Source organism: Terrisporobacter glycolicus ATCC 14880 = DSM 1288, from assembly GCF_036812735.1.
Taxonomy (GTDB): Bacteria; Bacillota; Clostridia; order Peptostreptococcales; family Peptostreptococcaceae; genus Terrisporobacter; species Terrisporobacter glycolicus.
Genome location: NZ_CP117523.1, coordinates 3,979,330 through 4,037,000, shown reverse-complemented (window position 1 = coordinate 4,037,000; position 57,671 = coordinate 3,979,330). Strand labels below are relative to the sequence as shown.

59 protein-coding genes (2 of these 59 only partly in view) are annotated in these 57,671 nt (G+C 28.3%); 50 read left to right on the top strand and 9 right to left on the bottom strand.

The window, feature by feature from the left end; genetic code table 11:
- The 20 genes from jag to TEGL_RS19565 form a co-directional block, all read left to right on the top strand.
- Nucleotides 1-580 carry the 3' portion of an RNA-binding cell elongation regulator Jag/EloR gene (jag, locus tag TEGL_RS19660; RefSeq protein WP_018590078.1) on the top strand. 86 nt of this gene lie to the left of the window's left edge, so only the last 580 of its 666 coding nucleotides appear in the window; its start codon lies off the left edge, out of view; it ends in the stop codon at nucleotides 578-580.
- Nucleotides 581-707: 127 nt separating this feature from the next.
- The gene (mnmE, locus tag TEGL_RS19655) at nucleotides 708-2,087 is read left to right on the top strand and encodes a tRNA uridine-5-carboxymethylaminomethyl(34) synthesis GTPase MnmE (protein ID WP_018590079.1); all 1,380 of its coding nucleotides are present in this window, start codon (nucleotides 708-710) and stop codon (nucleotides 2,085-2,087) included.
- Nucleotides 2,088-2,180: 93 nt separating this feature from the next.
- Nucleotides 2,181-4,076 (top strand): tRNA uridine-5-carboxymethylaminomethyl(34) synthesis enzyme MnmG, encoded by a 1,896-nt coding sequence (gene mnmG / locus TEGL_RS19650; RefSeq protein WP_018590080.1) that lies wholly within the window; start codon nucleotides 2,181-2,183, stop codon nucleotides 4,074-4,076.
- On the top strand, nucleotides 4,069-4,788 hold the full coding sequence (gene rsmG, locus TEGL_RS19645; RefSeq protein WP_018590081.1) for a 16S rRNA (guanine(527)-N(7))-methyltransferase RsmG: 720 nt from the start codon (nucleotides 4,069-4,071) through the stop codon (nucleotides 4,786-4,788). Before mnmG ends, rsmG begins: the two co-directional genes overlap by 8 nt.
- Before the next feature lie 148 nt (nucleotides 4,789-4,936).
- Nucleotides 4,937-5,722 (top strand): nucleoid occlusion protein, encoded by a 786-nt coding sequence (noc, locus tag TEGL_RS19640; protein ID WP_018590082.1) that lies wholly within the window; start codon nucleotides 4,937-4,939, stop codon nucleotides 5,720-5,722.
- Nucleotides 5,723-5,778: 56 nt separating this feature from the next.
- Nucleotides 5,779-6,552: a ParA family protein gene (locus TEGL_RS19635; RefSeq protein ID WP_018590083.1), complete on the top strand. Its 774-nt coding sequence runs from the start codon at nucleotides 5,779-5,781 to the stop codon at nucleotides 6,550-6,552.
- A gap of 1 nt (nucleotide 6,553) precedes the next feature.
- Entirely contained in the window at nucleotides 6,554-7,423 is an 870-nt protein-coding gene (locus tag TEGL_RS19630; RefSeq protein WP_018590084.1) for a ParB/RepB/Spo0J family partition protein, read from the top strand.
- A 231-nt stretch (nucleotides 7,424-7,654) separates the two neighbouring features.
- Complete coding sequence (locus TEGL_RS19625; protein WP_018590085.1) at nucleotides 7,655-8,947, top strand: helix-turn-helix domain-containing protein; 1,293 nt, start codon at nucleotides 7,655-7,657, stop codon at nucleotides 8,945-8,947.
- 448 nt (nucleotides 8,948-9,395) lie between these two features.
- Nucleotides 9,396-9,581: a DUF951 domain-containing protein gene (locus TEGL_RS19620; protein WP_018590086.1), complete on the top strand. Its 186-nt coding sequence runs from the start codon at nucleotides 9,396-9,398 to the stop codon at nucleotides 9,579-9,581.
- Between the two features lie 79 nt (nucleotides 9,582-9,660).
- Nucleotides 9,661-10,881, top strand: a complete 1,221-nt coding sequence (locus TEGL_RS19615; protein WP_018590087.1) for a PLP-dependent aminotransferase family protein — start codon at nucleotides 9,661-9,663, stop codon at nucleotides 10,879-10,881.
- Between the two features lie 378 nt (nucleotides 10,882-11,259).
- Nucleotides 11,260-11,538 (top strand): 30S ribosomal protein S6, encoded by a 279-nt coding sequence (gene rpsF, locus TEGL_RS19610; RefSeq protein ID WP_018590088.1) that lies wholly within the window; start codon nucleotides 11,260-11,262, stop codon nucleotides 11,536-11,538.
- 42 nt (nucleotides 11,539-11,580) lie between these two features.
- Nucleotides 11,581-12,033, top strand: a complete 453-nt coding sequence (ssb, locus tag TEGL_RS19605) for a single-stranded DNA-binding protein (protein ID WP_018590089.1) — start codon at nucleotides 11,581-11,583, stop codon at nucleotides 12,031-12,033.
- An 18-nt stretch (nucleotides 12,034-12,051) separates the two neighbouring features.
- Nucleotides 12,052-12,279, top strand: coding sequence for a 30S ribosomal protein S18 (gene rpsR, locus TEGL_RS19600; RefSeq protein ID WP_018590090.1), 228 nt, complete (start codon nucleotides 12,052-12,054; stop codon nucleotides 12,277-12,279).
- Nucleotides 12,280-12,527: 248 nt separating this feature from the next.
- Nucleotides 12,528-12,848 carry a MazG-like family protein gene (locus TEGL_RS19595; protein ID WP_018590091.1) on the top strand — a complete coding sequence of 107 codons (321 nt, stop codon included), beginning with the start codon at nucleotides 12,528-12,530 and terminating at the stop codon, nucleotides 12,846-12,848.
- Nucleotides 12,849-12,854: 6 nt separating this feature from the next.
- Complete coding sequence (locus TEGL_RS19590) at nucleotides 12,855-13,805, top strand: DUF2232 domain-containing protein (protein ID WP_018590092.1); 951 nt, start codon at nucleotides 12,855-12,857, stop codon at nucleotides 13,803-13,805.
- A 10-nt stretch (nucleotides 13,806-13,815) separates the two neighbouring features.
- Complete coding sequence (locus TEGL_RS19585; protein WP_018590093.1) at nucleotides 13,816-15,810, top strand: DHH family phosphoesterase; 1,995 nt, start codon at nucleotides 13,816-13,818, stop codon at nucleotides 15,808-15,810.
- The gene (gene rplI / locus TEGL_RS19580) at nucleotides 15,811-16,260 is read left to right on the top strand and encodes a 50S ribosomal protein L9 (protein ID WP_018590094.1); all 450 of its coding nucleotides are present in this window, start codon (nucleotides 15,811-15,813) and stop codon (nucleotides 16,258-16,260) included.
- Nucleotides 16,261-16,282: 22 nt separating this feature from the next.
- The gene (gene dnaB / locus TEGL_RS19575; RefSeq protein ID WP_018590095.1) at nucleotides 16,283-17,611 is read left to right on the top strand and encodes a replicative DNA helicase; all 1,329 of its coding nucleotides are present in this window, start codon (nucleotides 16,283-16,285) and stop codon (nucleotides 17,609-17,611) included.
- A gap of 244 nt (nucleotides 17,612-17,855) precedes the next feature.
- Nucleotides 17,856-18,161, top strand: a complete 306-nt coding sequence (locus tag TEGL_RS19570; RefSeq protein WP_018590096.1) for a hypothetical protein — start codon at nucleotides 17,856-17,858, stop codon at nucleotides 18,159-18,161.
- Nucleotides 18,162-18,284: 123 nt separating this feature from the next.
- Entirely contained in the window at nucleotides 18,285-19,574 is a 1,290-nt protein-coding gene (locus tag TEGL_RS19565) for an adenylosuccinate synthase (protein ID WP_018590097.1), read from the top strand.
- A 48-nt stretch (nucleotides 19,575-19,622) separates the two neighbouring features.
- On the opposite strand, the gene TEGL_RS19560 is transcribed toward TEGL_RS19565, so the two are convergent.
- Together TEGL_RS19560 and TEGL_RS19555 are read right to left on the bottom strand one after the other, a co-directional pair.
- Nucleotides 19,623-20,627: an ATP-binding protein gene (locus TEGL_RS19560; RefSeq protein WP_018590098.1), complete on the bottom strand. Its 1,005-nt coding sequence runs from the start codon at nucleotides 20,625-20,627 to the stop codon at nucleotides 19,623-19,625.
- Between the two features lie 15 nt (nucleotides 20,628-20,642).
- Nucleotides 20,643-21,701, bottom strand: coding sequence for a DnaD domain protein (locus TEGL_RS19555; protein ID WP_018590099.1), 1,059 nt, complete (start codon nucleotides 21,699-21,701; stop codon nucleotides 20,643-20,645).
- Nucleotides 21,702-21,793: 92 nt separating this feature from the next.
- Between TEGL_RS19555 and TEGL_RS19550 the strand changes: the two genes are divergently transcribed.
- From TEGL_RS19550 to TEGL_RS19535, 4 genes are all read left to right on the top strand, one after another.
- Nucleotides 21,794-23,263 (top strand): M1 family metallopeptidase, encoded by a 1,470-nt coding sequence (locus TEGL_RS19550; protein ID WP_018590100.1) that lies wholly within the window; start codon nucleotides 21,794-21,796, stop codon nucleotides 23,261-23,263.
- A gap of 88 nt (nucleotides 23,264-23,351) precedes the next feature.
- Nucleotides 23,352-24,143, top strand: coding sequence for an MBL fold metallo-hydrolase (locus TEGL_RS19545; protein ID WP_018590101.1), 792 nt, complete (start codon nucleotides 23,352-23,354; stop codon nucleotides 24,141-24,143).
- Nucleotides 24,144-24,262: 119 nt separating this feature from the next.
- Nucleotides 24,263-24,742, top strand: coding sequence for a 23S rRNA (pseudouridine(1915)-N(3))-methyltransferase RlmH (rlmH, locus tag TEGL_RS19540; protein ID WP_018590102.1), 480 nt, complete (start codon nucleotides 24,263-24,265; stop codon nucleotides 24,740-24,742).
- Nucleotides 24,743-24,930: 188 nt separating this feature from the next.
- Nucleotides 24,931-25,752 carry a hypothetical protein gene (locus TEGL_RS19535; RefSeq protein WP_018590103.1) on the top strand — a complete coding sequence of 274 codons (822 nt, stop codon included), beginning with the start codon at nucleotides 24,931-24,933 and terminating at the stop codon, nucleotides 25,750-25,752.
- 104 nt (nucleotides 25,753-25,856) lie between these two features.
- Here TEGL_RS19535 and TEGL_RS19530 read toward each other — a convergent pair whose 3' ends face one another.
- Nucleotides 25,857-26,486 (bottom strand): GNAT family N-acetyltransferase, encoded by a 630-nt coding sequence (locus TEGL_RS19530; RefSeq protein WP_026255049.1) that lies wholly within the window; start codon nucleotides 26,484-26,486, stop codon nucleotides 25,857-25,859.
- Between the two features lie 134 nt (nucleotides 26,487-26,620).
- Between TEGL_RS19530 and TEGL_RS19525 the strand changes: the two genes are divergently transcribed.
- Entirely contained in the window at nucleotides 26,621-27,439 is an 819-nt protein-coding gene (locus tag TEGL_RS19525; RefSeq protein ID WP_018590105.1) for a MerR family transcriptional regulator, read from the top strand.
- A gap of 70 nt (nucleotides 27,440-27,509) precedes the next feature.
- Here TEGL_RS19525 and TEGL_RS19520 read toward each other — a convergent pair whose 3' ends face one another.
- Nucleotides 27,510-28,121 carry an acetate uptake transporter gene (locus TEGL_RS19520; RefSeq protein ID WP_018590106.1) on the bottom strand — a complete coding sequence of 204 codons (612 nt, stop codon included), beginning with the start codon at nucleotides 28,119-28,121 and terminating at the stop codon, nucleotides 27,510-27,512.
- A gap of 299 nt (nucleotides 28,122-28,420) precedes the next feature.
- Between TEGL_RS19520 and TEGL_RS19515 the strand changes: the two genes are divergently transcribed.
- Complete coding sequence (locus TEGL_RS19515; RefSeq protein WP_018590107.1) at nucleotides 28,421-29,053, top strand: heme oxygenase (biliverdin-producing); 633 nt, start codon at nucleotides 28,421-28,423, stop codon at nucleotides 29,051-29,053.
- Nucleotides 29,054-29,140: 87 nt separating this feature from the next.
- Here TEGL_RS19515 and TEGL_RS19510 read toward each other — a convergent pair whose 3' ends face one another.
- Complete coding sequence (locus TEGL_RS19510) at nucleotides 29,141-29,860, bottom strand: tRNA 2-thiocytidine(32) synthetase TtcA (protein ID WP_018590108.1); 720 nt, start codon at nucleotides 29,858-29,860, stop codon at nucleotides 29,141-29,143.
- Between the two features lie 182 nt (nucleotides 29,861-30,042).
- Here TEGL_RS19510 and TEGL_RS19505 point away from each other — a divergent pair, with 182 nt between their 5' ends.
- From TEGL_RS19505 to TEGL_RS19490, 4 genes are all read left to right on the top strand, one after another.
- Nucleotides 30,043-30,348 (top strand): PadR family transcriptional regulator, encoded by a 306-nt coding sequence (locus tag TEGL_RS19505; RefSeq protein WP_018590109.1) that lies wholly within the window; start codon nucleotides 30,043-30,045, stop codon nucleotides 30,346-30,348.
- A 115-nt stretch (nucleotides 30,349-30,463) separates the two neighbouring features.
- Nucleotides 30,464-31,120: an ABC transporter ATP-binding protein gene (locus TEGL_RS19500; protein ID WP_018590110.1), complete on the top strand. Its 657-nt coding sequence runs from the start codon at nucleotides 30,464-30,466 to the stop codon at nucleotides 31,118-31,120.
- A complete protein-coding gene (locus TEGL_RS19495) occupies nucleotides 31,120-31,875 on the top strand; it encodes an ABC transporter permease (protein ID WP_018590111.1) in 756 nt (251 codons plus the stop codon). Before TEGL_RS19500 ends, TEGL_RS19495 begins: the two co-directional genes overlap by 1 nt.
- A gap of 75 nt (nucleotides 31,876-31,950) precedes the next feature.
- Nucleotides 31,951-32,694 (top strand): hypothetical protein, encoded by a 744-nt coding sequence (locus TEGL_RS19490; RefSeq protein WP_018590112.1) that lies wholly within the window; start codon nucleotides 31,951-31,953, stop codon nucleotides 32,692-32,694.
- Here the strand turns inward: TEGL_RS19490 and TEGL_RS19485 are convergent.
- Both TEGL_RS19485 and TEGL_RS19480 read right to left on the bottom strand, forming a co-directional pair.
- A complete protein-coding gene (locus TEGL_RS19485) occupies nucleotides 32,691-33,143 on the bottom strand; it encodes a DMT family transporter (RefSeq protein WP_018590113.1) in 453 nt (150 codons plus the stop codon). The genes TEGL_RS19490 and TEGL_RS19485 overlap by 4 nt on opposite strands.
- Before the next feature lie 11 nt (nucleotides 33,144-33,154).
- Complete coding sequence (locus TEGL_RS19480) at nucleotides 33,155-33,577, bottom strand: DMT family transporter (RefSeq protein WP_018590114.1); 423 nt, start codon at nucleotides 33,575-33,577, stop codon at nucleotides 33,155-33,157.
- 118 nt (nucleotides 33,578-33,695) lie between these two features.
- Here TEGL_RS19480 and TEGL_RS19475 point away from each other — a divergent pair, with 118 nt between their 5' ends.
- The 9 genes from TEGL_RS19475 to TEGL_RS19435 all read left to right on the top strand — a co-directional run bounded on the left by TEGL_RS19475 (nucleotide 33,696) and on the right by TEGL_RS19435 (nucleotide 41,730).
- Complete coding sequence (locus TEGL_RS19475) at nucleotides 33,696-34,397, top strand: cyclic nucleotide-binding domain-containing protein (RefSeq protein WP_018590115.1); 702 nt, start codon at nucleotides 33,696-33,698, stop codon at nucleotides 34,395-34,397.
- Between the two features lie 220 nt (nucleotides 34,398-34,617).
- Nucleotides 34,618-36,531, top strand: a complete 1,914-nt coding sequence (locus TEGL_RS19470; RefSeq protein WP_018590116.1) for a BglG family transcription antiterminator — start codon at nucleotides 34,618-34,620, stop codon at nucleotides 36,529-36,531.
- 17 nt (nucleotides 36,532-36,548) lie between these two features.
- A complete protein-coding gene (locus TEGL_RS19465; RefSeq protein ID WP_018590117.1) occupies nucleotides 36,549-36,950 on the top strand; it encodes a PTS sugar transporter subunit IIA in 402 nt (133 codons plus the stop codon).
- Nucleotide 36,951: 1 nt separating this feature from the next.
- Nucleotides 36,952-37,227 (top strand): PTS sugar transporter subunit IIB, encoded by a 276-nt coding sequence (locus tag TEGL_RS19460; protein WP_018590118.1) that lies wholly within the window; start codon nucleotides 36,952-36,954, stop codon nucleotides 37,225-37,227.
- An 87-nt stretch (nucleotides 37,228-37,314) separates the two neighbouring features.
- Nucleotides 37,315-38,685: a PTS ascorbate transporter subunit IIC gene (locus TEGL_RS19455; RefSeq protein ID WP_018590119.1), complete on the top strand. Its 1,371-nt coding sequence runs from the start codon at nucleotides 37,315-37,317 to the stop codon at nucleotides 38,683-38,685.
- Between the two features lie 77 nt (nucleotides 38,686-38,762).
- Nucleotides 38,763-39,575, top strand: a complete 813-nt coding sequence (locus TEGL_RS19450; RefSeq protein WP_018590120.1) for a transketolase — start codon at nucleotides 38,763-38,765, stop codon at nucleotides 39,573-39,575.
- A 12-nt stretch (nucleotides 39,576-39,587) separates the two neighbouring features.
- A complete protein-coding gene (locus tag TEGL_RS19445) occupies nucleotides 39,588-40,514 on the top strand; it encodes a transketolase family protein (protein WP_018590121.1) in 927 nt (308 codons plus the stop codon).
- Between the two features lie 18 nt (nucleotides 40,515-40,532).
- A complete protein-coding gene (gene fsa, locus TEGL_RS19440) occupies nucleotides 40,533-41,180 on the top strand; it encodes a fructose-6-phosphate aldolase (RefSeq protein ID WP_018590122.1) in 648 nt (215 codons plus the stop codon).
- Nucleotides 41,181-41,388: 208 nt separating this feature from the next.
- Nucleotides 41,389-41,730, top strand: coding sequence for a zinc ribbon domain-containing protein YjdM (locus tag TEGL_RS19435; RefSeq protein WP_018590123.1), 342 nt, complete (start codon nucleotides 41,389-41,391; stop codon nucleotides 41,728-41,730).
- A gap of 49 nt (nucleotides 41,731-41,779) precedes the next feature.
- Here the strand turns inward: TEGL_RS19435 and TEGL_RS19430 are convergent, their stop codons facing one another.
- Nucleotides 41,780-42,148: a zinc ribbon domain-containing protein gene (locus TEGL_RS19430; protein WP_018590124.1), complete on the bottom strand. Its 369-nt coding sequence runs from the start codon at nucleotides 42,146-42,148 to the stop codon at nucleotides 41,780-41,782.
- Between the two features lie 177 nt (nucleotides 42,149-42,325).
- Here TEGL_RS19430 and TEGL_RS19425 point away from each other — a divergent pair, with 177 nt between their 5' ends.
- The 7 genes from TEGL_RS19425 to TEGL_RS19395 all read left to right on the top strand — a co-directional run bounded on the left by TEGL_RS19425 (nucleotide 42,326) and on the right by TEGL_RS19395 (nucleotide 50,243).
- A complete protein-coding gene (locus tag TEGL_RS19425; protein WP_018590125.1) occupies nucleotides 42,326-42,979 on the top strand; it encodes a YitT family protein in 654 nt (217 codons plus the stop codon).
- A gap of 175 nt (nucleotides 42,980-43,154) precedes the next feature.
- Complete coding sequence (locus TEGL_RS19420; RefSeq protein ID WP_018590126.1) at nucleotides 43,155-44,582, top strand: NAD(P)/FAD-dependent oxidoreductase; 1,428 nt, start codon at nucleotides 43,155-43,157, stop codon at nucleotides 44,580-44,582.
- A gap of 3 nt (nucleotides 44,583-44,585) precedes the next feature.
- Entirely contained in the window at nucleotides 44,586-45,482 is an 897-nt protein-coding gene (locus TEGL_RS19415) for an FAD-dependent oxidoreductase (RefSeq protein ID WP_018590127.1), read from the top strand.
- Nucleotides 45,483-45,678: 196 nt separating this feature from the next.
- Nucleotides 45,679-46,539 carry an NAD-dependent epimerase/dehydratase family protein gene (locus tag TEGL_RS19410; protein WP_018590128.1) on the top strand — a complete coding sequence of 287 codons (861 nt, stop codon included), beginning with the start codon at nucleotides 45,679-45,681 and terminating at the stop codon, nucleotides 46,537-46,539.
- 156 nt (nucleotides 46,540-46,695) lie between these two features.
- Nucleotides 46,696-47,151: an S-ribosylhomocysteine lyase gene (locus tag TEGL_RS19405; RefSeq protein ID WP_018590129.1), complete on the top strand. Its 456-nt coding sequence runs from the start codon at nucleotides 46,696-46,698 to the stop codon at nucleotides 47,149-47,151.
- A complete protein-coding gene (locus tag TEGL_RS19400) occupies nucleotides 47,141-47,860 on the top strand; it encodes a vitamin B12 dependent-methionine synthase activation domain-containing protein (RefSeq protein WP_018590130.1) in 720 nt (239 codons plus the stop codon). The genes TEGL_RS19405 and TEGL_RS19400 overlap by 11 nt, the downstream gene beginning before the upstream one ends.
- Nucleotides 47,844-50,243, top strand: coding sequence for a homocysteine S-methyltransferase family protein (locus tag TEGL_RS19395; RefSeq protein ID WP_018590131.1), 2,400 nt, complete (start codon nucleotides 47,844-47,846; stop codon nucleotides 50,241-50,243). The genes TEGL_RS19400 and TEGL_RS19395 overlap by 17 nt, the downstream gene beginning before the upstream one ends.
- A gap of 226 nt (nucleotides 50,244-50,469) precedes the next feature.
- On the opposite strand, the gene TEGL_RS19390 is transcribed toward TEGL_RS19395, so the two are convergent.
- The gene (locus tag TEGL_RS19390) at nucleotides 50,470-51,699 is read right to left on the bottom strand and encodes an aminopeptidase (protein ID WP_018590132.1); all 1,230 of its coding nucleotides are present in this window, start codon (nucleotides 51,697-51,699) and stop codon (nucleotides 50,470-50,472) included.
- Between the two features lie 273 nt (nucleotides 51,700-51,972).
- On the opposite strand from TEGL_RS19390, the gene TEGL_RS19385 reads away from it, so the two are divergent.
- The 4 genes from TEGL_RS19385 to carB all read left to right on the top strand — a co-directional run.
- Nucleotides 51,973-52,833, top strand: coding sequence for a nitroreductase family protein (locus TEGL_RS19385; protein ID WP_018590133.1), 861 nt, complete (start codon nucleotides 51,973-51,975; stop codon nucleotides 52,831-52,833).
- Nucleotides 52,834-53,119: 286 nt separating this feature from the next.
- Nucleotides 53,120-53,836, top strand: a complete 717-nt coding sequence (gene pyrF, locus TEGL_RS19380; protein ID WP_018590134.1) for an orotidine-5'-phosphate decarboxylase — start codon at nucleotides 53,120-53,122, stop codon at nucleotides 53,834-53,836.
- 12 nt (nucleotides 53,837-53,848) lie between these two features.
- Nucleotides 53,849-54,898, top strand: a complete 1,050-nt coding sequence (carA, locus tag TEGL_RS19375) for a glutamine-hydrolyzing carbamoyl-phosphate synthase small subunit (protein WP_018590135.1) — start codon at nucleotides 53,849-53,851, stop codon at nucleotides 54,896-54,898.
- A 22-nt stretch (nucleotides 54,899-54,920) separates the two neighbouring features.
- On the top strand, nucleotides 54,921-57,671 hold the 5' portion of the coding sequence (carB, locus tag TEGL_RS19370) for a carbamoyl-phosphate synthase large subunit (RefSeq protein ID WP_018590136.1). Its footprint extends 456 nt past the window's final position; 2,751 of the gene's 3,207 nt are visible here — the first part of the coding sequence; it begins with the start codon at nucleotides 54,921-54,923; its stop codon lies off the right edge, out of view.

Sequence of the window (57,671 nt, the reverse complement as noted above, 5' to 3'; positions counted from 1 at the left end):
ATCAGCATTACTGGAATTAGGCGTTGAAGAAAAAGACATCGAAGTAAAGGTTATTCAAAATCCTTCTAAGGGGTTTCTAGGATTCCTAGGGGCTAAAGATGGGATATATGAAGTAACAGTAATAAAAAAAGAAGAAATAGAAATTGCTAAGGAATTTATAGAAAATATTCTATTAAAATCTAAGATAAGTGCTAAAGTTAATGCCACTCAAGAGGATAACTTAATTAAAATTAGCATAGAAGGAAAAGAAGCTACTTGTTTAATTGGAAGAAGAGGAGAAACTCTTGATGCAGTACAATTTTTAACTGGACTAGCTTTAAATAAAATCAATAAGGATTCTCGTATGAGAGTATTAGTTGATATAGAAAATTATAGAAATAAAAGAGAAGAATCATTAGTTAGATATGCTAGAAAAGTTGCTCGTGAAGTAGCAAAGACTAGAAGAACAAAAAAACTGGACTATATGAATCCTTATGAAAGAAGAATAGTTCATTCAGCTTTACAAAATGATAAGTATGTAATTACTTACAGTGAAGGAACAGATCCATATAGAAGACTAGTGATTGAATATAAAAGATAAAATTCAAACCTCCTAACTATTTAGGGGGTTTAATTTTTGTAATTTATTTAATATAATGATAAAATTAAGATTATAATTTTAAATAATAGTTAAGAATTTAAAATAGATTAAATATAGAGGTGATATCATGTTTATAGATGATACTATAGCAGCAATTGCAACAGCACCAGGAGAAGGTGGAATAGGCATAATAAGAATTAGTGGAAGTAGATCTCTTCCAGTAGCTGAGGAGATATTTAAATCTGTTTCAGGAAAAAATATAACAGATTATAATACTCGTACTTTAATATATGGCCATATATTAGATGGTGATAAAAAAATAGATGAAGTGTTACTTGCTTTTATGAAAGGACCTAATTCTTATACAGCGGAAGATGTAATTGAAATAAATTGCCACGGTGGATTTATTTCAGTAAAAAAAATATTAGAATTAATATTAAGTAAAGACGTAAGACTTGCTGATGAAGGTGAGTTTACAAAGAGAGCATTCTTGAATGGAAGAATAGATTTATCTCAAGCAGAAGCTGTAATTGATGTAATTAAAGCAAAAACAGATAAGGCCCAAGAGGTGGCTCAAAGTCATTTAAGTGGTGTTTTAGCTAATAAAATAAAAGAGTTAAGATTTAAGGTAACGGAAGTTTTAGCTCATTTAACAGTTTCAATAGATTTTAGTGAAGAAGATGTTGAGGAAATAACTTATGCAATGCTTATTGAGAGTGCACAAGGATTAAGAAGTGAAATAAAATCACTGTATGACTCAGCTGAAAGCGGAAAAGTTTTAAGAGACGGCCTAAAAACAGTTATAGTTGGTAAACCAAATGTAGGAAAATCATCATTACTAAACTATATTTTAGGAGAAAACAGAGCCATAGTTACTGAAATAGCTGGAACAACAAGAGATGTAATAGAAGAGTTCGTTAATATAAAGGGAATTCCTTTAAAAATTGTTGATACAGCAGGTATAAGAGAAACAGAAGATATAGTTGAAAAAATAGGTGTAGAAAAATCTAGAGAATCATTTAACTCAGCAGACTTAGTAATAATCGTAATAGATGGCTCAAAAGAATTGTCACAAGAAGACAAAGAAATATTAGAACAAGCAGTAGATAAAAAGACTATTGTTTTGTTAAATAAAAATGACCTTGACCAAGTTGTATCAGAGGAAGAAATAGCTAAATATGTTGACAAGGATAGTATAATAAAAATATCAGCATTAAAAAATGAAGGTATTGAACAGGTTCATAATAAAATAGAATCTATGGTATTTAAAGGGGATATAAGAAATAACTCAAGTGTAGTTGTTACAAACTCTAGACATAAAGATGCCTTACTAAAAGCTTACAATGCAATAAATGATGCTATAGATGGAATAAATCAAAGATTACCTTATGATTTCATAGAAGTTGATTTTAAGAATATATGGGATTATTTAGGGTATATAAATGGAGATACTGTACAGGAAGATTTACTAGATACTATATTTGCAAACTTCTGTATTGGTAAATAAATAAAATAAACTTAAATAAAGTTACCTTATAAATGAAACGATTAATAAGATATTAACGTTTAACGTGAAACATTATTTAAGAAAGGAGAAAACATGCAAACATATAATGCAGGAAGTTATGATGTAATTGTTGTTGGAGCAGGACATGCTGGATGTGAAGCAGCATTAGCTACAGCGAGAATGGGTCATAAAACACTAATAATAACACTAACACTAGATTCAATTGGAATGATGCCATGTAACCCATCTATAGGTGGAACTGGTAAAGGACAATTAGTTAGAGAAATAGATGCTCTTGGTGGAGAAATGGGTATAAATGTAGATAAGACATTTATACAAAGTAGAATGCTAAATACAGCAAAAGGACCAGCTGTACATTCTTTAAGAGCACAAGCAGACAAGTTTAAATATCACACAGAAATGAAAAAGACTCTTGAAAACGAGCCAAACCTGGATATAGCTATGGATGAAGTTGTAGATATACTTCATGATGGAAAAGTTGTAACAGGCGTAGTAACTAAATTAGGATGTGCTTATAATGCTAAGGCAGTTATACTTGCAACTGGAGTTTACTTAAATTCATTAATTTATATAGGTGAGGGAACGTTTAAAGAAGGTCCTAATGGATTAGGATATGCGGCTTCTTTAACAGATAAATTAGTTGATTTAGGTTTAAATATGAGAAGATTCAAAACAGGTACTCCTGCTAGAATTCATAAGGATAGTATAGATTTTTCTCAAATGGAAATCCAAGAGGGGGACGAAAAAATAACTCCATTTTCATTTATGAGTGAAAATTTACAGATAGATCAAGTACCTTGTTATTTAGCAAGAACAAATACAGATACCCATAAAGTTATTATAGAGAACATTGAAAGATCTGCTATGTATAGTGGAAAAGTTAATGCTACAGGAGCGAGATATTGTCCATCAATAGAAGATAAGGTTGTAAGATTCAATGATAAAGAATCACATCAAACATTTATTGAGCCAGAAGGACTAGATACAAAAGAAATGTATATTCAAGGTATATCAACAAGCTTACCTTTTGAAGTTCAAGTTCAAATATACAAATCAATGAATGGTCTTGAAAATGCTAAAATAATGAGACCTGCTTATGCAATTGAATATGACTGCATAGATCCAACGCAATTAAAAGCTACTTTGGAAATAAAAGTAACTGAAAATTTATACAGTGCAGGGCAATTTAATGGTACTTCTGGATATGAAGAAGCAGCAGCTCAAGGTCTTATAGCAGGTATAAATGCTGCTCTAAAAATAGAAGGTAAAGAACCTTTTATACTAGATAGATCAGAGGGATATATAGGAGTTCTTATAGATGACTTAGTTACTAAAGGAACTAATGAACCTTATAGAATGATGACTTCTAGAGCAGAGTATAGACTATACTTAAGACAAGATAATGCAGATATGAGACTTACAGAAAAAGGTCATGATATAGGTCTTGTTAAAGAAGATAGATACGAAAGATACATTGCTAAAAAAGCAGAAGTTGAAAAAGAATTAGAAAGATTAAAAGCAGAAAGAGTAACACCAAAAGAGGTTAACCATATATTAGCTAAAGTTGGTGGTTCAGAAATAAAAGTTGGTTTATCTTTATATGAATTCCTAAAGCGTCCTGAAGTAACTTATAGTATTTTAGAACAAATAGGAAAAGGTGCTGGAGAAGAAGTATCTGATGATGTTAAAGAACAATGTGTAATTATGTCTAAATACGAAGGATATATAGATAAACAATTAAAGCAAATAGATCAATTTAAAAAATTAGAAAATAGAAAGCTTCCTGAAGATATAAACTATTCTTCAATAGATGGCTTAAGATTAGAAGCTAGACAAAAGTTAGATGCTATAAAACCAGTATCTATAGGACAAGCTTCTCGTATCTCTGGGGTTTCTCCTGCGGATATATCAGTTTTACTTATTTATTTAGAACAAATGAGAAAAACTAGAGGAGGAAGTAATGAATAACCTAGAAGTATTAAAAGAAGGTATAGAAGGTTTTGGTCTGGAAGCTACTGATAAAAAACTTCAAAACTTAAAGAAATATAGAGAAATATTAGTTGAATGGAACAAAGTAATGAATTTAACAGGTATAGAGGAAGAGAAAGAAGTATATATTAAGCATTTCTTGGACTCTATCTCAGCTGTAACTAATAATTATATAACTGATAATATATCATTAATAGATGTGGGTACTGGTGCAGGTTTTCCTGGTATGCCACTAAAAATTTGTTTAGAAAATTTAAATTTAACTTTATTAGATTCTCTAAATAAAAGAATAAACTTTTTACAAGAAGTTGCTAGTGAATTAAATTTAAAAGGGATAGAATTTATTCATGGACGAGCTGAAGATTTTGGTAAAAGTGAAGAATACAGAGAACAGTATGATGTCGCTACAGCAAGGGCTGTTGCCGGATTACCAATATTAATGGAATTTTGTGTTCCTTTTGTAAAAGTTGGGGGATATTTTATATGTCTGAAAGGACCAAATGCTAATTTAGAACTAGAAGAGTCAAAAGCAGCTATGGAAACTTTGGGAATAGAATTTGTTGAAAAAATAGATATTAAGTTATCTGATTTAGAATTAAATCATAATATATTAGTATTCAAAAAAATTAAGAGTACCCCATCAAAATATCCAAGAAAAGCAGGCAAACCATCTAAAAATCCTATAAAATAAATAATATAGAGAAATATAGAAGGAAAATAATATTAAATGAAGAAATAAATACTCATAAAGGGAAGTAGTTTCCCTTTGTGAGTAGAAAATCAAAATAAATTTACATAAATTGCAGTAAAAATATATTTATCAATAAGAGAGGGATGTTATGGAAGAAAAAATAGTTAAAGAGATACCAGTTGATAAAATAATTCCTAATCCATATCAACCAAGAAAAGTATTTTCAATTAATGCATTAGAAGAATTAAGTAAATCCATAAAAGAGTACGGAATACTTCAACCAATTACTGTTAGACAAAAAGAAGATGGATATGAGTTAGTTGCGGGGGAAAGAAGGCTAAGAGCAGCAAAATTAGCTGAACTAAAAACGATACCAGCAATAATAAATAATATGTCAGATCAATATTCTGCAGTTTTAGCTTTATTAGAAAATTTACAAAGAGAAGATTTGAATTTTATAGAGGAATCTCTAGGATATGAGAATTTAATAAAAGAACATAATTTTACCCAACAACAGTTGGCTGAAAAATTAGGTAAAAATCAATCAACTATAGCTAATAAACTTAGAATATTAAAACTTCCTGATACTGTAAAGCAATATCTTGTTGAAAATAGTTTGACTGAAAGACATGCAAGAGCATTGCTTAAGTTGCCTAATGAAGAACTAATGATGGAAATTATTCAAAAAGTAGTTAAACAAGAGCTTACAGTTAAGAAAACGGAAAAATTAATTAATGATACATTAGAGGCTTTAAGAGCAGAGAGCGAACCTGAAAAGAAACAGAATATAAAATGTTCAGTAGGTATTAGAATATATCTTAATACATTAAAACAAGCATATGATGCCATAAAGAATACAGGAATTGAAGCAAAATATAATGAAATAGATAAAGGAGATTACATGGAAGTTGTAGTCAAAATTCCTAAAAAATAAGGGGTTACTGCTTAGCAGTAATCTTTTTTTAAAAGAAGAAAAAGGGGGAAATCTTTATGGGAAAATCTGTAGCAATTTTTAACCAAAAAGGTGGAGTAGGAAAGACAACAACTAATGTTAATCTAAGTGCAAGTTTAGGACAATTAGGCAAAAAAGTATTAGTTTTAGACATGGATCCCCAAGGGAATACTACTAGTGGTTATGGAATTGATAAAAATACTGTAGAAAATACTATATATGAAGTTATAATAGATGGCTTAGATATAAGAGAAGCTATTATTGACACAGAGTTTGATAATATAAAGATTGTAGCAGCAGCTAGTGAGCTAGCTGGGGCAGAAATAGAGTTGGCCAATGAAAGTGATAGAGAGTATAAATTAAGAGATAGTGTAGACAAAATAAAAGATGAATATGATTATATTTTTATAGACTGTCCTCCTTCTTTAGGTATGCTTACTATAAACTCATTGACTGCAGTTGATAGTGTTTTAATACCTATACAATGTGAATATTATGCACTAGAGGGTGTCAGTCAACTAATGTCAACATATAAATTAGTGAAAAAGAGATTAAATCCTAAGATTGAAATACAAGGTGTAGTTCTTAGCATGTTTGATGGAAGAGCAAATTTGTCTATTCAAGTTGTTGAAGAAGTAAAAAAATACTTCAAAGGGAGTGTATATACCACATTAATTCCTAGAAATGTAAGACTTGCTGAGGCACCAAGCTATGGAAAACCGGTGATTTATTATGATTCAAAATGTAGGGGGACATTAGCATATAAAGAGTTAGCAGAAGAATTTATTGAATTAGAGGAGGATGTAATATAGTATGGATAATACACCTAGAAGAAGTAAAAGATTAGGAAAAGGTCTTAGCGCTTTAATTCCTGAAATAAATGAAGAGGTTGATAAAAAAGAGATTGTACAAATAAAATTGATTAATATACGACCTAACAAAAACCAACCAAGAAAAGAATTTGATGAAGAAAGAATAAAAGCATTATCTAATTCTATAAAAAATGTAGGAGTGCTACAACCAATAGTTTTAAAACCCACAGATGAGAATAATTATATGATTATAGCGGGTGAAAGAAGATATAGGGCATCTATTATGGCAGGAAAAGAAGAAATACCAGCTGTGATTAAGAATATACCAATTAAAGATATAATGGAAATTGCTCTTATAGAAAACTTACAAAGGGAAGATTTAAATGCTATAGAAGAAGCTATTGCCTATAAGAGTTTAATAGATAATTATAAGGTTACTCAAGAAGAGTTATCAGAGGCAGTGGGGAAAAGTAGACCTCACATTACCAATACTTTAAGGCTGCTAAATTTGCAAAAAAAAGTAATTAAAATGATTGAAAGTGGAGAAATAACACCTGGTCATGGAAAGGCATTACTTAGAATAGAAAATTATGATCAACAACTAGAAATAGCCAACCAAATAGTTAAAGATGATTTATCTGTTAGAGTAGTAGAAGAAATAGCAAAAAAAATTATTTCTAACAAAGAAGTTAAGAAATCAGAAAAGAAACAAAAAGACATTTATATAATTAACGCAGAAGAAAGACTTTCTAATATATTTGGGACACAAGTAAATATATCTAAAGGTAAGAAAAAAGGTAAAATAGAAATAGTATACAATAATGAAGAAGAATTGAATGACATCTTATCCATGATGATGGATGAAGATTAACGGAAATGAAGAAGGTATTAATTTAATTAATACCTTCTTTTATATGTATTACATGTAAAAAATTTATAATTAATATTCAATATTTAATGCATTTTTTTATAATATTAAATATTTATACACAAAAAATATAATTAGAAAAAGGAATATTTTAGTGATGTTTTTAATGTAAATATAAGTTATAATTATATTATAAAATGATAATAACTTAAAAAAGGGGGGGAGTAAATATTAATGAATATATTAAGTTTAGGGGAAAAAATAAAAAAGCTTAGGAAAGAACAAAATATGACATTAAAAGAATTAGCTGGAGACAGAATTACAGCAGCTCAAATAAGTCATATTGAAAGAGACAAATCACATACAAGTTATGAGTTGTTGGAATATTTGTCGAATAAATTAGGGGTGAGTGTAGATTATTTGCTAGAGACAAAAGAGATGCAGTCTAAAAAAATAACAGATAATCTAATACTAAAAAGTGAAATTTATATTAAATGTGATGAGTTAGAAAAAGCAGAAGAACAAATAAAAGAAATTATAGATATATGCAAAGAGTACAAGTTGAATGAAAATTACGGTAAATGTAATAACCTATTAGCTGAGATTAATTGTAAAAAAGGAGATTACACTTGTGCCGTATATTATTATGAAAAAGCACTATATTATTTTATAAAAAATGAAGATAAAGATGATATATATAATTGTTATGTTAATATAGGAAATATATATATGATAGATGAATTCTATAAGGGAGCATTAACTCATTTTATGTTTGCAAAAGAGGTTCTAGACGAAAGTAACATAGAAGATGCAGATATATACAAGGAGTTATACAGTAAAATTTCTGAGTGTTATATGAAACTAAATCAACCGCAGAAATCATTAGAGTTTATGGAAAAAATAGATAGAATAGATAATGAAGATTGTATAAAAGAAGAGGTTAATATTTTAGTCTTAAAAGCTAAAAATCTTCTAAATATTGGTAAATTTTCTGAATCTAAAGAATGCTTTAATAAAGCATTAGAAATAATAGAAAAAGAAGAAAATAAAAATAGATTGGCTAAAGTGTACTTATCTATGAGTAAGATTTACTCAGAAATGGGAGATATAGATAAGCACTTAGAATATTCTCAAAAAGTATATGATATTACAAAGAGAGATGAAAACCAATATATGATGGAAAGTTTGTTTAATATGATAGATTCTTATGTAAAAAGAGGCGAATATGAGATGGCTCAAAGATATTGTAAACTAGCCTTAGTATCATCTATTAAAAATAAAGACAAGTACTATGAGTATAAGTCATTAAAATTCTATTCTGATATGTATAAGAATAAGGATGAAATAGAAACATCAATAGATTATTTAAATAAGTGTATAGATATTGCAAAAGGCTTAGAAAGTAAGAAAATACTAGCTGGTTTATACATTGAATTAGGGAAGTTATATTCGAGCATATCAAAAGAAAGAGAATTAGAATATTATCAAAAAGGTGTTATTATGTATAAAGAGTTAGATATTATATAATATTTGATGCATTAAATATTACTGTGGAAAAGCTTTTTATTGTTGTGATTATTAAAAATATGATAATAAGAAATTTACATTTGTATTCTCAATTGGTATAATTATGGTATTGAGTTAGTTTCTTACTATAATTATATCTACACAGAATAAATAAAAGATTTTTTATTTAAAGACTGAAGCAATAAAGTTAAATAATTTTATTAAAATAAATAGTATTATCAGTCTTAATTCATTTCAATTGCCAGAAAATAATTAAGACAAAGTAATTATTAAGGTTCATATTAATACTACTTCTTAAAATATTTATTATAAAAAGTTGTGTTTTATCTATTTATTTTCAACTGAAAATAAATAAAGAATGGTGTTTAATGTGTTGGGGACTTATTAAATATAATAAAAAGTAATGCAACAAAAGCAAAATCTAAATTAGTAAGGAGGTTGATTGTTTATGCCAATGGATCTTAATTTAGGTGACATAGTAGAACTAAAAAAACAACATGCTTGTGGATGTAAGCAATTTGAAATAGTTAGAGTAGGTATGGACATAAAGATTAAATGCACTAACTGTAAAAGATTGATTATGTTAGATAGACAAACTTTAGAAAAAAGAATAAAGAAAATTGTAAGTAAATAGGAAGGCTTTAGTTAAACAGTTGTAGTAACCTAATAAAATTTATATAGATCATTAGGTAATATATAGGGGGTGCTTTAACATGGCAGTTAGATTTGCAGACAGAATGAGTAAAATTGAAGGGTCAGCTATACGTGAGTTATTAAAACTTACAGCTAGACCAGAGGTAATATCATTTGCAGGAGGAATGCCTGCTCCAGAATTATTTCCAGTAGAGGAAATGAAAAAAGTTTCAGTTGCAGTATTAGAAGAACAAGGAAGAGTAGCATTACAATATACATCAACAGAAGGTTATCTTCCATTAAGAGAAAAGATAGCTGCAAGAATGAACAAGACTCTTAAAACTAACGTAGGTCCAGATGATATATTAGTAACAAGTGGATCTCAACAAGGTCTTGATTTCTCAGGGAAAACATTTTTAGATAAAGGTGATGTAGTTTTATGTGAAAGTCCATCTTACATGGGTGCATTAAATGCAATGAAAGCTTATGAGCCTGAATTTATAGAAATTAATACTGATAATGATGGTATGATAATGGAAGATTTAGAAAAAGTTCTAGCTTCAAATGATAAAGTTAAATTAATTTATGTAATACCAGATTTCCAAAACCCATCAGGTAGAACATGGCCATTAGAAAGACGTATTAAGTTCATGGAAATAATAAATAAATATGAAATACCTGTAGTAGAAGATAATCCATATGGGGAATTAAGATTTGATGGAGAAAGCTTACCATCATTAAAATCTTTAGATACTAAAGGTTTAGTAATTTATCTTGGAACTTTCTCAAAAATATTCTGCCCAGGATATAGATTAGGATGGACTTGTGCAGCTCCAGAAATACTAGCTAAATATAATATTTGTAAACAAGGATCTGACTTACAAGCTTCTACAATAAGCCAAATGGAAGTAAGTAAATTTATGGATATGTATGATCTAGATGAGCACGTTGCAAAAATAAAAGCGTGTTATGTTAAGCGTAGAGATGTAATGTTAAAGACTATGAAAGAAGAATTCCCAGAATGCGTTGAGTTTACACATCCACAAGGAGGGCTATTTACTTGGGTTACATTCCCAGAAGGAATTAATGCTGGTGATATGGCTAAAAAATGTTTAGAGAAAAATGTAGCATATGTTCCAGGTGAGTCATTCTATCCAAATGGTGGAGTATACAATACTTGTAGACTTAACTATTCAAATATGCCTGAAGAAAAAATAGTAGAAGGTATAAAGAGAATGGGAGAAGTATTAAGAGAAGAATTAGCTAAAAACGAAGAAAAAGAGTTAGCTACTAATAAATAATTTGTATAAAACTTATAATATAGGTGAATACTAAAAAACGGGCAAAGGTTTTCTTTGTCCGTTTTCAATTTAAAATGGATAGCTATTAAGCTATCCATTTGGGAGATTGGGATGAAATATATTTAAGTTATGGGGGCTATATATACTTGTATTATTTATCAGAAGTAATGAAAATATACATAAATTGAATAAAATAAATAAAATTTTTAAATATTAAATAAATGTAAAAATTATTATTAAATTATACAAAGCAAAATTAGGTATAAATAGTTTGACAGAGCTTATTATAAGTGATAAAATACATAAGTATGAGAATTTATTCTCATTTCTCTGCTCTGCAAAAGTGGAGCCGTTAAGTCCAAAGGGAGGTGAAATTTAATGAAAAATTATGAATTAGTTTACGTTGTAAGACCAAACGCTGAAGACGAAGTTAAAGAAGCAGTAATGAATAAAATTCAAGAAGTAATCTCAGCTAATGGTGAAGTTGAAAAAGTTGACACTTGGGGAAACAAGAAATTAGCTTACCCAATAGCTAAGTTCACAGAAGGTTTCTATGTGTTAGTAAACTTCAAAGCTTCTGCTGATCTTCCAAAAGAATTAGACAGAAACTTAAAAATAAACGAAAACGTAATAAGACATATGATAGTTTGTGCTTAATTAGCATTTAACTAGTTTTATTATGAATAGGATGGTGCTTTTATGAACCATGTAGTATTAGTTGGTAGATTAACTAAAGATCCAGAATTAAGATATATACCTGGAAGTGGGACACCTGTTGCTAACTTTACAATAGCTATAGATAGAAACTATACTAAAAAAGATGGAACTAAAGAAACAGACTTTATTCCTGTTGAAGTGATGGGAAAAGCAGCTGACTTTTGTGCAAATTATATCTCAAAAGGTAGATTAGTTGCAGTTCAAGGAACTTTAAGAGTTGATAGATATCAAACACAATCTGGAGAAAATAGAACTTTTACTAAAGTAAGTGCAAATTCAGTACAAGCTTTAGAGAGCAATAAAAATAGATCTGAAAACCCATACGGAGAAGGTCATCAAGGTTCGCAACCGACTTTCGAACCAAACTTCGAGGCACCACAAGGATTAGATCCAAATGGTTTCCAAGCAATAGATGATGACGAAATACCATTTTAGAAAAGGAGGGGACTCTAAATGATAAACAAGAAAAGACGTAAGAAAAGAAAAGTTTGTCAATTCTGTGCTTCTAAAGACGCTAGAATAGACTACAAAAACACTCAAAGATTACAAAAATATGTAACTGAGAGAGGTAAAATATTACCAAGAAGAATATCAGGAACATGTGCTAAACATCAAAGAGAATTAACAGTAGCAATAAAAAGAGCTAGAAACATAGCACTTTTACCATATACATTAGACTAATAAATATGCCTTCCATTGATTTATCAATGGTGGGCTTTTTTATTAGATTTAAGTAAATAAGAAAGATAGTTTTTCATATTTGGGGAAATTTATAGAAGTAAAATATGAAATTATTACTTGGGAAATTATAAATATAAATAATTTGATAATATTATTATGAGAAGGAAGGTAGAAGCCCTCCTTTTTTCATTGTATTTTACCTTGCAAATTATGATATAATGTTTATATATTGAGGAGGGGGGAAGATTGTGCGAATAGAAAAAGGTTCTGATATTACAAAAAATGTAAAAATAATAGAATGGATAAAAAATGAAATACTAATGAGTATAAGCAATCTGTTTAATCTAATATTTAAGGGAGTAAAACCTATTGACGATGGACTTCAAAATGCAATAGCTAATTTAATTATGTTGTCATATCTTTTAGGAAAAAGATTAGGCATTAGTTTTGATGAAATAGATCATAAAATAAAGGAAAAAGCAAAAGAAGGAATAAAGGAAGAGCACAGTATAGAAACTTGGTTTGGAGATTTGTCAAAATTGGAAAAACACATGGACAATAGGGAGTGATATAAATTGAATAAAGATTTAAGGCTATCAAAGGTATTACAGATAGTCATTTTAGCTATAATATTAATATTGATAAGCTTAAATGTTCCTCAATTAAGTTTAATAATATTATTAATACCAATACCTTTTGCACTAATCGGAACATTATCAAATATTAAAAATAATATAATATCACTAATAATTGTACTTTTTGCTTTAATATTTTTAAGTAAGCCTATATATGCAGTTGATATATTTATAAATAGTATTATTCCTGGGACAATTATAGGTATTATAGTTAAAAAAATTCTAAGTAAACAAGATAGTAATAAATATGAACCGATTTTTGTAGGCTCTATAGTATTTATGCTTTCTATAGTAGCACATTATATTATATCGAAATATGCTTTCGGAGTTGATATCTTAAATGAGATGATTCAAGTATTTAATGAAAGTATAGAAGCACAAAAAAGCCTGTTACAATCTGTAAGTAACAACGAATTGTTAAGCACAGTAAATATTATAGATACATTTAGAAATATAATACCTACTATATTATTTTTTAGAGGTATGATTTCATCAATAATTATATATTTTGTTGAAATATATGCTCTTAAAAGAATGAAATATGAAGATTTAGGTGAAATAAAATTTAGAAATTTTTATTTACCAGGAAATGCTATAGTTATTTCATTCATATTATACTTATTAATGTTAGGCCTGTCTTATATAAAAACACCATTATATACAGATGCAATATTCTTAAATCTACAAATGGTATTTAACTTTATGTTTATAGTACAAGGAATAGCTGTATCTATTTATTTTATAAAAAGATGGTTAAGAAATGGAATAGATAAAAAAGTATTTATCGGTGCAATGTGCGTAGGCATATTTGGAATGACAGGAATTTCTTTTATAGGTATGATAGATAGTATATTAGACTTTAGAAATGTGAGAGCTTATAAATCTATATAGGAGGATAGGAATGAGGAATAAACCAAGTTTTAAAATAAATATGCCAGAAATAAATATATATATATTAATTATTGGAATAACAAGTTTAATCCTACTTTTCTATAATTTGTATATAGGATGTTTGTTTTTCTTTGGATTTGTTTATATAGTATTTCACAATTGGAGAATTGCTAATTTTAGAAAAAAAGAGTGGAATAGATACATTGAGAATTTGTCTTTAGATATAGATGAAACAACAAAAAAGGCTATAATGAATCTACCTATACCTCTTTGCATTCTCGAATTTGATGGAAATATATCATGGTATAATAAGAAGTTTTATGACATGACACAGTCGCCAGATTTACTTGGCGAAAATATTGATAATATAGTTAAAAATCTTAATTTAAGAAAAGTATTAAATGAAAATAAAGAAATGTATACTGAAGTAAGTTATAAAGATAGAGAGTATACAGTTGTTTATAATGTTATAAAAAATGAGCAAGATGATCAAGTTAAATATTTAATGATGCTTTATTGGATAGATAAAACACAATATTTGGCTCTTTCTCAAAAATATGAGGAAGAAAAAAATATCATAATGTTAATTCAGGTAGATGGATATGATGAAGTATTAAAGAGTGCTGATGAGGATAAAAGATCTTTAATTTCTGTAGAATTAGAGAGAATACTATCTGGCTTGGAAACATCGTTACAAGCTGCAGTAAAAAGAACTTCGAAGGATAAATACATAGTTATAACTAATCAAAAAGGTTTATCTATACTTCAAGAAAATAAATTTACAATACTAGATACAATAAGAGATATTGATTATGGAAATACGCTTCCTGTAACCATAAGTATAGGTGTTGGAAGAAATGGAGACTCCATTTATGAAAATATTAAACTTGCTACTGGAGCTTTAGATTTGGCTCTAGGTAGAGGAGGAGATCAAGCTATTGTAAAAACAAAAGATAAGTTTGAATTTTATGGAGGAAAATCTAAGGCAGTTGAAAAGACAACGAAAGTTAAATCTAGGCTAATAGGTCATGCATTAAAAGAGATAGTATCCCAAAGTAAAACTATTTATATAATGGGTCATAAGTATCCTGATCTAGATGCTATGGGAGCAGCAGTAGGTATATATGATATATGTAAATCTTTGAAAAAAGAAACATATATAGTGTTGGACTCTGTTAACGAGTCTATAGATGAGTTTGTGAGCAGGTTGAACAAATGCGAATATTATAAGGATTTATTTATAAGTAAAGAAGATGCAATAAAAAATTGTACTAGAGATACATTAGTAGTTGTAGTTGATACTCATAGACCTAGCTATACGGAATGTGAAGAATTGTTAGGAATCAGTAAAAAAGTAGCAGTAATAGACCACCATAGAAAAGGTGTGGAATCTATTCAAGACACTGTTTTATCATTCCATGAAATATATGTATCATCTACTTGTGAAATGGTAACAGAAGTTGTCCAATATTTAGAGGATGACGTTAAAATAAATAAACTTACAGCAGAAGGACTTCTTGCAGGAATAAGTTTAGATACAAAATTCTTTGCATTTAAAACAGGAGTAAGAACCTTTGAGGCAGCTTCTTATTTAAAGAAGGCAGGAGCAGATACTACAGAAGTTAAGAAATTATTTAGATCAAATGTGGAGGATTTTAAAACGAAGGCAGAAATTATAAGTAATACTCGTATTATTGATAATAGAATATGTATATCTTATTCAAAAATACAGTCTGAAAATATTAATGTGGTCATTGCTCAGGCTGCAGATGAATTATTGACGGTAAAAAAAATAGAGGCATCATTTGTACTTGGTGAAAAGGATGGAACTGTATTCATAAGTGCAAGGTCATTAGGAAAGATAAATGTACATGTTTTAATGGAAAAGCTAGGTGGAGGCGGACACATGGATATAGCCGGTGCTCAACTGGAGGGAGTATCTATTAAGGAAGCTTACATGAAAGTACATGAAATAATTGAACAATACTTAAGGGAGGAAGACTAAATGAAAGTAATATTATTAAAAGATGTTAAAGGAACAGGTAAAAAAGGAGAAGTTAAAGAAGTAAGTGATGGATATGCAAAAAACTTTTTATTACCTAAAAAAATGGCAGTAGTTGCTGACAATACAAATGTAAAAGAATTAAATGAAAAAAATAAATCAAAAGAATTAAAAGCTCAAAAAGAATATAAAGAAGCTGTTGAATTAGGAAAGAAAATGGAAGACATGGCTGTAACTATATATTCTAAAGCTGGTGATGCTGGAAGATTATTTGGGTCAATAACTTCTAAAGATGTAGCAGAACAATTAAAGAAACAGCATAACATAGAAGTAGATAAAAGAAAAATTTCACTTGATGAGCCAATTAGAGTATTAGGTTCAAGATTTGTTGAAATAAAAATACATCAAAAAGTTACTACGAAGATAAGAGTAGATGTTAAAGAAAAACAATAAGCACTAGGCTGAGGTGATAATAATGGAGGATATAAGTAGAATTCCTCCACATAGTGTGGAATCAGAGCAATCAATATTAGGTTCTATTATCCTTGATAAAGACGCAATTATAACTGTGGCAGAAACCATAAATCCTAGTGATTTCTATAAAGAAGCCCACAAAATAATATATGAGTCTATGTTAAAGTTAAATAGTAATAATGAACCAATAGATTTGATAACATTAATAGAGGAATTAAGAAAAGAAGGTCATTTAGATAATGTTGGAGGTATTAGTTATCTAACAAGCCTTTCAACAATAGTTCCAACGACATCAAATGTAAAGTATTACGCCAACATAGTGAAAGAAAAATCTGTTATGAGACAGCTTATAAAGGCGTCTAATGAGATTATAAACTTAGGATATGATGCTTCTACAGATGTTCAGGAAATATTAGATCAGGCAGAAAAAAATATATTTGATATATCTCAAGAAAAATCTGGTGATGATATTCAACCAATAAACTTAGTTCTACAAGATACCTTTGATATGATTGAAAGGTTGTGTACGCAAAAAAGTGATGTTACAGGAATAACTACTGGATTTACAGATTTAAATAAAAAAATAAACGGACTTCAAAGAACAGACTTAATTCTGCTAGCAGCAAGACCAGCCATGGGAAAAACAGCATTTTCACTGAATCTTGTTCAAAATGCTGCATTAAAAGGTAATGCATCTGTGGCAGTATTTAGTTTAGAGATGTCTAAGGAACAGCTAGTTCAACGTATGTTATCTGCACAATCTAATGTGGAGTTAAGTAAAATAAAAACTGGTTCCCTTGGAGAATCAGATTGGCCAAGAATAATAGATGCTATGGCAGTATTATCAGAAGCTAATATTTTCATAGATGATACTCCTGGTATAAAAATATCAGAAATAAGATCAAAATGTAGAAGATTAAAAATAGAAAAGGGATTAGATTTAATCTTAATAGACTACCTTCAATTAATGGAGGGAGAGGGCAAAAATGAAAACAGGCAACAAGAGATAGCTAAGATTTCTAGATCTTTAAAAATATTAGCTAAGGAACTAGATTGTCCTGTGGTTGCCCTTTCACAGCTATCTCGTTCTCCAGAACTTAGAAAAGACCATAGGCCTATATTATCAGATTTAAGAGAGTCTGGGTCTATAGAGCAGGATGCAGATATAGTTATGTTTTTATACAGAGATGAATATTATCATGATGATTCTGAAAAGAAAAATATAGGTGAAGTTATAATTGCAAAAAATAGACATGGTGAAACGGGTAATGTAGAATTAGTATGGTTTGGCCAAGTACAAAAATTTGCCGACAAAGTTAGAGAAATATAAACATATATCCACAGAACAACCTTTCTATATTTGAGAAAAATGTGGATAAATATGAAAAAATAGTATTAAATGTAGTCTATACAATGAAATGTTATACACAGTATCCACAAATAGTATGTGGATAAATGTGAATAACTAAATAAATATGTGTAAAACTTAATTAAAGGGTTGTTTATAAGATAGGAGTATCTTTTAAACAACTCATATTTATGTCCAAAAATAAGTCTATATGGAGAATAATAAAATGAAAATAAAAATGTTTTTTGTATATCCAGATATGGGAATTGTTAATAAAGAAAGTAATTTGTTTAGGATAGTGGATAATGAATTAAAAGAAACCATAGTAATTTATTTAATGGAAGAGAAGAATCAGTATAACATATATATGATAAATACAATGACAGGATCTATAGAAAAAGTCTTTACGGGTAAGGATTTAGATGAAGTTGAGAAATTTAATGATATATTTATTGAAAAAAGGGATAATATTATTAATGGAAAAAGTTTAGAAGAAATAGAAAGATACATATTAAAAGTAATTAAAAATTAAAAAAGTTGAAACTAAAACGAATATTTGTTAAAATATATAACGTAAGTGTTCGATAATAAGTTGAAAATAAATTATATATTAGATTTTATGAAATTTAATATATAGATAATAGAGGTGAAATAAATGAAAACAGTAGCAGTTGTTGGTTCTCAATGGGGCGATGAGGGAAAAGGAAAAGTGATTGATTTTCTTGCTACTCAAGCTGATGTAGTAATAAGAGGACAAGGTGGAAATAATGCAGGTCATACATTAGTAGTAGATGGAAAGAAATTTGCATTAAGATTAATACCATCAGGAATATTAAACCCAAACACTATAAACGTAATAGGAAATGGTATAGTATTTGATCCAAAAGGCTTCTTTGAAGAAATAGAAATGCTTGAAAGTAATGGAATAAGTACTAAAAATATCAAAATAAGTGATAGAGCTCACATAGTATTTCCTTACCATAAAGAATTAGATGGATTAGCAGAAGAAGCAAGAGGAGATAACAAAATAGGAACAACTAAAAAAGGTATCGGTCCTTGCTATATGGATAAAACAGAAAGATCAGGAATAAGAGTTTGTGACTTAATGAATAAAGAAGTTTTTGCTAAAAAATTAAAACTTCAAATAGAAGCAAAAAACAAGATAGTTACAGGTGTATATGAAAAAGAAGCTATGTTTGATTTTGAGGAAGTATACAATGAATTTATTGTATATGCAGAAAAAATGAGACCATTTGTGGATGATACAACTGTAATAGTTTATGATGCAATAAAAGCTAATAAAAAAGTACTATTTGAAGGTGCTCAAGGTACATTACTTGATTTAGATCTTGGAACATACCCATTTGTAACATCTTCACATCCTATATCAGGAGGATTTGCAGTAGGTGCTGGTGTAGGTCCAAACATGATAAAAGACGTTGTTGGTATAGTAAAAGCTTATACAACAAGAGTTGGAGAAGGTCCTTTTGTAACTGAGTTACATGATGAAACTGGAGATAAAATAAGAACTCAAGGTCATGAATTTGGAACAGTTACAGGAAGAGCTAGAAGATGTGGTTGGTTTGATGCTGTTATAGTAAAATATGCAGCTAGAGTAAATGGATTAACTAGTATATCATTCATGTTATTAGACGTATTAACAGGATTTGATAAAATCAAGATATGTACTGCTTATAAAATAGGAGATGAAATAATAAATAACTTCCCAGCTTCATTAGAAGATTTAGCAAAATGTGAGCCAGTATACGAAGAATTAGATGGATGGCATGAAGATATAACAAAAGTTGAAAACTTTGATGATCTTCCAGAAAACGCTAAGAAGTATGTAGCTAGAATAGAAGAATTAATAGATGTTAATATAGATTTAGTATCTGTTGGACCAAACAGAACTCAAACAATAATAAGAAAAAATATATTTGCATAGAGTTTCACATGAAACAAAAAGGAGAAAACTGTCAAAAGTTTTCTCCTTTTATTTATTTAAATTAGATATTTTATTTTGCCATCTTAAATCAGCGCCAACAAATTTAATCATTTTGAATTTATCAAAAATACGTGAAAAAATTCTTTGAGAATAAAGTTCACCAAGTTGTGCAGGATTAAGATTAGTAGAAATAATAGTTTTTTTCCCATTTAATAAACGAGTATTTAGAATTATGAATAATTCACTAATAGTAAATGAATTAGTAAGCTCCGTACCTAAATCATCTATTATTAGAAGGTCACATTCAAATAAATTTTCATAATCATCTCTTGATAAATGATGATCTGAATTTCTAAATTTATATTCCTCTATGATTTCAAACATTTTAAAGGCCGTTTGATATATCACTAAATATCCTTTATCAAGAAGTTCCTTGGCAATATAGCTAGACATAAATGTTTTGCCAAGTCCTGTATCTCCATAGAACAATAAGTTTTTATCATTATCCTTGTCAAAATCATAAATAAACTCATCACAATCAGATAATATTAGTTGCATGTTTTGTCTAGGAGAAACACCAGTGCTAGGATCGACTTCTTCTGAAAAAATACTGTCATCATATGTACACTGATTTTGTTTATCCAACATTCTAGATAAATTAGACATCTTGTAAGACTCATTAATAATTGCTTGTTTTAAACAATTGCATTTCTTGCCGTTTGAAAGAAATCCTCTATCTTTACACATACTACATTCGTATTGAATATCAAGATACCCCTTAGGAACATTACAACTATCTAATAAGGTTTGTTTTTGGCTAGTTAAAGCCTGGATTTTTTCCTTTGCTTCTAATATGAGAATTTCCTTATTTGATGGATTTTTAAGAACAAGTTTCATCATATCTAATCCAACTTTGCTAATTTCATCTTCTATTTGTTTAACTTTAGGAATTTGTTTATAAACATCACTTTTCCTTTGTTCTAGTAGTCTATCTGCTTTATCTCTTTTTCTCTCGTAACTAGTAAGAATATCTCTTAATTTTGATTCCTGCATTTAACCACCTACCTATTAAAATTTACCCTTTTGACTTTCTTTTAGAAGTTTTTCTAATTCCTCAGGGCTGTAGTTTCTAAATGTTTCGTTGATATTATGGAATCTTGTTTTAACTTTAGGAATAGAGTTATTACTTGAAGTTGTATTTTTTCGATGTTGTTTTTTTTGATTAAATTCCTCTTCTAATTTTTCTATATCATCTAAAGTTTTAACATTATTCTTTTTATATCTTTCAATTATACCATTTATATAAGATATAGAAGGATTCGGTGTATTTTTGGACTTGCTACAAGCTTCTAGTATAACTTCTATATCCATATTGTACTTATCAATCCATGTATCCATAATTCTTTTTTCTTCTGATCCAGGATTTCTATTAAAACCAAGTGATTTAAAAATAAGCCTATGAATATCATAACGCTTCTTATCTTCTATTACATTATTTTCAATATCTTCAATAGTATAAAGCCCTAAGTCGTACCAGTTCCTAAGTATACCCTCAATATAATTTAGATTCTTAGGTGTACCATTATTTTTTTGCTTTGAAATTTCATAAGCATAAACAATAACATTAGGATTAACATTAAATTTTTCTCTAATGTCTAGTATCCTTAATTTTTCTGAAGGATCAAGAAATCTTCCTATTATACGATTTATACTATTAAACATTTTAGTTATGCTTGGATTATGTCCAGCAGAAACTATTCTATCACTATTAGATTTAATAGAAGGTGTATTAATTTGTAGATTTTCAACATAGAGCCTTTTTAAATCTAAAAATTCAATTGAATAATCAAAAGCATCCGGACTATCGTTTTTGTGCATTTTTACTATGTTTTGCTTCTCCCAGAATTTCCATGCATTAATAACATCTGACAAGGGAATTTCTAAAATTCTAGCAATAGAACTGTTATCAAATTTAGGATCTGGAATTGAAGAACACACTTGTCTATACGCCAAAAGATATACCTTTGTGTATAATCCATCACCCATAGGCATATATATATCTATGAAGATATTTGGGATGGTTGTCTCACCAAAATCTATATCATTTTCTTCTTTATAAAAAAACATATAATCACCTCAGCTTCAATTATAACATAAAAGCTATTACAAATTTATATTGGAAGTTTTAAAAAAAATATTTATTAAAAAGGAGGTATAAATTGGTTATTAAATTCGATAAAAAGAGAAGGAGATTATTTGTTGTAATCTTAGCTCTTCTAATCATTATAGGGGGAAGTATACGCACATTTATACTTACTAATCAAAGAGAAACTTTTACACTTAAAGATGAAAAAAACAAAAACGAATATACTATAGATGTAATATATGATGATGAAACTAATCGTATTTTATGCAACGAAACTTTAGTTTATATAAATAATACGAAAACTACACTAGATAAAATTTACCTACATATTTATCCAAATGCTTTTTGCCAAGAAGAATCAACTCCTTTTGAAGACTCAGAAATGAGCAGAGCTTATCCAAATGGATTTAACGAAGGATATATAGATCTTAAAAATGTATTAAGTGAGAAGGAAAAATTAAAGTATGAAGTAACAGGAGATAAAAATGATATTCTAGAGGTCAAATTAGATAAATTATTAAAAGCTGGTGAAGTAGTAAAAATAGACTTAAAATATAATGTAAAATTACCTAATTGCCTTGGAAGATTTGGTTATGGTGACAATACAGTAAATGTAACAAACTGGTTTCCTATAGCATGTGTTTATGATGATAAAGGATGGAATCTAAAAAGTTATGAAACTGTAGGAGATCCATTTTATAGTGATACTAGCAATTTTAAAGTGCAAATATTAGCCCCATCAAAATATAAGTTAGCAACTACAGGAAAAGTAGCAGAAAAGAAAACAGACAATGAGAAAATACTATACACCATAGATGGTAAGATGGTTAGAGATTTTGCTTTTATTTTAAGTGACAAATTTATAGTTAATAAGGCTAATTATAAGGATATTGTGATAAATACATATAATTTAAATGAGGATATGAGTAAAGAAGCTTTGGACATATCTAAGTCATCCATAGAGATTTTTAGCAATTTATTTGGTGACTATCCATATGATACATATTCAGTAGTAGCTAGTGACTTCTTTATTGGAGGAATGGAATATCCTATGTTATCTATGATAGATGAAGGTCTATACAATAGAGAAAATAAATTTTTATTAGAGTATGTAATAGCTCATGAAACTGCCCATCAATGGTGGTACAGTGTTATAGGAAATGATGAGATTAATGAACCTTGGCTAGATGAAGCATTGACGGAATATTCAACTATACTTTATTTTGAACAAAAGTATGGAAAAGAAACAGGAGACAAATTGATAAAAACTATGGAAGTTCAAACGAGAAACTATAAAACAGCTGATATATTCAAAGCTACAACAGATTATAAAGATTCATCAGAATATAGTCTAAGCGTTTACACAAAAGGAGCAGTAGTTTTCAATGAAATAAGAAAAGAAGTTGGAGATGAAGTATTTTTTAATACTTTAAAAGAATACTATAATACATATAAATTTAAAAATGTAAATGGACCTCAATTTGTTGATCTTTGGAAGAGTAAAGGTGTGGATATTGAAAAAATTATAAAGGAATGTAAATAAAATTTTTGCCAGAGCATTGAAAAATAATTTAATGCTCTGTTTTTTTGGTATAATATAATTTATGAGAAAAAGAGAAAAGAGGTGCACCATGTTAAAGTATTGTTCTATAGGAAGTGGAAGTAGTGGAAATTGTCACTTTGTTAGTTACAAGGATACCAATATATTAATAGATGCAGGCCTTAGTGGTAAAAGAATAATGACAGGCTTAAATGAGATAAATGCTGATATAGAAAAAATAAAGGGCATATTTATAACACATGAGCATTCTGACCATATAAAAGGAGCAGGAATATTATCGAGAAAATTGGACATACCTATTTTTGCAAATGTAAAAACATGGTGTGCCATGAAAGATAAATTAGGAAACATAAAAGAAGACAATATGAAAGTATTTGAAAATGATAAAACATACAGTATAGGGGATTTAGGAATTAAGCCTTTTTCCATACCACACGATTCAAGTGATGCAGTAGGATATAATTTACTTTCAGAACAAGAAAAAATGTCAATTGCTACGGATATAGGATGTGTAACAGACAACATTAGACAAAATTTATATGACTCAAAACTTGTAGTGTTAGAATCTAATTATGATCCAAATATGTTAATGATGGGAAGCTATACGTATAGTTTAAAAAGAAGGGTAATGTCTGATTGTGGACATTTATCAAACGAAGAAGCAGCTAAGTTTTGTGTAGATTTAATTAATAATAATGCACAATCTATATTATTAGCTCATTTAAGTAAGGAAAATAATTTTCCAGACTTGGCCTTTGCTACGTCTAAGAATGTACTATCGAATAATGACATGATAATAGGACAAGATTTAAATTTAGAAGTTTTATCAAGGGATAAAGTTTCAAAGGTTTTTGAACTGTAAAATTTACTTCGTTCATATCGCTAAGGATATATCTTTTAGTCGCGTGTCTGCCAATTATTTTGCTATTGATTCAGATACATCCGTTGTTTAAAAGATAAAGTTAATAAGAGGAGAAAAATATGCGTATCAGTATAGTTTGTGTAGGAAAAATAAAAGAAAAATATTTAAAATTGGGAATAGATGAATTTTCAAAAAGATTATCTAAATATTGCAAGTTAGAAGTAATAGAACTAGATGATGAGAAAGCTCCTGAAAATTTAAGCGATAAAGAAATGCTTATGATTAAAGATAAAGAAGGAAAGAAGATACTAAGTAAAATAAAGGATAATGCTCATGTTATAGCTCTTGCTATAGATGGAAAGAACTTATCATCTGAAGAATTGGCAGATACAATTGATAATTTAGGTGTTAGAGGAACTAGTCATATAGTATTTGTTATAGGTGGGTCTTTAGGACTTTCTGATGAAGTTTTAAGAAGAGCTAATTATAAGTTGTCTTTCTCCAAGATGACATTTCCTCATCAGCTTATGAGATTAATATTATTGGAGCAAATTTACAGAGCTTATAGAATAAATAATGGAGAACCGTACCACAAGTAAAAAATAATAACTTAATAAACGAAATTAACTATATTAATACTCCATAACATTTTTAGTTAAGGAATATTTTTCATTAAAAATAATATTCATTTTTTAAGATGTATTAACTTAATTGTACTTGCTGCAAAAGTGTAATATAATAAGTAGATAGTTATTAAGTTGTAAATAATATGTAAGGATGTGTTGAAATGAATATGCAAAAATACGATAAAGATAATCCAAAACTAGTCAACTCTATGGTATGTGCTATAGATATATTAGGATTTTCACAAATGATATCAGATTCTTGTAGAGATGGATATGGAAATCAGTTATTAAAAGATATCAACTACCTTATAAATAAGAACAAGCAATGTGTAGTCCCAAATAAATATAGTCAAGGAAATATAAAAATATATACTGATAATATGATTATTGGATATCCTATAAAAGATGATGGAGAAGCTGAATTAAATGAAATACTAGATAATGTATCGGAATATCAATTTAATCTATCACTAGAAGGCCTTTTTGTTAGAGGTGGTGTAAGTGTAGGTGATTTTTACATAAATGAGGACATTGTATTTGGACCAGCTCTTTTAGATGCTCATAATACAGAAAGTAAACTGGCATGCTATCCAAGAATTATATTAGATGATAAAACTGTAAAAAGATTAAAAAAATACATAAATTATTATGATGTAGCACCTCAATATAATAAAATACTTATAGATAGTGATGGACAATGGTTTTTAAATTATTTAAATACCATATTTAAATATTATAGAGAGTGTAACAATAAATATGAATTTGAAAGAATACAACTAGAACTACTACTTAGACATAAGGTTAAAATTGAAGAAATGCTAGAGATTAATAAAAAAAATATAAGAGTATGGGATAAATATGTTTGGACAGCTAATTATCACAATTATTTTTGTGACTTAAATTTCCCAAATGAAAAACAGTTAAAAATATCAAGAAAAAGTCTACTTTCATGGCCAAGCCAGGTTTTAAGTGATGATTTATAAAATTATAAACCTTAATAATAAATATTTGAAAATTAACATATTAGGGATGTGAAACTGAGAACCATATCACTTATTTGTGATATGGTTCTTGTTTTAATATAATATTAAAAGTCATAACCATATAAAAATACATCCAATTTATTATTTACATAATTAAAGTTTACTTCTTTTTCATTTAATTTTTTGAAATTTTGACTGTCATAAAATCCATAGTTGCATCTACTATCTGTAAACAGATATAAAGACTTTACATCCATACTATTCATATAATCAGATAAATACTTGACCAAAGTTTTTCCAACGCCAAGGCCTCGAGACTCCTTAGATACAACGAATAACTGAATACACCCTTGGAATTGATCTTCTTTTCCTTTTATAATTTCTTTGTACGTAGCTGGAATTTTTGAAAACTCTTTAAATAAAATTTGATTTTCTTTAATATTCATCAATAATTCAATTGTATTATTGTCAAATTCTAAGGAATCAATTGAATTACTTATACGAGTTTTATCATTTTTCGCACTGCCTAAAATAAAACCAATTACCTTATCATCCTTTTGAGCAACTTTACTAAATGAACTGTCTAAAAGACATTCTTGAAGATATCCGCTTAATACAATATCTAGTAATTGCTTATCTTTAATAAAATCTGAAAAGCCAAATGCTTCTCCAATTAATTTCTTAATAGTTTCATAATCTGATTTAACTATGTTTCTGTATATTATTTTGTTCATATTCATAAAATATCCTTTCATTTAACCTAATTTATATTTCTTATTTAAACAACAAATAGTGTATAATGATGATAATAATATCTCCCCTAAGAGCAGAGTCAACAAAAATTAAAAAATAAAAAGGTAGTGGTAAAATGTCAAAATTATTTTCTATAGGAGAAGTGTCTAAAATTAAAGAAATTACAATAAAAGCTTTAAGATATTATCATAAAATGGGCATTCTTATTCCAAAATATATTGATGAGGACTCAGGATATAGATACTATTCTATAGATCAATTTGTCTATATAGATATTATAAAAGGATGTAGATCACTAGGCACTAGTATAAAAGAGCTTCAAGATATTTTTCAAGAATGTGATACTGATAAATTACTTAAATTTTTAGAAGTAAAGAGAGAAGAAGCTGAAAAAAATATAAAAAAAATGAGCGAAGTAATTGAAAATATTGATATGCTAAAAGAAAGTATAAATTCATCTAAAGAAATACTAAATGAAAATGAAATATCCATTAAATATTTTGAGCCACGCTATATAATTGTTTTACCATGTAAAGAAGCAGGATGTTTAAAGGAATTACTTTATTATTCTGATTTAGAAAAATTGATAATAGAGAAAAAGGTTAAAGTTTCTGTACAAAGAGGAATCATATACAATGTTAACTCTAGTAGAGATGTAGAGGTCAAATATGTATTTAATGGAATTGAAAGAAATGAAAATATAAGAGAAGATGAAAGTATAAAGCTATTGCCTGAAGGTAACTATTTAACTATAGTTTATAATAAGAATAATGAAAAAGAATGTATGAAAAAACTTTACGATTATATAGAAGAAAACAAAATAAAAGTTAATAGAATTATAGAGTTTGACTTATTTAATGATATTTTTAATACGAAGACTTATAGTTCTCAAATTCAGATCTTTTTAAGCGATAATAATGAATTTAAAAAGTAAATTATAAGTAAATAAAAAATAGCATTAACCACAAAAATGGTTAATGCTATTTTCATATATATAAAAGTTATTATTTTTTGAATATACCAAATGGTTTACCAACTGGTAAGAAAGTTCTTCCAAAGTGAGTGTTTAAAACAGCTGCACCACAACCATAGAATGATACTATTGCTATTAATAATTCAGAATAAGCAGCTAACATATGAGTAGCATGTTCCATTATTCCGAATGAGCTTAAAGATAATCCTATAAATAAGAAATCTATAAGAACAAATATAGTGAATAATACTTTATGAGTTTCCATAGCACCTATAGTCATAAATAATGTGAAAATTAAGTATCCTAAGTAAGCAAACCCTAATTGTTTTGTATCACAAGCAGCTGCTAATTCAGGACCAAATACTCCGTTTTGTATTAACCAAGTAAATCCAACTGCATACCAGAAGAATGCGTAAGCACCGAATGCAGTAGCACCAAATGTATTGTTATGTTTGAAATCATTTATACATGCAAATAATTGAGCTGTAGCTCCTAAGAATATAGCCCATGGTAAAACTAAAGATACTCCTGAAGTTAATCCTAATTTTTGAGATGAAGCTACTAATGTTATTATTGCTAATCCAAAAAGTCCTAATGCTGAAGGGTCAGCAGTTACAACTTTAACTTTTGTTTCATTTGTCATTGTGAAACCTCCTAATAAAAATTCATATTAATGCATTTTGTATACACATACTAATCTATAATACCAAAAATTTTACTTAAGGTATACAAAAAAATTTAAATAGTTAATAATTGGTGTAACTTAGATATATCAATGCTTAGGATATCGTATTCATAACGTGAAAATAATAAAAATATTAAAAAATGTTTAAGATAAAAAAGAAAGGGAATAAATAATAATATAGAAAATGATAACTATTATCAATTAGCTTGTGATCTTTCTAATAAATAAAAATTAAAATAATGTAGGTGGTGACAGTTATGGATTTAATAACTAAAATAAGAAGAAATACAGGTGCTTTACATAGTGCTGCAGAACATTCAGGAATTTTAAAAAGAATAGTAGATGGAGAGGCATTAGTAGATAGTTATGTAGAATACCTATTCAACCTTAGTGCTATGTATAAAGCAATAGAAGAAACTATAGAAAATAATAAGGATAATGAGGTTGTTAAAGAGTTTTCAACACCAGAATTATATAGATATAAATTAATAGAAAAAGATTTGGAATATTTTTCAGATCAAAATCCAAACAAATATGAATTATTAGCCTCAACAGTTGCCTTTGTAGAAAGAATAAAAGAAATAGGCAATACAAATCCGGAACTAATAGTAGCTTATGCATATACTAGATTTATAGCAGATTTGTTTGGCGGAAGAACATTTGTATCTTTGTTAGGCGTTAATTATAAAGTTCCATCAGAAGGGTTAAATTATTATAATTGTGACGGAATAAAAAATATAAGATCTTATGTTATGAACTATGCTACAAAAATAAATAACATAAAATTATCTTCTGAATTAGAAGATAATTTAATAGTAGAAGTAAGCAATGCTTATATATATAATTTAGCAATATCTCAAGAGTTAGAAGCTAAGTTATATATGAATTAGGTAATAGACATTTTAAAGTGTTTTTATATACACCCCCAAACCCTAAAAAGGCTATATCAAAAATGATATAGCCTTTTCTATTTGCAACTATTTAATTTTTTCTTTATCCCAGATAAAGAAGTTATCTGCATTATTTAGAGCACCAAAAAGATTTTTTTTAGAACCAGGCATATGGTTATTTAACTTAGACACAAGCTCTTTTATATTTTGTCTATTAGTCTTTCCATCAACTGGGCAAGGATTTTCTATAATTGGATAATTATAATCCTTAGCCACTTTTTTAGTCATATATTCTTCAACATAAATCATAGGTCTGATTATAGTTAAGTCTTGTCTATCCATATGTGTTTTAGGAGAGAAACAACTTACTCTACCTTCATAAAGAATAGACATTAAGAAAGTCTCTATAGCATCATCTCGGTGATGTCCTAATGCAACTTTGTTGCAACCCAATTTTTTTGCAGTATCGTTAAGGGCACCACGTCTTAAGTTTGCACATAATGAGCAAGGGTTTTTCTCTTTTCTAATATCAAATACAATTTCTTTTATATCTGTTTGAATTTCATGATAAGGTATAGATAAATCTTTGCATAATTTATGTAAAGGAGAATTATCTACCCCTCCTGGATTTAATGTTATGGCTATTAACTCAAACTTTTCAGGTGAAAATCTTTGGTAGCTTTTCAATATATGAAGTAGTGCTAGACTATCTTTTCCTCCAGATAAACCAATTGCTATTTTGTCATTTTCTTCTATCATGTTAAAATCTTTAATTGCTTGGCGGGTTTTGCTAAGTAATTTTTGCATGTATCTATTCCTCCCAACTATATAAAATGAAAAAATTTTAATTTTTATTAAAGCAACCTAAACATTATAACAAATATGGAAAGCTGTAACAATTATAATATATAGGGAAAATGTCTAGGATAGATATGATATATAGATTAAAATAGAATTATATATTTAAGTGAAAATAAGGAGTTGAGGTTTTGAAGGATCAAATAATAAGAAAAATTTTCAATGGATTTATATATATTCATATACTGCATCATGGCCAAGAAGACTGGTTTTATGGAAGTTGGATGATTGAAGAGTTAAAAGAACATGGATACAATGTAAGTCCAGGAACCTTGTACCCAATATTAAAATCTATGGTAGATGAGGATTATTTAATTAAGGAAGAAAAGAATGTTAATGGTAAAATAAGAAAATACTATAGAAGTACTGAGAAAGGTAGACATTTATTAAAAGAATTGAAACATAATTTAAAAGAATTAGTAGATGAAGTTTTGTAAGAAGAACTAAGGTGTTGGTAATACAATACCTTAGTTCTTTTCCTTGAAAAATTAAATTAAATATGTTAATATCGAATTACGATATCGATATATGATAAATAAGGAGAATTAGGTTTTGAAAATAATAGAATTGAAAGATTTATATTATAAAGATAAAGAAAATGTTATTTTGGACGGAGTTACAATAGATATAAACAAAGGTGATTGCATATCTATTGTGGGTGAATCAGGAAGTGGAAAAAGTACTCTATTGAAAATATGTGCAGACTTAATAGAAGTAAAAGAAGGAAATATTAAATTAAAAGGTAAAGACTACTCCTTTTATGAAGCAACTGATTTAAGGAAAAAAATTAGCTATTCTATCCAAATACCATATTTATTTGGTAAGACGGTTTATGATAATCTAGAGTTTCCTTTTAAAATAAGAAATAAAGAAGTAGATAGTGAAAAAATTATAAGTTTGTTAAAGAGATTTAATTTGGAAGCTGATATATTAAATAAAAATATAAACTTATTATCAGGAGGAGAGAAGCAAAGAATATCTTTTATAAGAAATATAATTTTTACTCCAGAAGTATTATTGTTAGATGAAATAACATCTGCCTTAGACTATGACAATACAAATCTTATACAAGGTTATGTAGAAGAATTAAATAATCAAGGAGTAACGATATTATGGGTTACTCATAGCAAGAAACAAAGTGAAACTATATTTAATAAAAGAGTCACAATATCAAAAGGAAAAATTGAAAAAGTGGAGGAATTTAATTAATGAAAACAGAATCGTTAATTTTGTCGTCAGTATTAATAATGGTTCCTATTATAATTTCATATAAAGAAAAATTAGAATTAAATAGAGATATTATAGTTAGTATGTTAAGAGCAGTAGTTCAATTATTAGCAGTTGGATATATATTAGACGTTATATTTGGACTAGATAAATTAATTTATACAGTCATATTAGTTTTAGTAATGATTATTAATGCGGCAATTAATACAAAGAAAAAAGGATTTACTATAGAAAGTCAAGTTTTAATATCATTTACATCTATTAGTGTGGGAACAATCATAACTTTAGGTATTTTAATTAGTTCAAAAGCTATAGGTTATACACCAAATGAAGTAATACCAGTAGCTGGAATGATAATAAGTAATTCTATGGTTGCAATAGGTTTAAGCTATAGAAATTTGATTAATAATTTCAAAAATAATTCAATAGCAGTTGAAGTTAAGTTATCTTTAGGGGCAAGCATAAAAGAAGCATCTGATGAAATAATTAGAGAAAGTATTAAAATATCAATAATGCCTACAATTGATTCAGCTAAAACTTTAGGAATAGTATCATTACCAGGAATGATGACAGGATTAATATTAGCAGGGGCATCTCCATTAGTCGCAGTTAAGTTTCAAATTATGGTTACGTTTATGATTTTATCGTCGTCATCAATAGCTACTATTATGGCAACATACTTGAGTTATAAAAAATTCTTTAATAAAAGAAAACAACTAAAGCAAATAGTGGCCTAAATAGATTAGAAAATAATTGATATAATATTTAATAAGAATAATGAAATAAATTTAATTATATATTTAGGAGATAAGATGAAAAAAACACTATATGATTATAAAAGGGAAATAGAAAAGCTTCCAATTAAAGATAAATATACAAAAGAGGAGCTATTAACAGACGATTTTCTAATAGATAAAGAAAATAATATAGAAATATATTATGCTCCACATAATGAGTATATAAATCCTAAAGCAAAAATACTAATAGTAGGAATAACTCCAGGGTTTATACAAATGAATACAGCTATAGCTACTGCAAGAAAAGAATTAGAAAACAATAATAATATAAAAGATATACAGTATAAATGCAAAGTAGCAGGGAGATTTAGTGGAAGTTTAAGAAAAAATATTATAGCAATGCTAGACGAAATAAAATTAAATGAAGCACTAAACTTAAAAAGTTGTAGTGAATTATTTGATAAAAAAGATTATTTAATGCATACCGTGTCATTAATACCTTATCCTGTTTTTGTAAAAAAACAAAACTATACAGGACACACTCCAAAATTATTGAAAAGTGACTTTTTAATGAAATATGTTTATGAGAATTTTATAAATGAAATAGATGAACTAGACGACTTTGAAGACATATTAATAATACCACTAGGAAAGGCTGTTGAAGAGGTATTATGCAAATTAAAAGATGAAAAATTTATCAAAGAAAATCAAATTCTTATGGGGTTTCCTCATCCATCAGGAGCAAATGTTAATAGATTAGTTCAATTGGAAGAAAATAAACAAAGTATGATAGATTTTATAAAAAAAACCGTATCTTAAGCTGATACGGTTTTGCTATTTATTTTATCAATATATAAATTATAAGTTAAACCTAATACTACTAAAATTCCACCAATGACTTGATAAAAAGAAATTTTACCTGTAGATAAAGCATCTATAATTATTCCTGTGAAAAGCTGACCAACAAATAATAATAAAGTTAAATAAAAAGATGAAACCTTTGAAGATAAAAAAGATAGCATTGTAACTACAACAACGCCTAAAAGTCCGCCAACATAAACAAACCATGGAGCACTATAAGATGAAGGTGTAAGTAATTTAAAAGTCTCACCACTAATTAATAGTAGTAAAAAAGAGCCAGAAAGACCCAAAATATAATTGAACAATGTACTTTGATACATTCCTATTTTTTCTGATAGAACAAAGTTTACAGATCTAGATAATACGTTTGAAACCCCACATAAAATTGCAAATAATATATATATCATAACTTACCTCCTTATGATAAAGTCATCACATAAATACCAGCAACAATGATGACTAATCCTAAAATTTTCTTTTTATCAAATTCAACTACAGGCATATTAAAGTATCCAAAATGATCGATAATAAGAGATGTTACTAATTGACCTAATAAAGAAAGAGAAACAGTTAATGAAACACCAAGACCCACAAAACTAGCATTAGTAAATAAAACTGTTAGAATACCAATAAGACCGCCTGTAAACATATAAAAAGGTATATCTTTTAAATTGCCTATTTTTGATTTTGTAAAAATAAGAACAAGTATAATTCCGATTAAACCCACAAAATGAATGATAATGCTAGAAGCATAATTTCCAGCAAGATTGCTTACTTGCCCATTTAAAGAAATCATTATTGAAAGTATAATTCCCGTAAAAATTGAAACAAAATAATTCATTATAAATCCCTCCTTATGAATAATATATAAAATAACACAAAAAAATAATAAAAATAATGACATATGTCACCTGTAAATGTAGAATTTTAATTAAGTAAAAAATAAAGGTGGAGTTTAGGTGAAGAAAATAGAAGATTCATTTATAATAGAAAATTACTATAATGAGTTAAATATGCAGAAAATTTTCATAGATGATATGAAAAATCATATGAGATTATTAAAATTTGAGAAAAATGAATATTTGATAAGGGAAGATGAAGACTTAGAATATTTGTTGTTTTTTATACAAGGTAAAGCAAAGGTGTTTAAAACATTGCCTAATGGTAGAAGTTTGCTTCTTGATTTTTATAAACCTTTCAGAGTAATAGGAGATATAGAAATTGTAAAAAATCAAAGTGCAACAGGTACAATTCAAGCTTTAAGTACTTGTTATTGTTTGGCAATACCAATGGAAAAAGCAAGGTTAAAATTAATTAAAGATAATAAATTTTTAAAATTTACTTGCGAAAGTTTAGCAGAAAAGTTGGCTGCCGTTAGTATGAATAGTTCTATTAATTTACTTTATCCATTGGAAAATAGATTGGCTAGTTACATCAATGAATCATTGATTTATGGAGATGATTTATATATTGATTTTGATGAAAATTTAAATAATATAGCTGAACTTTTGGGAAGTAGTTATAGGCACTTACTTAGAACATTCAATACATTATGTAAGAAAGGCGTATTAAAAAGAGAAGGTGGAAGATACAAGATAATGAATAAAACTTTATTAAAAGATTTAGCTGGGGACTTATATCAAGATGCTAAATTTTTATAACTATACTTGGAGAACTAGATAAAAATAAATATAGAAATATAATTAAAAATATTAAATATTTTTGCGTAAAAAAAAGAAGATATATATAAATGTCTTCTTTTTTTGTTAATATAAGATAGTAAATTATAAAAATTGCCACAATAAATGAAATGAATTGGTATAGTTAAAAAATATAAAACTTTATAGAATATAGTTGTAAGGTAATTCAGGAGGGGACGAATTGATAGTACTTAATAAAAGACAAATTAATATAATTGATTTTTTACAAAATAGTTCAGAATGGACAACAATTGAAAATATAGCTAAGGTTTTTGACGTTAGTGTAAGAACTATTAGAAATGATTTAGATTGTATAAAAACATTATTAAAAGATTGCGATGCAAAACTTGAAAGAAAACCAAAGGTTGGAGTTAAGTTGATCATCAAAAAAGGAGAAAGTATAGATCATATTCTTAAGGGATATAAAAATAAGTTATATTCACCAGAAGAAAGAGCCTTAATGATAGCATTAATCTTAATGATAAAAGGAAATGCTACCATAGAAGAATTATCAGAGTATATAGAAGTAAGTAAGAATACTTTAGTTAATGATTTAAAATTAGCTGAAGTAAAATTAAAAGAATTTGATATTAGTATCTCAAAAAAATCTTATCATGGAACTTTCATAGAGGAAAATAATGATGAAAAGTTGGGAGATGCTTTCTTAAAATTATATAGTAGATTATCTGAAGGTCAGGATAAAGAAATTTATAAATGGCTATATAAATACAGTAATATAAATGAGGAATATATTAAAACAATTATAGAAACTGTAGAAGAAGAAAAAGGCATTCAATATACTGAAGAATCATTAGAAGAATTAGAAATAATAATATTATTCACTTTATCAAGAGTATTAAATAATCAAGAAGTTAAACTAGATATGAATACTGATGATGAAAATAGTGAATTTAAAACATTAAAAAATATTATAGAAAAAGTAATTAATAAAAAGATCCATAATGACAAGATAGAATATTTACTAAAAATATTTAAGGGTGCAAAAATAGCAAAGGATTTTAATTTAAATAAAGAAGAAAAAATAAATAAAATAACATCAGAAGTTTTATCTGAGTTATACACAATGTTAAACATTGAAGTAGATTCAGATGCTGAATTTATTAGACAGATGCAACTTCATTTGGAAATTGCTATTTACAGAGTGGAGAATAATTTAGTAATTAATAATCCTCTCTTAGAAGAAATTAAGTACAAAATGTCCTTTATATATGGAATTACTGAAGAAATACTAAGCAAAAAGAAAGATATTATAGGAGTAGAGTTTCCAGAGGCAGAAATAGCTTATATGGCCATGTACTTTGGAACAATTTTTGAAAAGTACGCAAAAGGAAACTTTAGTGCTAATGTATTAGTGGTTTGTAACGGAGGTTTAGCAACATCAAGCTTATTAAAATCAAGAATGAATCTAATGATTCCTGAAATAAAGATACAATCAATTTGTAGATTGAAAGATGTGGATGATTACTTAAATGAAGAAATTGACTTTATAGTTTCAACTGTCCCTTTACAAATAGAAGACTATAAAGTTATACAAGTGAATCCTCTACTAGAATCAGGAGATTCACAAAAAATAAAATCAGAAATCTATAGTATATGGTATGAAAAAAACTGTAAATACTTAGCAGACAAAGTTAAAAATGAGAATGAAAGTGATTTAACTAAGATAATACTAGAAAAGTATGCACAGTTTGAACAATCTATAGAGGATTGGAGAGAAGCAATAGAAATAGCAGCAAAACCTTTAATTAAAGATAGAAAGATAGAAAAAGCATATGTAAATGATTCTATAAGAGTTATAGAAACTTTGGGAAACTATATGATGTTTATACCTGAGATAGCTTTTGTACATGCTACTCCAGAAAATGTAGTAGAAAATGCTGTTAGTATATTGAATTTGAAAAGTCCAATAGATTTTGGAAGTAAAAACAAATCAACAGTAAAGACTATAGTGGTCCTTGCAAATAAAGAAGAAAATAAGAACTTAATTAATTTAACAAATATATTGATTAAGGATGATAATATAAAGAAATTTAAAAATGCTAAATCATATGAGGATTTAAAATCTATAGTTTAGCTAAGGGAGAAACGGGAATGTTAGTAAAAATATTAGATAAAGTAGATAACTACATGGAGGCTATAAAACTGTCATGCGATATGTTAGAAGCAGAGGGAGTAGTTGAAAATAGATATTATGATGCAATAGTAAATAAAATAGTAGAATTTGGACCATATTTTTGCATAGCAGAGGATATATGCATGCCTCATGCTAGACCAGAAGATGGAGCAATAGAAGAAGGACTTTGCATTTTAAAATTAAATGAACCAGTAGATTTTATGGGAAAAACAGTTAGAGTATTCTTCACATTATCAGCAAAAGATAATGAGTCACACTTAGGACTTATGAGAAAAATTGCAGATGTATGTATGAATAAAGATAAATTTAATAATTTACTAAAGGTAGAAACAGAACAACAATTAATGGAGGTATTTTAATATGAAAAAAATAATGGCAGTTTGTGGATCAGGATTAGGATCAAGTTTTATGGTAGAAATGAATATAACAGATGTATTAAATGAACTAGGTGTAGCTGATCAATATGAAGCTAGTCATACTTCATTAGCAGATGTAACAGCATCAGATGCAGATATATTCGTAACTGGTGCAGATTTAGCAGATAGTGCAAGTCACTTACCAGAATTAATAGTGTTAGATTCTTTATTAGATAGAGATGAATTAAAAGCTAAGATACAAGAAAAAATAGGAGCTTAATCAATATCCCCTTTTTATAAATAAAAGGGGTAAAAAATAATAGTCATAAAAACGTTTTACTAAAAATCAGAATGAGGGGAAGTTAAAATGACAGGATTTTTAAAAGTATTAGTAGATTTTATATCGGAACCAGCGGTATTAGTAGGTATTATAGTTTTAATAGGTTTGTTACTTCAAAAGAAACCTGTAGATGTAATAATAAAATCAACTTTAAAAGCGATGGTTGGATTTGTTGTAATTAGTGCAGCAGCAGGAGTTATAGTTGGATCATTAGAACCATTTGGTGTAATGTTTGAAAAAGGATTTAATATATCAGGTGTTATACCAAATAATGAAGCAATAGTTGCAATGGCTATAGATGAATTCGGTACAGCAACAGCTTTAATTATGGCATTTGGTATGGTAGCAAATATAATAATAGCAAGATTCACAAAGTTTAAATATATATTCCTAACAGGGCATCATACTTTATTTATGTCTTGTATGATAGCTGTTATATTAGCGTCAGGTGGAATGAGTGGAGTACAATTAATATTCACAGGTTCATTAGCTTTAGGTTTAATAATGGTATTATCACCAGCAATGTTACAACCTTTTATGAAAAAAATAACTAAAAATGATTCAGTAGCAATGGGACATTTTTCAGGAACAGGATATGCATTATCAGCATTAATAGGAAAAGTTGTTGGTAAAAATTCTAAATCAACTGAAGAAATGAAAGTTCCAAAATCTTTAAGTTTCTTAAGAGACTCAGTAGTATCAGTTTCAATAACAATGTTAATTCTTTATGTTATAGTTGCAATAGCAGCAGGACCAGAATTTGTTGAAACAAAATTATCAGGTGGAGACAACTTCTTAGTATTTGCATTAATCCAAGCATTAACATTTGCAGCAGGATTTATATTAATACAAAATGGTGTTAGATTAGTACTTAACGAAATAGTACCAGCATTTAAAGGTATATCAAGTAAGTTAGTTCCAAACTCAAAACCAGCTCTAGATTGCCCGATAGTATTCCCATATGCACAAAATGCAGTTTTAATAGGGTTTATATGTTCATTCTTAGGAGGAGTAGTTTCTATGGGAATCATGGGAGCTTTAGGATTAGTAATGATAATACCAGGTGTTGTACCTCATTTCTTCTGTGGAGCAACTGCAGCAGTGTTTGGGAACTCAACTGGTGGTAGAAGAGGAGCTATAGTAGGGTCATTTGCAAATGGTGTACTAATATCATTCTTACCAATAGCATTATTACCTGTACTTGGGAACTTAGGATTTGCAAACTCTACATTCTCAGATGCAGACTTTGGAGTTGCAGGTATATTCTTAGGAAAAATTCAAGAATTTATAGGTGGAAATGGCTTAACAGCAGTTCTAGTAGGAATATTTGTATTACTAGTTGCTATAAGTGTATTTTCTAAAAATAAAGAAGAAAAAAATACTGAGGAAGCAGCTTAATATATATAAAAATTGAGGAATTGTTTATTCCTCAATTTTTATACCCAAAATCATAATAATTGAGGAGGAAAGATTAAATGAACAAGGAAAATTTAGTAGAAATATCAAAAGAATTGAGACAAGATATTATTCAAATGATAAATAAAGCAGGTTCAGGACATCCAGGAGGATCTCTTTCTGTTATAGATATATTAACTTATCTTTATTTTGAAAAAATGAATGTGGATGTAAAAAATCCAAAAGCAGATGACAGGGATAGATTTGTGTTAAGTAAAGGTCATGCAGCGCCAGCACTTTATGCAACACTTGCAAAAAAAGGATTTTTTGATAAAGAAGAGTTAAATAATTTAAGAGAATTAGGCTCAATACTTCAAGGTCATCCAGATGCAAAAAAATGCCCAGGTGTAGACATATCAACAGGATCTTTAGGACAAGGTATGTCAAATGCATGTGGAATAGCTTTAGGATACAAAATTAATAAATCAACTGGAAGAGTATATGTTGCCCTTGGAGATGGTGAGATTCAAGAGGGAATAATCTGGGAAGCTATAATGGCAGCTAACAAATACAAATTAGATAATTTAGTAGCTATTATAGATAATAATAAAATTCAATTAGATGGTAGAACAAGTGAAATAATGCCAAATGATAACTTAAAAGAAAGAATAGTTAATTTTGGATGGAATGTGGTTGAATGTAATGGTCATGATTTTGAAGAGTTAGAAAAAGCATTTAATAATGCAGAATCTACGAAAAATAAACCTACTTGTATAATAGCTAATACTGTAAAAGGTAAAGGCGTTTCTTTCATGGAAGACAATGCAGCTTGGCATGGTGCAGCACCAAATGCAGAACAAACTAAACAAGCTATAGAAGAAATTATAGGATAGGGAGGGGTTTATATGAAAAGAGCAACTAGAGAATCATATGGAGTTACATTAGTAGAATTAGGAAAAGAGAGAAAAGATATAGTAGTTTTAGAAGCTGATTTATCAAAAGCTACTAAATCTGAAATGTTTGCTAAGGAATTTCCAGAAAGATTTGTTAATGTGGGAATAGCAGAACAAAATATGGTTGGTATGGCAGCAGGACTTGCGAGCACAGGAAAAGTTCCCTTTGCTACAACATTTGCAATATTTGCAGCAGGTAGAGCTTTTGAAGTAATAAGAAATTCAGTATGCTATCCAAAAGCTAATGTAAAAATAGCAGCAACTCATGCAGGAATAACTGTAGGACCTGATGGAGGGTCTCATCAAGCAATAGAAGATATAGCACTAATGTGTTCACTTCCTAATATGGTTGTATTATCTCCAGCAGATGATATAGAAGCTTGTAAATGTGTAAAAGCAGCAGCTGAAATAGATGCACCAGTTTATTTAAGATTTGGAAGAATAGCTTTAGATGATATATATACGGATGAATATGATTTCAAAATAGGCAAAGGGAATGAACTTATGTCTGGTGATGATGTTGCCATAATTTCCACTGGAATAATGGTTCACAAATCATTAAAAGCGGCTAAAGAACTTAAAGAAGAAGGTATAAATGTAAGAGTTATTAATATGGCTACAATAAAACCTATAGATGAAGAAATAATAATAAAGGCAGCAAAAGAAACAAAAGGAATAGTCACAGTTGAAGAACACTCAATTATAGGTGGTTTAGGAGATAGAGTATCTGCTGTAGTTTGTGAAAATGCACCAACAGTAGTTAAAAAAATCGGTGTACAAGATGTATTTGGAGAATCAGGAAGTCCTGATGCTTTATTAGAAAAACACGGATTAACAGTTGAAAATATAAAAGAAACAGTAAAAAATATAGTTAGATAATTTAAGGAGATACAGCAAATGAAATTATTCATAGATACAGCAAATATAGAAGAAATAAGAGAAATTGCAGAATTAGGTGTTATATGTGGAGTTACAACAAATCCTTCATTAATTGCAAAAGAAGGTAGAGATATAGTTTCTGCAATGAAAGAAATAACAGAAATAGTTAATGGACCAATAAGTGCAGAAGTAATTGCTCTAGAATGTGATGAGATGGTTACAGAAGCTAAAGAATTGGTTAAAATACATAAAAATATAGTAATAAAATTACCAATGTGTAAAGAAGGACTAAAAGCAGTAAAAATATTATCTCAAAAGGGAATAAAAACTAACGTAACATTAATATTCTCAGCAGTTCAAGCTTTAATGGCTGCAAGAGCTGGTGCAACTTATGTAAGCCCATTTGTAGGCAGATTAGATGACATAGGAACAGTAGGTATAGATTTAATCTCGCAAATAAGTGAAATGTTCCAAATACACAATATACAAACAGAAATAATATCAGCAAGTATAAGACATCCAATGCATGTACATGAAAGTGCTTTAGCTGGTGCTCATATAGCAACAATACCATATAAATTATATAATCAAATGTTTAATCATCCATTAACTACAAGCGGAATCGAAAAATTTGTTAAAGACTATGAAGAAGCATTTGGAAGATAAAGTTAAGATAAAAAGAGAGCGAAATAATTCCTCTCTTTTTTATTTAATGTAGAATATCATATAAAAACTATTAAATAGATAAACTAATTGTATATAGGTATATTGCTAAGTCATAAAAATATGATACAATATGAAAGGCTATAAAGCTGTTATATAATGAAGAATTCTATTTTAAGAATTGGACATAAGAAAGAGAGGAAATAATATTATGGAAAATTATCCAAATTGCCCTAAATGTAATTCAGAATATACTTATGAAGATGGAACTTTATATGTTTGCCCAGAATGTGCTCATGAATGGTCACAAACAGAAGAAGCAACAGAAGAAAATGTAATAAAAGATGCAAACGGAAATATATTAAATGATGGAGATGCTGTAACAGTAATAAAAGACCTTAAAGTAAAAGGATCTTCATCTTCTATAAAAATAGGAACAAAAGTTAAAAGCATACGTTTAGTTCCTGATGCGGCTGATGGACATGATATAGAATGTAAAATAGATGGTTTCGGAGCGATGAAACTAAAATCAAGCGTTGTGAAAAAAGCATAGAATAAAAAAGAACTAGATTTAAACCTAGTTCTTTTTATTTATTATAATATTATAGTTTTTCTCCACATTTAGGGCAATATTGAAAATCTTCATCACCTATGTACCCGCAGTAGGAGCATCTATTTATAGTAGTCTGATTATAGTTTGCTAATTGTAAGTCATTTTCTGAAATTACAATATTTTCTCCCCTACTTATTTTTACTCCTAAATCATCATTTAAAATATAAATACTATTACAACAAGTACTTTTTATATAGTATTTTTTATTCCATTTAAAAAGTGGAATAAAGAAAATACTGAAGCACATATAAGTCATATAAACTTCTATTCTTCCAAATGCTGCACACATAGGACAAACCATGGTTTGAACATAATCTAGTTTCTTCTCTCCATTGGAAATACCACAAATAAAAAACATAATATCAACTCCTATATTAATTATATCACATGATAAAAAAATTAATTAACCATGAAAATGATTAAGAAAACAGTTTATTGCCACTAAAAACTAATATGTTTTTTGAAAATATATAGTATAATATATACTTAAGTTACAAAATATATAATTTTTTTAATATGAGAAGGGAAATTAAGTATGAAAAAAACTAATAATTTTATATCAATTATAAGAGACTACATTATTGTAACAATAGGGGTAATATTAGTTGCATTTGGAATACAATATTTTTATGCACCAAACCAAATAGCAGGTGGTGGACTAAGTGGATTAGCACTGGTTATTAGTAACTACGTTCCTGTATTGTCTGTAGGTACAATTATATTTTTTGGGAATTTGATACTATTTGTAATAGCTTTTATATTAGTCGGTGGAGATTTTGGAATGAAAACCATTTATGCGAGTTTTGCACTATCTTTTGTAATGGATTTTATGGAAAAAGTAATAAACTCTTATGCGTTAACAAATAATTTACTATTTGCAGTTATATTAGGTACTTTAATAATAGCAGCAGGAATAGGTATAACATTTGCTATAAATGCTTCTACAGGAGGTACTGATATATTAGCAAAAATACTTAACAAGTATTCCGCAATAAACTTAGGTATATCTTTATTAATAGTAGATTTAGCCGTTGTTGTATGTGGAGCATTAACGTTTGGACTAGATAAGGGATTTTATTCTTTATTAGCTGTAATAATGAATGGATTAGTAGTTGATAGAGTAATTATAATCATAGAGAAGAAACAAAAATATAATTTAAAATTAAAAGAAGAAAGCTTAGCTGCCTAATAAAAAAAACGTATCAATTATATTGATACGTTTTTTTTATGATTATAATAAATATTTTTCATGATAAAACATATGGAAAATAAATCTTAAGAGGATTATAATATTGATGAAATGTTGATAAATTTGAAGTATTTAGTAAATATTAAATTTGACAATAATTTAAGGAGGAGTAGTTTTGAAAGATATTGTAATAATAGGTGCTGGCGTAATAGGTTGTTCTATTGCCAGAGAATTATCTAAATATAATTTAGATGTGGCAGTAATAGATAAAAATCAAGATATATCAGAAGGAATATCTAAGGCTAATAGCGGGATTATTCATGGTGGATATAATGAAAAAAAAGGAACATTAAAAGCGAAATTAAATTTAGAGGCAAATAAAATAATAGAATTTTTATCTGAAGAGTTAGATTTTTCTTTCAAAAGAAACGGATCCTTAGTATTAGCTTTCAACGAAGATGAATTTAAAAAATTAAAAAAACTAAAATCCAATGGAGAAGAATTAGGAATAAATGAATTAGAAATCTTAGGTAAAAGTGAGGTTTTAGATTTAGAAGAAAATATAAATGATGATGTAGTAGGAGCTTTACATGTGAAAAATTCTGGTATAGTAAGTCCTTATGAAATGACATTAGCATTTGCTGAAAATGCTTGTGAAAATGGTGTAGATTTTTTACTAGGATATGAAGTAACTGATATAAAAAAATGTGAAGATTCTTATACACTTATTATAAATGATAAAGAATCTATAGAAGCGAAAATAATTATAAATGCAGCTGGTTTAGTTGGTGCATTTTTAAATAATCTAGTAAGTGAAACTAAATATGAGATAGAAGGGGTAAAGGGAGAGTATTGTTTACTTGATAAAACAGCAGGTGAGCTTTGTAAAAAAACTTTATTTCAAGTACCAAGTGACTTAAGTAAAGGAATTTTAGTTACTCCAACAGTGGACGGAAATTTATTAATTGGACCAAATGCTATTCCTAGCGAAGATGAGGATGTCAAAACTACAAGAGAGGGAATAGATGAAATAATAGAAAAAAGCAAAAAAACCATGAAAAAAATACCTTTTGCTAAAGTTTTAAATACTTTTAGTGGAATAAGACCCAAAGTTAAAACTAAAGATTTCATTATTGAAGAAGCAAGAGATGTTAAAAACTTTATCAATGTAATAGGTATAGATTCCCCTGGCCTAACTTGTGCTCCAGCCATAGCAAATTATGTAATAGATTTAATAAAAGATGGTATCAAATTAGAAGAAAAAACAAACTTTAAACCACATAGAACAAAAATGATAAGAATGAGTGAACTTAGTATAGAAGAAAAAAATAAATTAATAGCTGAAAATCCTGCTTATGGTAAAATGATATGTAAATGTGAATTTGTTACAGAAGGTGAAATAATAGATTCTATAAAAAGACCTTTAGGAGCAAGAACTTTAGATGGAGTAAAAAGAAGAACAAGAGCTATGATGGGAGGATGTCAAGGAATTGGTTGTATGATACCGATAAGCGACATCTTAAGTAGGGAGTTAGATATAGACATAAGTGAAGTTAATAAAGATATTGAAAGTTCTTCAGTAGTAGGATTTAAGGAGGATTAATCCATGGAAGCATATGAGTTAATAATTGTAGGCGGTGGTGCAGCAGGTATGCTTTGTGCCATTGAAGCAAAAAAATCAGGCATAAAAAATATATTAGTAATTGAAAAAGACAATATCCTTGGAGGTGCTTTGTGCTTAGGAAATTATAATATAAGTAATGAATTAAAGATAACAGGTAAATTTTATAGAACTTATTTAATAGAAGAATATGAAAGATATAACATTGAGACAAAATTAAATACAATGGTATTAAAAATTGAAGAAAATAATGAAGTATTATGTACAAGTCCAGCTAATGGCATTGAGAAAATAAAAGGCGAAAAAATTATATTAGCTAATGGAGCAAAAGAAGGATCTAGAAAAGCTATAGCCATGGTAGGCAGCAGATGCGCAGGAATATATACTGTAGGAATGGCAAAGAAAATTTTTGCTATGGATAATATAATACCAGGTAGAAAAATTCTTATAGATGGTTGGAATACATTATATATGATTGAAAAAGAACTAAAAAGAAGTAATGTTGAGGTAGTTGGAATCATTTCTGATAAAGAAGAAATAAATACTTATGGATTAACAGAAAATATATACTATAACTATGAAATATCAAACATAGAAGGAAAAGGTCGTGTAGAAAAAGTAATCATAAGTAATGGTGAAGAAGAAGTTGAAATAGAATGTGATTCAATACTATTTGCTAAACAACAACTATCTGATGGATTAGTTGCAATGAGAAGTGGAATTAAATTAAATCCAGATACCACCGGACCAGAAGTAAATGATGAATATATGACTTCAAAGAGAAAAGTGTACGCTTGTGGAAATGGAATTTATATTCATGATTATATAGAAGAAATAGAAAGAGAAAGTGTATTATTAATAGAAGAAATTATTAATAATTAATAATATATGAGATGAAATTTAATTACTTTACATTTCATCTCTTTTTTATACACTAAGGTTATTTAGCTCTTAAATTATATAAAAAAATATAAAAATAATAGTATAAAATTAAAAAAATAACAAAGTCATAAAATATAGAAAATTATGCTATTATATATAAGGGACTATTATTGTATAAAAGGAGGATGTATTATAAATGTGTTCGGTTTTAATTATGGGAGGTAGTGATTTTATTAGTTCATCACTAGCCAAGTACTTAATTAAAAGTAAATATAATGTGGACATAATTACAAAAGACATTAAAAAGATTAACTTTAATGGAATAAACAAGCATTTAATTTGTGACAGAAACAACTTAGATGAAGTAAAAAACATCTTAAAAGATAAGAAGTATGACTATGTTTATGATATAAGCATAAGAAATAAAGAAGATGCAGAAATACTTATTGATAATTTAGATAATGAATCATTAAAAAAATATATAGTAATATTATCTCAGGAAAATCATATTAAAGAGGAAGTATTGAATATTGAAAACTTTATTCAAAACACATCAATTCCTTATATTATAATTAGACCATCTCATATATATGGTGATAAAAGTAAGGTATCTAAAGAATCATATTTTTTTCATAAAATAGAAAAATCAATTGAAATAGTAATCCCTAAAAATAGTAATTTAAAAGCGCAATTTATTTATATAGATGATTTTATAAAGGTATTATTTAGTTTATTAAAAACTAATCATGTTAGAGAAATATATAATGTTACAAATCCCCAAGTAATATCATTGGAAGAATGCATAAAAATATGTAGTGAAATTATAGGAAAAGAAGCTAATATTAAGTATACTGATTCAAATATTGTTGATACGGATATAAAACAAATATTTGGAGGAAATTATTTAGATATAGATAAAATAATACAACATGGACTATATATTCCAAATGTATTATTAAATAATGGAGTAGAAATTTTATATAGTTGGTATAAACGAACTTACCAAGAAAAGATAAGTATAAAAAACAAAATAGAAAAAGTATTACAAATAGGATAATATAAAGAAATTACTAGCCTTTACCATAAAAAATGGTAAAGGTTTTTTTGTCTAAAAATTAGAAATATTTGTGAAAAAAGTAAAAAAGAATACTATAATAATATTAATGTTATTTTAGGATAATATATTAACAATTTGATATAAGGAGTTTAAAATATGGAAAAAGTAGAAAGTTTTAAGTTAGATCATAATAAAGTAAGAGCACCTTATGTAAGAAAATGTTGTGTTTTAGATGGAAAAATGGGAGATAAGGTTAGTAAATTTGATTTGAGATTTTTACAACCTAATATGGAAGCTTTTGGAACAGCTGCTATACATGGCTTAGAACATTTATTAGCTACATATTTAAGAGAAGAATTAGAAGATATAATAGATTTATCACCAATGGGTTGTAGAACAGGTTTCTACTTAATAATGTGGGGTGATGTAGAGCCTAGGTTAGTTAAATCAGGACTAGAAAGAGCTTTACAAAAGGTAATAGATTGTAATGAGATGGTAGCAGCATCTGCAGTAGAATGTGGAAATTATAGAGATTTATCTCTATTTGGAGCACAAGAATATGCAAAAAAAGCATTAGAAGAAGGGTTCTCTTTGAGCATTTATGGAAAATAATATGATAGATAATATTAAAAGCTTAATTGAAATAGATGAGAGAGAAGTTTTAAGATATTTACAATATAAAGATCAAGATATAGATGATAATTTATCAGATAAAATTAAACATTGTATAGATATAACAAGGGAAATTATAAATCCAAGGTTTATATTTAGAAAATATAAAATAAAAAAATTAAAATTATCTGAGGTAAAGAGTGAAGTTTATTTAGAAGGGGCTAATTTAACTTTACAAAGTGAGGATATATATAATTTATTGCTAGAATGTGATGAATGTATATTAATGAGTGCTACTTTAGGATTAGAAATAGAAAGAGAGATTAGAAAATTAACTTATACAGACTTAACAAAAGGTATAATCATAGATGCTTGCGCCACAACGGCTATAGAGGAAGTTTGTGACATAGTTCAAGATAATATAGCAAAAAAATTATTAAAAGAAGATAAATATATAACTTATAGATATAGTCCTGGATATGGAGATTTATCCATAGAAAAAAATGTTGATATTAATAATTTACTAAATAGTCAAAAAGAAATAGGACTAACTGTAACAAATAGTGGAATAATGATTCCAAGAAAATCTGTAGTAGCTTTAATTGGAGTTTCTCGCAAAGGCACTACTAATACTAAAAAATCTTGTGATAATTGTAGTAATAGATATAATTGTGATTATAAAAAGGAGGCCGATGGTTGTGGAAATTAAAGAATATTTAAAAAATAACTTACTAATATTTGATGGTGCAATGGGTACGATGCTTCAAAGAGAAGGCCTTCCTATTGGGGATAATCCAGAAATATTTGGATTGAAAAATCCTGATAAATTATTGAAAATACATAAAAAGTATTTAGACGCTGGTTGTAATGTATTGACTACAAATACATTTGGATGTAATGAATTAAAAGTTACTAAGCTAAGATATACTGTAGAAGAAATAATTAATAATGCCATTACAATAGCTAAACAAGCAATAGATGAAAGTGACAAAAGTAAGCCTAGATTTGTGGCACTAGATATTGGACCAATAGGAGAAATGTTAGAACCTATGGGAACTTTATCTTTTGATAGAGCTTATGAAATATTTAAAAGACAAGTTGTACAAGGGGAAAAAAGTGGTGCAGATTTAATTATAATAGAAACAATGATGGATCTTTATGAGGCAAAAGTAGCAGTTCTTGCTGCGAAAGAGAATACAAATTTACCTGTTATATGTACTATGACATTTGATGAAAATGGAAGAAGTTTCACAGGATGCTTACCTGAGGCTATGGTTGCTACCATAGAAGGACTAGGAGTAGATGCCCTTGGTGTTAACTGTTCTCTTGGACCTAAACAGCTTCTGCCAATAGTAAAAATAATTACAGAGTTAGCAAATGTTCCAGTAATTGTTCAAGCTAATGCAGGTTTACCTGTAATTGAAAATAGCCAAACTGTATATAAAATGACTGCAAAAGAATTTTTCCAAGGAGCAAAAGAATTTGTTGATTTAGGAGTATCTATTATAGGTGGGTGCTGTGGAACTAATGAAACATTTATTAAGGAAATTTGTGATAATATAGATAAGTTACAAAAAAAAGAACCCAAAAGAAGAGAATCTACAATTGTATGCTCTGCTGTAAAATATGTAGATGTACAAGGGCCAACTATAGTTGGAGAAAGATTAAATCCAACAGGAAGACAGCCTCTAATAGATGCATATACTAATGGAAATAATGACTATGTAATAAATTTAGCTCTAGAACAAAGTAAAGAAGGATCAGAAATTCTAAATGTTAATGTGGGAGTACCAGAATTAGATGAAGAAAAAGCCATGAAAAGAGTAATAAAAGGTATACAAGAAGTTGTAGATATTCCTTTACAGATTGATTCCTCCAATATAGATGCTCTAGAGGCAGGCCTTAGATATTACAATGGAAGAACAATAGTAAACTCTGTTAATGGTAAAGAAAAGTCTTTAGAAACTATATTACCTCTTGTGAAAAAATATGGAGCATGTGTAGTAGGATTAACTTTAGACGAAGATGGAATACCGAGTACAGCTGAAGATAGATTTAATGTTGCTAAAAAAATAGTTGAAAGAGCAGAGGAATATGGAATAAGAAGAAAAGATATTTTCATAGATTGTCTTTCTCTTACTGTATCTGCTCAACAAGATGAAGCCATGGAAACAATTAAAGCAATAAAAATGGTAAAAGAGAAGCTAGGTTGCAAGACAATATTAGGTGTTTCAAATATATCTTTTGGTATACCTAATAGGCACGGACTAAATAATACTTATTTAAATTTAGCATTAGGGTCAGGTTTAGATTTACCTATAATAAATACAGAAGATAGAGTAATGGTGGAATCTGTATATGCTTATAAAGTAATAAGCAATATGGATAAAGGTTGTTTACAATATATTGAAAAATTTAGAGATGTTTCTAAAGAGAGTAAACAGAAAGAAAGTAAAAAACATGATAATTTAACTTTAGAAGATGCTATAGAAAGAGGTTTAAAAGAAGAAGCAAAGGATTTGACTCTAAAAATTTTAAGTTCCAAAGATGAGCATTATGTTTTAGACCAAGTGCTAATTCCAGCGTTAGATGTTGTAGGATCTAAGTATGATAAAGGAGAACTGTTTTTACCACAGATGATACAATCAGCGGAAACAGTAAAGGTTGCTTTAAATATTATAAAAGAGAGATTAAGCAAAAGTAATAATACATCTTCAAAAGGAAAAATAATAGTTGCTACTGTTCAAGGAGATATTCATGATATAGGAAAAAATATAGTTAAAATAATGCTTGAGAATTATGGTTATGAAGTTATTGACCTAGGAAAAGATGTTCCAATAGAAGAGGTTGTAAAAAGAGCTAAAGAGGAAAAAATTGAACTTATAGGACTTAGTGCTTTAATGACTACTACTGTAGAAAATATGAAAAAAACAATATCAGAATTAAAAGAAAATCAAATTAATGCAAAAGTATTCGTAGGTGGTGCAGTAGTTACTGAAGAATATGCACAAAAGATAAATGCAGATTATTATTCTAAAGATGCAAAATCTGCAGTAGAGATTGCTAAAATAAATTTTAACAACAAAATATAATTGAAAAAAAATATGATAGTATGTTAAAATATAAATGCAGTTTATAATTTTATATACTTAAAATAAGCAAAAGATATATTATAAATTGTGTTAATATGTTAATATTAAATAATAATTGATCTATTTTAGATTAAACAAAATTAAAAATTTCTCGTCAACATAAAAAGAGGCTATTTTATAGCCTCTTTTTGTTTTGAGCAAATTTAAAAAAATAATTTAATTATAATTAAAATGCCCAATTTCCGTTTTTGAAAATTTGTATAGTTTGACCATCATGAGTTTCTCCAACTATGTCTAGGTCAGCAGAACCAATCATAAAATCAACATGAGTTAAACTATCATTTATACCATATTTGTCATACTCTTCTTTTGGTAAATCAGCACCACCTTTTATACAAGTAGCATAAGCTGAACCAAGAGCTAAGTGACAAGATGCATTTTCATCATATAATGTGTTGTAGAATACTATGTTAGTATCTGATATAGGAGATGAATAAGGAACTAAAGCAACTTCACCTAGATAGTGAGAACCTTCGTCTGTTGCAATAAGATTCTTTAATGTTTCTTCTCCTTCAGCAGCAGAGCATTCTACAATTTTTCCATCTTTAAGTGTTAAAGAAAAATCATCTATAACATTTCCACCATAAACTAAAGGTTTAGAACTATGTACAACACCGTTAACTTCATATTTATGAGGAAGAGTGAAAATTTCTTCTGTTGGCATATTTGGATTAAAATTAACACCAGTAGGGTCTACAGAAGCGCCACTTTCCCAAGTATGATTTTCTGGTAAGCCAATAGTTAAATCTGTTTTAGCTGATTTATATTTTAATGTCTTAAAGTTCTTTTCATTTAAGAAATCAGTTTTTTCTTTTAAGTTATTGTTATGTTCATGCCAAGCAGCAACAGGATCTTCGTTATCGACTCTTGTACATTTGAATATTAAATCCCAAAGTTTATCAATAGCTTCTTGTTCTGATATGTCTGGGAAGATTTTATGAGCCCAAGCTTTAGTCGGAACAGAAACTATACTCCACTTACACTTGTCAGTTAATGTATAAGATCTCCATTCTTTTAATGCTATCCCAGAGGATTTTTGATAGTTTGCTATTCTTTCAGGATCCACATCTTTAAGTAAATCAGGATTTGCAGCATGAATACTTAAAAAAGCGCCTCCCTCTTTAGCTATATCAACGTATTGATCTGATACCCATCTAGGAAACTCATTGAATACATCATCTGGTGCATATAAGTATCTTGATAAAGAACATTCTTCATCTGACCACTCAACAAATACATTTTTAGCACCGTTTTTATAAGCGCACTTAACTGCAAGTCTTACAAAATCTGCACACTCAATTGGAGTTCTAATAAGTAGAGTTTGGTTTGGTTGAATGTTTACACCAACTTTAATTGCTAATTCAGCATATTTTTCTAAATTTGTATTAAAATCCATTTTAATCCTCCAAATATAAAATATAGTAATAATAATATTATAGCATTATATATAGTTTTAATCATATTAATAATAATCATGCACAAACTTATTGTTATGGAGCTTTTATAAAATAAATATTAAAAAATTGTACAAAAATCAAAATATTATATTTTAAAAATAGTATAAAAATCTTATAATAAAGTAGTGATAATAAATTAAGAAATAGATAACATCTAAATTAAATATATTTGTGATAGAGGATGGGAATACATTTCAGTTAGGAGGTTATAGATGGAGTTATATGATGCTATTTTTTATAGAAAAACTATAAAAAGTTATTCAAGCAAAACAATGAAAAAACCACTATTAGAAGAAATAAAAAAATTATGTGGAAATATAACTTATCTAAATAACGATTTAAATATTAAAGCCCATTTAATTGAGAGAGGACACTTAATACATTTTTTAATAGGTAAAGAATCAGGGGTAAAGGCTCCTCATTATATACTTATAACTTCTAATAAAGGCGAAGATTATCTACAAAATGTAGGTTTTGCCATGGAAGAGTTGATTTTAGAATTAACTTGTTTAGGAGTGGGGACTAGTTGGCTAAAATGCCAATTAAAAAGAGAAGATGTAAAAGAATTTATACAATTAGATGAATTAGATAGTGAATATGATGAAGATGAAGACTTGGTTATAGATGAAAATGAAGTCGAATATCCAGTTTCTTTATTAGCTATAGGCTATCCCGATGAATATGAAAGTTTATTTAGAAAAAGTAAAAAAAGTTATGATAGGAAAAAAATAAAGGAAATTTGTAAAGAATTTGATCCCAAATGGAAATATGTATTAGAGGGGGTAAGGGTATCACCTTCTATCATGAATAAACAGCCTTGGGAATTTAAGGCAAAAGATGACGGATTTGACTTATATGAGTGTACTCAAAGACAAAAATTAAATATTGATGATGAAAATAAAATCAGTATGGGGATTGCGTTAAGACATTTTGATATATGTTGCAAAGAAAGGCATTTAGATGTAGAATACCTTAAAAAAAGTATAAAAGGCAGAAGAAAAAAAGAATATTTTATAAGTATTATAGATAAAAATAAAGAACAAAATTTAAATTCTTCTCCAAAGAACAGTTGACACAAAAAAGAATAAGTGTAATAATTATATAAACTTAACATTAATAAAAAGAAAATAATTTGTATCAAAGTCCAGAGAGGCTTGTATAGTTATTTGATTTATTTATTAAATAAATTTTAGTAAAACAAAAATAGAATAAAGTCTTTTAAAATAGTCCAGAGAGGCTGATAAAGATAACACATAACTAATACTGATTATATTGTTTAGATTATGCATACAGAATCCTTATACCTCTTTTGGTGTAGGGATTTTTTTAATGGGCTTTATTAAGAGGGAGTGAAGAAAAATGAAAAATGGAAAAGACAGATTAATTGTTGCTATTGACACAGATGATTTTGATAAAGCTAAGGAACTAATAGACCAGCTAGAAGACAGCGTATATATATTCAAAGTAGGATTAGAGCAATATGTTGCTACTAAGGGGAAAACAGTAGATTATCTTAAGGAAAAAGGGAAGAAAATATTCTTAGATCTTAAATTCCATGATATACCTAACACAATGAAAAGTGCAGTTAGAGCTGCTGTAAGAGATAATGTTTGGTTAATGACAATTCACGTTTCTGATTTAGAAGGAATGAGACAATGTGCATTAGTAGCAAAGGAAGAAGCAGAAAGATTAAATATAGAAAAACCTATAATTGTAGGAGTTACAGTTTTGACATCATTAAGTAACGAAGATTTACAAGATATAGGGTGCAATATGACAACAGAAGAATTAGCTATAAAGAGAGCAAAACTTGCAAAAGAATCAGGAATAGATGGGGTAGTATGTTCTGCTAAAGAAGTAGATAAAATAGTAGAAGCATGTGGTGAAGATTTTGTAACTGTATGTCCTGGAATAAGACCAGCTACGTCTAGTGCAGGAGATCAAAAGAGGGTAGTAACACCAGCTCAGGCTATAAAAAATGGCGCTCAATATTTAGTTGTTGGGAGACCTATAACTCAAAGTGAAAATCCAAAACAATCAGCGATTGATATTGCAAAAGAAATAGAAAATGCTTAGGAGGCAAGAGATATGAAAGCAAAATTAATTTTAGAAGATGGAACGATTTTTGAAGGAAAAGCCTTTGGTTACTTAGAGGATTCTGTTGGGGAAGTTGTATTTAATACTTCAATGACAGGCTACGGAGAAGTTTTAACAGATCCTTCTTACTACGGACAAATAGTAACAATGACGTACCCTTTAATAGGTAATTATGGAATAAACTTAGAAGATGTACAATCTAAAATGGTAGCAGTAAAAGGATTTATAGTAAGAGAAAAAAGTGATGCACCAAATAACTTCAGATGTGAAATGAGTTTAGATGTATATCTTAAACAAAATAAAATAATAGGACTTGAGGGAATAGACACAAGAGCCTTAACAAAAATACTAAGAAATAACGGTACTATGAAAGGTATCATAACTATAGATAGAAATTCTGAATTAGATAATGTAAAACATAAACTAGAATCTTTCGATAATAGATCTGCTGTTATGACAGTTTCTAGAAAAAGAGTAGAATATGTAAAAGGAAATGGACCTAAAGTTGCAATAATGGACTACGGTGTAAAACAAAACATAATAGATAATTTCGCTGAGAGAGGATGCGATATAACTATATTCCCAGCTTTAACTTCAGCAGAAGAAGTATTATCTACAAATCCAGATTTAATATTCTTATCAAACGGACCTGGGGATCCAGATGATTTAGAAGAAATAGTAAATAATGCAAAACAAATGATAGGTAAAAAACCTGTTGTAGGTATTTGCTTAGGACATCAAATTTTAGGAAAAGTATTCGGAGGAAAAACTTCAAAACTTAAATTTGGTCATAGAGGTGGAAATCATCCAGTAAAAGATTTAGAAGAAGATAGAGTGTTTATAACTGCTCAAAACCACGGATATTATGTAAGTGAAGTGCCAGAGTGCATGAACGTTACTCAAATCAATTTAAATGATAATACAGTAGAAGGAATGAGACATAAAGAATTACCAGTATATAGTGTTCAGTATCATCCAGAAGCTTGCCCAGGACCAAAAGATAGCACATATGTATTTGATAAATTTTTAGAATTATTATAATTGTTTAGAGGGAGAAAAAATTATGCCTAAAATAGATAGTATTAAAAAAACATTAGTATTAGGTTCAGGACCTATAATTATAGGTCAAGCAGCAGAGTTTGATTATTCAGGAACTCAAGCTTGCGGAGCTTTAAAAGAAGAAGGAATAGAAGTTGTACTTATAAATAGTAACCCAGCAACTATTATGACGGATAAAGAAGTTGCAGATAAAATATATATAGAACCATTAACAATAGAAGCAATAGAAAAAGTAATAGAAAAAGAAAGACCAGATAGCTTACTTGCAGGTATGGGTGGTCAAACAGGATTAAACTTAGCTGTTGAATTAAGTGATGCTGGTATATTAGATAAATACAATGTAAAAGTAATAGGAACATCAATAGAGTCAATAAAAAAAGGTGAAGACAGAGATACTTTCAGAGAAACAATGAGAGAAATCGACCAACCAGTAATAGAAAGTGATATAGTTACTAACTTAGAAGATGGTCTTATATATGCAGATAAAATAGGATATCCAGTAATAGTTAGACCAGCTTATACACTAGGAGGAACTGGTGGAGGTATAGCTGAAAATAGAGAAGAATTAACGGAAATATTAAACCATGGTTTACAATTAAGCCCAGTCACTCAAGTTCTTTTAGAAAAAAGTATAAAAGGATGGAAAGAAATTGAATACGAGGTAATGAGAGATAGTAAAGGGAACTGTATAACTGTATGTAATATGGAAAATGTTGACCCAGTTGGAGTTCACACAGGAGATAGTATAGTTGTGGCACCTAGCCAAACTTTAAGTGATGTGGAATATCAATTACTTAGAACAGCTTCTATAGACATAATAAATGCCATAGAAGTACAAGGTGGATGTAACGTACAAATAGCCCTTCATCCAGATAGATTAGAATATGCAATAATAGAAATAAACCCTCGTGTTAGTAGATCGTCAGCACTTGCATCAAAAGCTACTGGTTATCCAATAGCAAAAGTTGCAGCTAAAATAGCACTTGGATATACATTAGATGAAATAGAAAATGCAGTAACTAAGAAAACTAAAGCTTGTTTTGAACCAACACTAGACTATGTTGTAGTAAAAATACCAAAATGGCCTTTTGATAAGTTCAAGCAAGCTAACAGAGTGCTAGGAACTAAGATGATGGCTACAGGAGAAATAATGAGTATAGGAAGCAATTTTGAAGCTGCTTTACTAAAGGGAATAAGATCTCTTGAAATAGGAAAATACTCATTAATTCATAAACCATCTCAAGACAGAACAATAGAAGAGTTAAAAGAAAGAGTTGTAATGCCAGATGATGAAAGATTATTTGACTTATGTGAAATGATTAGAAGAGGTTACAGCTTAGATATGATAGAAAAAATAACTGGTGTAGATAAGTGGTTCTTATATAGATTCAAATGGATAGTTGAACAAGAAGATAAACTTAAAAATATGAGAATAGAAGATTTAAACAAAGACTATTTACAAAAACTAAAGAAAAAAGGATTCTCAGATAAAGGTATAGCTGACTTAATGAAAATAAGCCCAGAAAAAGTATATGAACTTAGATCTTTATACAATATAAAACCAGCTTACAAAATGGTTGATACATGTGGTGGAGAATTTGATGCACTATCTCCATATTACTACTCAACTTATGAGCAATATGATGAAGTAGTAGTTAGTGATAAGAAAAAAATAATAGTTCTTGGTTCTGGACCAATAAGAATAGGTCAAGGTATAGAGTTCGATTACTGTTCAGTACACTGTATAAAATCATTAAGAAACATGGGAATAGAGACAATAATAATAAATAACAATCCAGAAACAGTAAGTACAGACTTCGATATATCTGATAAGTTATACTTCGAACCATTAACAGAAGAAGAAGTGCTAAATATAATAGAAAAAGAAAATCCAGAAGGTGTTATTCTTCAATTCGGAGGACAAACAGCTATAAAATTAGCTAAGTTTTTAAACGAAAAAAATATACCAATACTAGGAACTGACTTTGCAGATATAGATGCAGCAGAGGATAGAGAAAAATTTGATGAACTTCTTGAAAAGCTTGATATAAATAGACCAAAGGGAATAGCTGTGTGGTCTATTGAAGAAGGAATAAATCATGCAAAAGAAATAGGATACCCAGTGCTTGTTAGACCTTCTTATGTACTTGGTGGTCAAGGTATGGAGATAACTTATGAAGAGCATAAGTTAGAATCATATTTAAAAAGTGCATTTGAAAGAGATAGCAAAAACCCAGTACTTATAGATAAATATCTAGTAGGTAGAGAAATAGAAGTAGATGCTATATGTGATGGAGAAGATATATTAATACCAGGTATAATGGAACACTTAGAAAGAGCAGGAGTTCACTCCGGAGACTCTATAACAATGTACCCAAGCCAAAATGTATCTGAGCAAATAAAAGAAAAGATATTAGATTATACTAAGAAAATAGCGTTAGAACTTAATGTATTAGGGATGGTAAACATCCAGTTTATAGAGTTCAAGGGCGAATTATATATAATAGAGGTTAACCCAAGAGCAAGTAGAACAGTTCCATACATCAGTAAAGTGAGCAAGGTGCCAATAATTGACTTAGCTACAAAATGTATGTTAGGAGAAAAACTAAAAGATTTAGGATATGGTACAGGAATATACAAAACTCCAGAATTAATATCTGTAAAAGTTCCAGTATTCTCTATGTCAAAACTTGCTAGAGTAGACGTAAGTCTAGGGCCTGAAATGAAATCTACAGGAGAAGTTTTAGGAGTAGGA

Coding starts and splice junctions, on each gene's coding strand:
- mnmE (WP_018590079.1), top strand. CDS start 708: ATGTTTATAGATGATACTATAGCAGCAATTGCAACAGCACCAGGAGAA.
- mnmG (WP_018590080.1), top strand. CDS start 2,181: ATGCAAACATATAATGCAGGAAGTTATGATGTAATTGTTGTTGGAGCA.
- rsmG (WP_018590081.1), top strand. CDS start 4,069: ATGAATAACCTAGAAGTATTAAAAGAAGGTATAGAAGGTTTTGGTCTG.
- noc (WP_018590082.1), top strand. CDS start 4,937: ATGGAAGAAAAAATAGTTAAAGAGATACCAGTTGATAAAATAATTCCT.
- TEGL_RS19635 (WP_018590083.1), top strand. CDS start 5,779: ATGGGAAAATCTGTAGCAATTTTTAACCAAAAAGGTGGAGTAGGAAAG.
- TEGL_RS19630 (WP_018590084.1), top strand. CDS start 6,554: ATGGATAATACACCTAGAAGAAGTAAAAGATTAGGAAAAGGTCTTAGC.
- TEGL_RS19625 (WP_018590085.1), top strand. CDS start 7,655: ATGAATATATTAAGTTTAGGGGAAAAAATAAAAAAGCTTAGGAAAGAA.
- TEGL_RS19620 (WP_018590086.1), top strand. CDS start 9,396: ATGCCAATGGATCTTAATTTAGGTGACATAGTAGAACTAAAAAAACAA.
- TEGL_RS19615 (WP_018590087.1), top strand. CDS start 9,661: ATGGCAGTTAGATTTGCAGACAGAATGAGTAAAATTGAAGGGTCAGCT.
- rpsF (WP_018590088.1), top strand. CDS start 11,260: ATGAAAAATTATGAATTAGTTTACGTTGTAAGACCAAACGCTGAAGAC.
- ssb (WP_018590089.1), top strand. CDS start 11,581: ATGAACCATGTAGTATTAGTTGGTAGATTAACTAAAGATCCAGAATTA.
- rpsR (WP_018590090.1), top strand. CDS start 12,052: ATGATAAACAAGAAAAGACGTAAGAAAAGAAAAGTTTGTCAATTCTGT.
- TEGL_RS19585 (WP_018590093.1), top strand. CDS start 13,816: ATGAGGAATAAACCAAGTTTTAAAATAAATATGCCAGAAATAAATATA.
- rplI (WP_018590094.1), top strand. CDS start 15,811: ATGAAAGTAATATTATTAAAAGATGTTAAAGGAACAGGTAAAAAAGGA.
- dnaB (WP_018590095.1), top strand. CDS start 16,283: ATGGAGGATATAAGTAGAATTCCTCCACATAGTGTGGAATCAGAGCAA.
- TEGL_RS19570 (WP_018590096.1), top strand. CDS start 17,856: ATGAAAATAAAAATGTTTTTTGTATATCCAGATATGGGAATTGTTAAT.
- TEGL_RS19565 (WP_018590097.1), top strand. CDS start 18,285: ATGAAAACAGTAGCAGTTGTTGGTTCTCAATGGGGCGATGAGGGAAAA.
- TEGL_RS19560 (WP_018590098.1), bottom strand. CDS start 20,627: ATGCAGGAATCAAAATTAAGAGATATTCTTACTAGTTACGAGAGAAAA.
- TEGL_RS19555 (WP_018590099.1), bottom strand. CDS start 21,701: ATGTTTTTTTATAAAGAAGAAAATGATATAGATTTTGGTGAGACAACC.
- TEGL_RS19545 (WP_018590101.1), top strand. CDS start 23,352: ATGTTAAAGTATTGTTCTATAGGAAGTGGAAGTAGTGGAAATTGTCAC.
- rlmH (WP_018590102.1), top strand. CDS start 24,263: ATGCGTATCAGTATAGTTTGTGTAGGAAAAATAAAAGAAAAATATTTA.
- TEGL_RS19535 (WP_018590103.1), top strand. CDS start 24,931: ATGAATATGCAAAAATACGATAAAGATAATCCAAAACTAGTCAACTCT.
- TEGL_RS19530 (WP_026255049.1), bottom strand. CDS start 26,486: ATGAACAAAATAATATACAGAAACATAGTTAAATCAGATTATGAAACT.
- TEGL_RS19525 (WP_018590105.1), top strand. CDS start 26,621: ATGTCAAAATTATTTTCTATAGGAGAAGTGTCTAAAATTAAAGAAATT.
- TEGL_RS19520 (WP_018590106.1), bottom strand. CDS start 28,121: ATGACAAATGAAACAAAAGTTAAAGTTGTAACTGCTGACCCTTCAGCA.
- TEGL_RS19515 (WP_018590107.1), top strand. CDS start 28,421: ATGGATTTAATAACTAAAATAAGAAGAAATACAGGTGCTTTACATAGT.
- TEGL_RS19510 (WP_018590108.1), bottom strand. CDS start 29,860: ATGCAAAAATTACTTAGCAAAACCCGCCAAGCAATTAAAGATTTTAAC.
- TEGL_RS19495 (WP_018590111.1), top strand. CDS start 31,120: ATGAAAACAGAATCGTTAATTTTGTCGTCAGTATTAATAATGGTTCCT.
- TEGL_RS19490 (WP_018590112.1), top strand. CDS start 31,951: ATGAAAAAAACACTATATGATTATAAAAGGGAAATAGAAAAGCTTCCA.
- TEGL_RS19485 (WP_018590113.1), bottom strand. CDS start 33,143: ATGATATATATATTATTTGCAATTTTATGTGGGGTTTCAAACGTATTA.
- TEGL_RS19480 (WP_018590114.1), bottom strand. CDS start 33,577: ATGAATTATTTTGTTTCAATTTTTACGGGAATTATACTTTCAATAATG.
- TEGL_RS19465 (WP_018590117.1), top strand. CDS start 36,549: ATGTTAGTAAAAATATTAGATAAAGTAGATAACTACATGGAGGCTATA.
- TEGL_RS19460 (WP_018590118.1), top strand. CDS start 36,952: ATGAAAAAAATAATGGCAGTTTGTGGATCAGGATTAGGATCAAGTTTT.
- TEGL_RS19455 (WP_018590119.1), top strand. CDS start 37,315: ATGACAGGATTTTTAAAAGTATTAGTAGATTTTATATCGGAACCAGCG.
- TEGL_RS19450 (WP_018590120.1), top strand. CDS start 38,763: ATGAACAAGGAAAATTTAGTAGAAATATCAAAAGAATTGAGACAAGAT.
- TEGL_RS19445 (WP_018590121.1), top strand. CDS start 39,588: ATGAAAAGAGCAACTAGAGAATCATATGGAGTTACATTAGTAGAATTA.
- fsa (WP_018590122.1), top strand. CDS start 40,533: ATGAAATTATTCATAGATACAGCAAATATAGAAGAAATAAGAGAAATT.
- TEGL_RS19435 (WP_018590123.1), top strand. CDS start 41,389: ATGGAAAATTATCCAAATTGCCCTAAATGTAATTCAGAATATACTTAT.
- TEGL_RS19430 (WP_018590124.1), bottom strand. CDS start 42,148: ATGTTTTTTATTTGTGGTATTTCCAATGGAGAGAAGAAACTAGATTAT.
- TEGL_RS19425 (WP_018590125.1), top strand. CDS start 42,326: ATGAAAAAAACTAATAATTTTATATCAATTATAAGAGACTACATTATT.
- TEGL_RS19415 (WP_018590127.1), top strand. CDS start 44,586: ATGGAAGCATATGAGTTAATAATTGTAGGCGGTGGTGCAGCAGGTATG.
- TEGL_RS19410 (WP_018590128.1), top strand. CDS start 45,679: ATGTGTTCGGTTTTAATTATGGGAGGTAGTGATTTTATTAGTTCATCA.
- TEGL_RS19405 (WP_018590129.1), top strand. CDS start 46,696: ATGGAAAAAGTAGAAAGTTTTAAGTTAGATCATAATAAAGTAAGAGCA.
- TEGL_RS19400 (WP_018590130.1), top strand. CDS start 47,141: ATGGAAAATAATATGATAGATAATATTAAAAGCTTAATTGAAATAGAT.
- TEGL_RS19395 (WP_018590131.1), top strand. CDS start 47,844: ATGGTTGTGGAAATTAAAGAATATTTAAAAAATAACTTACTAATATTT.
- TEGL_RS19390 (WP_018590132.1), bottom strand. CDS start 51,699: ATGGATTTTAATACAAATTTAGAAAAATATGCTGAATTAGCAATTAAA.
- TEGL_RS19385 (WP_018590133.1), top strand. CDS start 51,973: ATGGAGTTATATGATGCTATTTTTTATAGAAAAACTATAAAAAGTTAT.
- pyrF (WP_018590134.1), top strand. CDS start 53,120: ATGAAAAATGGAAAAGACAGATTAATTGTTGCTATTGACACAGATGAT.
- carA (WP_018590135.1), top strand. CDS start 53,849: ATGAAAGCAAAATTAATTTTAGAAGATGGAACGATTTTTGAAGGAAAA.